Raw genomic sequence first — 54,585 nt, 5'->3', positions numbered from 1 at the left:
CGCGCAGATGGGGCACGGTTCCGGCAAGGCTGCGGAAGCACAGGGGCCGGGGCGCGAGGCGGCTGCGGTAGCGCAGCGCCCGCAGGGTCCGGTCGGCGTAGCGATAGCCGTCGTTGGACGGCAGGTCCCGATCCTCGCACAGGCCGCCGATGTTGTAGAGCAGGGCGGCGGTGTCCTCCTCGCCACCCTCGATCTTGTCGAAGTACGGCAGCAGCTTGGGGTTGCCGATGTTGGACATCTCGGCGGCGTTGCGGCTCCAGGCGATGTCGGCCCGCCAGTTCGGATGGGCCTTCAGATGGGCGCGCAGGGCCGGGATCGCGGTCAGGCGTTCCGGATCGGCGAAGTAGGTCTTGGTCGCCACGTCGAGGGGCGAGATCTGACGCCCGAGCCGGTGCGAGATCATGTCGGCCGCGGCGTAGGCGAAGCAGATCGCGCTCTCGCCCTGGTTCAGCGGCATCTCGCGCGGCGAGGGCGACAGCGCGACGTCGCGGGTGCCCTCATGGACGTCGAACGGGATCGTGGCCGCGACCGGCGCGCAGGTGGGATTGCGCGCATAGGCCGGGTGGAGCGGCAGGATGCGCGGATCGACCTGCGCCCGGGCCGCCGTGACGGAGGACAGCAGAACGCCCGCCAGGGCGCACGACAGGACGCCCGACCGGACAGCCGCCCGGATGGCGCCTCCGATCCGGCCGGGACGCATCCTCAACCCTTCCGGCGCAGACGACTGGCGAAGAACCCGTCGAGGCCGCCGCGCAGTTCCGGGGCCTCACCGGTCAGATGCGCCGGCAGCGTGCGCAGGTCGCCGGCGGCGTCGATCGGCTCCGACAAACCGCCGAGTTCCGAGGCCTGCACCGGCACGCGCTCGAAGTCCGGGTTGCGGGTGAGGAAGGTCGCGACCTGGTACTCCCCCTCCTCCCGCTCCAGAGAGCAGGTGCAGTAGACGAGGCGGCCGCCGGGCCGCACGAGGGCGGCGGCCTTGTCGAACAGGCGCTTCTGCAGGCCGATGAGGCGGCTGATGTCACTCTCGGTCTTGGTCCAGGCCACATCGGGATGGCGCCGGAGAGTGCCGGTGGCCGAGCATGGCGCATCGAGGAGGACGGCGTCGAAAGCGCCCTCTTCGGGCATCGAGAGGGCATCGCCGACCCGGATCTCCGCTTCCAGGCCGAGCCGGGCGAAGTTCTGCGACAGACGCTCCAGGCGCGGGCTCGACCGGTCGACCGCCAGCACCGAGGCACCGGCGGCGGCGAGCTGCGCAGTCTTGCCCCCGGGCGCCGCGCAGAGATCGGCGACCCGCTCTCCGGGCGTGACCGCGAGGAGCCGCGCCGGCAGGGCGGCAGCGGCGTCCTGCACCCACCATTGCCCCTCGGCATAGCCCGGCAGGTCGGCGACGGCGGAGCGGACCTCGTGCAGGCGCACGCTGCCGGTCGGCAGGGCGACGCCGCCGAGGCGTTCGGCCCATTCGGCGGCCGACCCCCGTACGGTGATGTCGAGGGCGGCGCCCTGGAGATGGGCAGCCGCGATGGCCCGCGCGGTCTCGTCGCCATAGGCCGCGCGCCAGCGCCGGGCGAGCCAGTCCGGCGTGTTGTCGGAGAGCGGGTCGCCCGGATTGGCGACGATCGCCTCGCGCTCGCGCACGATCCGGCGCAGGATCGCGTTGACGAGTCCGGTGAGGTGCTGGAGCTGCGGATCGGCCTTGGCGAGGCGTACGCCGAGATCGACGGCGGCGTGATCCGGCACGTTGAGATCGAGGATCTGCACGGCCCCGGTGGCCAGGAGCGCCACGAGGCGCGGCTGATCCTCGGGCAGACCCTGGGCCATGCGCTCGGCCAGGACCCGGCGCAGGAAGCCGAGGCGCCGGAAGGTGGCGGTGGCGATGGCGCGAGCCAGCCCGGCATCGGCGGCGTCGAGACCGGCGTTCCGGCCGGCCTGCGCGAGGGCGTCCTCGAGGGCGAAGCCACGGGTCTTGCCGATGAGGTCGGCCACCGCGCTGTGAGCGACCTGACGGGCGGCGAGGCCCGCGACGGTGCGGTCGATCGGCGCCGTCGGCGCATCCGTATTGCGACCTGTCGCCATGAATGCCACTTCCTGAATTCTTGAGCCCGCTCGCGGCGGACCTGTCTGCGATGCCCTTCCACCCACCACACCGAGATGCAAGCCATGACGAGCCCGGAACCGACGGAAAACCGCGCGGATGAGCCCCAGCCGGAGGCGAACAGGCGCCTGACGCCGGAGGCGGCTCGGGCGCTGGCCGAGGCGGCTGAACGCCGGGACGCCATCGATGCCCACGCCGCCGAGATCGCGGCCCAGCGCGAGCGCCAGGGCCGCGGCGGGCTGGAGCCGGTGCGCTACGACGATTGGGAGATCAAGGGCATCGCGGTCGATTTCTGAGGACGCGTTGCCGCCGGAACGTCCGGCATCCCCCTCCGTTGTTCCGGCCACCGCGTCAGCACCGAAGGACAACCCGATGGCCACCAAGGTTTCGAGCAACAACGCAGGCGAAGGCCCGCACGGCGAGGTCGCCCTGGCCCGGGGACAGACCGTGGCGATGCGCATGTGGCGCGACGAGGCGCCGAGCGCCGACAAGCCGATGGCGAAGCGCCCCTACGAGACCGTCGGCTACGTCATCGCCGGCCGCGCCGAGCTGATCGTGGACGGCGAGAAGGTCCTGCTGGAGCCCGGCGATTCCTGGCTGGTGCCGGAAGGTGCCGAGCACACCTACCGCATCCTCGAAGCCTTCACGGCCGTCGAGGCCACGTCGCCGCCGGCCCGCTGAGGGCCTGCAGGTCCCGCGCGGTCGCTGTGGCCGCGCGGGGTCGGGTTCGCCGAAACGGAGCCCGGACCTGCGCCGGCCGCCGGACGGTCGAGCGGGCGTCGCGTCATGTCCTCTCGGTCCTCCCGCGTGCTTGAATCGACGTCCGGTTTGCTGCGACCTCCGGTATGGGTACAGGACGATTGACTGGGAGGGCGGACCGGATGGCGGGTGAATCGGATGACGATCTGTTCCGGTTCCTGGACCGCGAGACGGCGGACGCGGTGTTCGGGGAACGCCGCCGCCGGGCACAGGACAACGATCCGGAGTTCCGCGCCGAACCTGCCGTCGCATCGCCCGCCATTTCGCTGATGATCACCAATCGCCAGAGGACCGCGCTTCGCGGCTTGGGGTTTTCGGATGCGGCGATCCGGACGATGACGCCGGCGGAGGCGCACGGATACCTGGGCCTCGACAAGCCTGAGCGCTGATCCACCCTGCGAAGACATCGACCCTGCTGGACGGATTACCGATCATCGTCATCCGCCCTCGCACTTTGCTGGGGATTTCGCGGCGTAACCGCTATCGGACGGATCGGCTCTGCACCTAGGTTTCCGCCGAACCCGCTCGGCCCCATCGGCCTGAGCGGCCGGAGACCATCCGAGCCTGGACGCCGTGGAACCGACACACGCCTTCGATGCGATCGCGGATGCCCTCGAGACCACGGGGGCGTACCGGGTGCTGCGCCAGATCAGGCCGTTCGTGGACAGCGCCGAGCCGCCGGACGAGCCGACCTTCATCGGCCTGATCGTCGACACCGAGACGACGGGAGTGGATCACAGCCGCGATGCCGTGATCGAACTCGGCATGATCAAGTTCGCGTATGGTGCCAGCGGGCGGGTCTACCGGGTGCTCGAGACCCTGAACCAGCTCCAGGACCCGGGGCGCCCGATCCCGCCCGAGATCACGCGCCTTACCGGCATCAGCGACGCCGACGTGGCCGGGCAGGCCATCGACGATGCGGCGGTGCACGCCATGGTGGCCGACGCCGCCGTGGTGATCGCCCACAATGCCAGCTTCGACCGGCAGATGTGCGAGACCCGCTGGCCGGTCTTCGCCGAGAAGAACTGGGCCTGTTCCTGCCATCAGGTGCCCTGGCGCGACGAGGGACACGAGGGCCTGAAGCTCGGCTACCTGCTGATGGATTACGGCGTCTTCCACAAAGGGCATCGCGCCATCGACGATTGCCGGGCGCTGCTTGCCCTGTTGGCCGCCCCGCTGAAGGCCTCTAAACGCCTGGCCCTGTCGTGCCTTTTGGAGACCGCCCGCAAGCCGACGGTGCGGGTCTGGGCCGCCGGCTCGCCAATCGCCCAGAAGGACGTTCTGAAAGGCCGCAGCTATCGCTGGAGCGGCCGACGCCGTTGCTGGTACATCGACATCGCGGAGGACCGCCTCGACGTCGAGCGCGCCTTCCTGTGCCGGGAGATCTACCAGCGCGAGGTCCACGACCTCGTGGCGGACCGGATCACGGCGCGGGACCGGTTCTCGGTCCGGACCAATCCGGAAGCCTGAGGGCGGCGTCGGACGCGCCCTGCTCCCGACACGTCCCCTCCGCGGCCTGCGCGCGAGAACTCAGCGCCCCAGCAGGGCCGGAATGACGGACCGCACGCGGGAATAGCCCCGCGTCGACCGCGCCCAGGCAGCTTCGTCCCACGGGCGCCGGACGCGGCGGCAGCCATCCGGCAGGGCCGCCGCCGAGGGTCCGACCGGCGCCCAGGCCGTGACCACCGGGAGGTCGCCGGCCCAATCGGCCCCGGCCGGACCGGCCGCGCACCCGAAATGGGCCTCCGCCCGGGACAGGGCGTCCGCCATCGCGGCGTCGTCCGCCGCCTTCACCCGATCGGCGGCGGCATCGGCATGAACGATCAGGCCGCCGATGCGCACGACTCGCGCGGTCCCCAGCGGCAGGCTCTCCGGGTGGAGATCGTCGAGGTGCAGCAACAGGGCGACCTCGCCCTCCGGCGCCGTGTCGGCCGGCGGCAGCGGAACCTCGCGCGGCGGCATCGGCTCGTCGAGCGCATCCGGGTATTCGTCGAGCCCGACCGGATCGAAGCGCCCGTCCGTGTAGCGGCGGATGTTCTCCGCGCGGGCGACATAAGGCTTCCCTCGGGTGTGCAGGCCCGCCACCCAGCGCCAGGACAGCGTGTTGCTGGCCGGATCGCCGTCGAGCAGATGACGCAGGAAGAAATCCGCCCCGAGCGCCCAGGGCAGCCGCAGGGTGAAGATCCAGATCGAGGCGAACCACATCCGGGCATGGTTGTGCAGCCAGTTCGTCGCCACGAGTTCGCCAGCCCAGTCGTCGAAGCCGTCGATGCCGGTCCGTCCTTCGATCGCCGCCTCGTAGGTTCGCCGCAGACCAGGGTCGGCGGCCAGCCGCGCATGCCCGTCCGCGACCAGTGCGCGATAGTCGGTCCAGGCGGAGGGATGGGTTTCGAGGTGGCCTTTGAAATAGGTCCGCCAGAACACCTCGGACACGAACTTCTCTGCGCCCCCGTCGCCGAACGCAGCGTCGGCCGCCGCCACGACCTCCGCCTCGGTGATGAGACGCCGGCGCAGGTAGGGCGACAGTGCCGACGTGGTCGGCGCAGCCCCCGGCCCCCGATCGGTGTTGCGGTCGGCCGCATAGGCCACGCCCGCGCCCCCGAGAAATTCGGAAAGGCGGGCAAGGCCGGCGGCGCGGGTGAGGGGGCGAATGTGGGACATGGCCTTGAGCTAGGGCCGCCCGGTCCGTGGCCGATGCGACCCAATCGCCCCCGGACCGGGGCGTTCTAGTTCGGGATCAGCTCACGGGCGGGGCCGCCGGTTTCCTGGCCGCGGGCCTGAGCGTAGCCCGGCAGGGCGGGGTTGCGGGCATTGCCGCTGTCGGTGTCCGGGCCGCCGAGCCAGTCCGCCGAACGCGGCGGCGTCAGGATCAAGCCGGTGATCGCCGGGCTCTCGGTCGGGTGCGGGACGGTCCGAGCCTGGGAGGCGCCGGTCAGGGCCGCGATGCTGGCGGCAGATGCGAGAACGACGGCGGAAACGGTCTTGAACATCGTCATGTCGGGTCTCCTGTGGATCCTGCCTGATCCAACAGCGTCAAGCAGGGATGCCGGACAGACGATGTGTTCGGTTGCTTATTCCACGGGCCGCCGAAGAATTCGGACTTCGTATCCGAGATCAGACCATTGAGGGGCAACACGCGAGGCATGCGAGAAAGATTTCGATGCGCGTGTGGAATAATCGGGGCTCGGCCGCGTCCATGCCCCCGTAGCCGGTTCCGAAGCGCGTCCGGCCCGAAACGAAGAGGAGCCCCGCCCATGCCAGGAGACCGGACATGACGGACATGATGCGCCTCATCGAGCCGCTGATTCCGGCGCTGCGCCGCTACGCGCGGGCTCTGCTGCGCAACCCGGCCGATGCCGACGATCTCGTGCAGGATTGCCTGGAGCACGCCGTCGGCCGCTGGCACCAGCGCCGGGCCGATGGCGACGCCCGGACCTGGCTCTTCGCGATCGTCCACAATCTCGCGGTGACGCAGATGCGCAGACGCGCCCGCCGTGGCGCCCACCTGCCGATCGAGGACACCGCGGAGGCCAACCTCGCGGTGGCGCCGACGCAGGAGAGCGGCCTGCGCCACCGGGATCTGATGAGCGCGCTCGACGCCCTGCCGGAAGAGCAGCGCAGCGTCCTCCTGCTGGTGACGGTCGAGGGCCTGTCCTACGCCGAGACCGCCGACATCCTCGCCATCCCGACCGGGACCGTGATGTCCCGCCTTTCCCGGGCGCGGGACCGGATGATCCAACTGATGGACGGCGCCGACGCGACCGTTCCGGCCAAGCGCCCGCTCCTGCGGAGGGTGAAATGACCATGCGTCCGATCGGCGAAGACGATCTCCAGGGCCTCGTGGATGAGCGGCTCGAGGCTGCCCGGCAGCGCGAGGTCGAGGCCTTTCTCGACGACCATCCCGAGGCGCGGGCACGGGTCGAGCGCCTGATCGCCCTGCGCGCCGAGATGCGCGCCGCCTTCGCGCCTGTCGCGGCCGAGCCGGTGCCGGCCCGGCTGAACCTGGCGCGGATCGTCGAGGCGCGCCGCCATCCATCTCGTCCGGCGTGGCACGCGATGGCGGCCGGGCTTCTGCTCCTCATCGGGGGGGCGGGAGGCTGGGGCCTGCGCGAGGCGGTCTCGCCGGCGCCGACCGGCATCGAGGCCCTGGCCCAGTCGGCGAGCATGAACTACGCGGTCTATGCCCCCGACCACACCCGTCCGGTCGAGCTGGCAGCCACCAACCGGGACGAGATCGCGGGCTGGTTCTCGGCCCGGCTCAAACGGCCGGTCGGCGTGCCGGACCTGAGCGGCGCCGGCTACCGCCTCATGGGCGGGCGCCTCGTCGCCACGCCCCAGGGGCCGGCCGGGCTCCTGATGTACGATGACGGCCACGGCGCGCGCTTCGTGATGCTGATGCGGCCCATGTCGGTGCCCGGCGATGCGCCGATGCGGCCCTACGCGACGGCGTCCGCGAACGGCTACGCCTGGGCCCAGGACGGGCTCGGCTACAGCCTCGTCGGAGCCGCCGATCCCGCAATCCTGCACCCCCTCGCCGATACGATCCGGCGCGCCACCGCGAAGGCCATCTGAAGGTCCGCCATGTCCATCCTGAACGACCTCACGGGCGCCGATCCGGGCTTGACCCCACGCGCCGTCCTCCTCCGGCTCGGCGCCATCGGGGGCCTCGTCGCCGGCACCGCCGGGGCCTTCGCCGCCGTCGGCGGCTGGCTCTCGCCGGGCGCGCTGGACCAGGCGCGGATCGTCGACCGCTTCGAGCGGGTCAACGGCCCGCATCCGGGATTCCGGCGCAACCATGCCAAGGGGCTCTGCCTCGCCGGCCGCTTCGAGAGCAGCGGCCGGGGGGCGCGCCTGTCGAAGGCGTCGCTGTTCGGCGCCGGGCAGGTCACGCCGGTCACCGGGCGCATCGCGCTGGCGGGCGGCCAGCCTTATGCGGCGGATGCAGCCACCACGGTGCGCAGCCTCGCGCTGCGATTCCACCTGCCCAACGGCGAGGAATGGCGCACCGGTAACAACGACATCCCGGTCTTCCCGGTCCGCACCCCGGAGGCGTTCTACGAACAGCTCCTCGCCGCCAAACCGGACCCGGGCACGGGCAAGCCGAACCCCGACGCGCTGAAGGCGTTCTTCGCGGGGCATCCCGAGAGCGCGAAGGCGGCCGCCCTGATCAAGGCGCGGACGATCACCGCCGGGTTCGCCGACGACACCTTCCGCAGCCTCAACGCCTTCCGGTTCGTCGCCCGGGACGGCACGGAGACGCCCGTGCGCTGGGCGTTCGTGCCGGATCAGGCCGCCACGGCCGAGAGCGCGGCCCAGAGCGCACGGGCGGACAAGAATGTCCTGTTCGACGCCTTCGCGTCCGCGGTCCGTCGAGCGCCGGTGCGCTGGCACCTCGTCGCCACGCTCGGCGAAACGGGCGATCCCACGGCGGACGCGACACTGGTCTGGCCGACCGACCGCGCGACCGTCGATCTCGGGAGCGTCGTCGTCACCGCCACGGAGGCGGAGGCCGACGGCAATTGCCGCGACGTCAATTTCGACCCCCTGGTCCTGCCCGCCGGCATCGTGGGCTCGGACGATCCGCTGCTCAGTGCCCGCTCGGCGGCTTATTCCCAATCCTTCACCCGCCGCGCCGGCGAGCCGAAGACGCCCAGCGCCGTCCACGACACCCCCGCGTCAGGAGCCGGATTGTGAGCCCCACCGCACATTTCAATCGGCCGGCCCGGCTGCTGCACTGGACCATGGCGGGCCTGATCCTCGCGATGCTGTTCATCGGCGTGGCGATGGTGACCTCGCTGGCGCATTATCAGGCCCTCGTGGCTTTGCACCGCCCCCTCGGGATCGGCATCCTGGTCCTGGCTGTACTGCGCCTCGCCAACCGCTGGCGCCATCCGCCGCCGGACCTGCCGGCCGACCTTCCGGGCTGGCAGCGGCAGGCGGCGCATGCCTCCCATATCCTGCTCTATGGGCTGATGCTCGGACTGCCGCTGATCGGCTGGGCGATGCTGTCGGCGGCCGGGTATCCGATCGGACTCGCCGGCGCGCTGGTGCTTCCGCCGATTCTGCCGCGCGATCCCGGCCTCTATGCCTGGCTCCGCCCGCTGCATACGGTCCTGGCCTACGCCCTTTTCGGCCTCATCCTGGCCCATCTCGGGGCGGCTTTGATGCACGGGCTGATCCGCCGGGACGGTGTCTTCGCCAGCATGGCCCTGCGCCTGACGCCATCCCGGTCGCGATAAGCACGACGCCTGAGCAGCACGACCCCCGATCAGCACGACCGCAATGAACACGCCACAGAATACGAGGCGAGGCCGGATGGACCACACCGCAACGGGTCGGGTGCTCATCGCCGGGGGCGGCATCGCGGGTCTGGCCACCCGGCGGGCGCTGCACAGGCACGGCATTCCGACGCTGACCCTGGAACGGCGCGACGAGCCGGCCGATGCGGGCCTCGCCATCAACCTGCCGGGGAACGCGGTCCAGGCCCTCGCGCAGCTCGGCCTGGGCGATGCCCTGCGCACGGTGGGTTCGCCGGTGCGGCGACGCGAGTACCGCACCGAGAGCGGACGCCTCCTCTTCGCCGTCGACGAGGCGGCGTTCTGGGGAGACGAGATGCGTCCGCATTGCCTGCGCCGCGCCGACCTTCTGCGCCTGCTGGCGCGCGACCTTCCCCCGGCCGATCTCCGGCTCGGCTTCGACATCGGCGCGGTGCGGCCGGAGCCGCAGGGCGTCACGGTCGACGGTCGGGACGGCAAGGTCGAGACCGGAGGGCTCCTGGTGGGCGCCGACGGGGTGCATTCCCGGGTACGACGCGACGTGTTCGGCGATGCCGCGCTCGGCGCGGCGATGCTGGCACCGGCGAGTTGGCGCTTCATGGCGCCGAACCCGGGCCTCGACGCCTGGACGCTGTGGGCCGGATCGGGCGGGTTGTTCCTGATGATCCCGGTCGATCGGAATGAGGTCTACGGCTGGATCTCGATCTCGGGGGCTTCCGCGTCCGGCCAAGCGCCGAGTACGAATCCGGGGCCGGACCTGGCCGCCTCCCGTGCTCGCTTCGCGTCGTTCCCGCGCCTCGTGCGCGACACCCTCGAGGCGGTCCTGGCCCGGCCGGGCGCGCTCTATCACTCACCTTTGGAGGAGGTTCGGATTGCGCATTGGACCCGGGACCGCGTGGTGCTGGTGGGCGACGCCGCGCACGCGACCGCGCCGGTCTGGGCCCAGGGCGCCGCCCTCGGTCTCGAGGATGCGCTGGTGCTCGCCGCGCTGCTGGCCGAGCGGACGGAGTGGAACACGGTGGGCGCGGCCTACGAGGCCCTGCGCCGGCCCCGCGTGGCCCATGTCCAGGCCATGACCGACCGGCTGTCGCGCACCGCCCGGCTGCCCGGATGGGCCCGGAACCTGCTGCTCCCGGTCATCGGGCCGCGCAGCTACCGGGCCACCTACCAACCCCTGCGCATCCCGGTCCCGGCCTGAAGACCGCGCGCGAACGCTGGCGGTTCGGACCCGTCGATCCCGGCCGTCGATGTCTCCCGGGGGACGGGCTCACGCGGCGATCAGGCTCTCGACCATCTCCTGAACGTTCAGCGCTTCGGCGAAGGTGGCGAGGGGATGCGGCTCGCCGTGCGCCATCCGGACGACGCCGTCCAGTTGACCCCGAAGGGCGATCAGCCGGGCGCGATCGTTGGGTAACGCGTCCTCCGCAGCTACGAAATGCCCGTCCGGTCCCATCCGCTCGGCGATGGACCAGTCGCGCAGGCGAATGGTGCCGGCGTCGCCTTCCAGGGTCCAGGTGTTGTGGTCGGCGAGGTCCGTTCCGCCGACTTGGCCTCGAAGGCGGACCGGGACGCCGCCCGCCGACAGCGTCGCCTCGATCGCCCGCTCCGCCCGACCGGCCTGCGGGAAGTCGGCATGACCCTCCAGCGATGCCAAAGGGCCGAGGAGACGCCGGGCCAGGAACAGGAAGTGCGAGATGACCTCGCGCGTGAAACCGCCCTCGGCGCGTGCATCGAGCCAGTTCACCGCATCCGCCTGCCAGGGCCGGGGCCATTGCGCGAAGGCGACCGCGATGGTGAGGCGGCGCGGCGTCCCGACGACACCCTCGGCGATCCAGCGCACGAGCGTGGCGACGGCCGGCGCGGCGGCAAACGGGAAATTGACCGCGCCCCGGATGTCGGCCTCATCCACGAAGCGGCGCGCCTCCGCCACATCGACGGCCAGCGGCTTCTCCAGGAAGAGGCTCCGGCCGGCCGCCGCGGCCCGGCGCGCATAGCCAAGATGCGAGGCGGGCGGCGAGGCCACGTAGACGCAGGCGCTGGCCGCGATGAGCGCATCCGCATCCGCCAGCCTCGGAACCGCCGGATATCGGGCGGCAATGCGCGCGAACGCCGCTTCGGACGGGTCCCAGATCCCGGCGACCCGCACGGACCCGGCATCCGGATCGGCATCCGGACCGGACAAAACGCCGAGCATACGCTCGCCCATGATGCCGGCGCCGATGATTCCGAGGGCAAGGGTGTCGCGCGTCATAGGCGAAAGGCTTTCAGGGATGAGGGTTGCGGAGACGAGGTCTTCGGGCCGCAGGCGCCAGCGCCCGGGAGGCTTCCGATTCACGTCACGGAGGCGGTCGCGATGCGCAGTTCGGCGCCGGCTTCGGAGAGGCGCTGCAATTCCTCCGCCGGCTCGTGCGAATCCGTGACCAGGGTCCAGTTCCGGGGGAGCGGCGCCCAGGCGGTCTGCTCCGCCCGACCGAGCTTGCTCGCATCGGCCAGCACGATCACCTCGCGGGCCTGCCGCATCATGAGCGATTTGAGCGTGACCTGATCCAGGCTGGCCTCGCACAAGCCGCGCCCCGCCACGACGCCGTCCGCGCTCAGGATCGCGCGATCGGCCGTCATCAAGCGCAGCGCTTCGACCGCGAGCGGTCCGATGGTGCTCATGCTGGTGGCCCGCAGCGCCCCCCCCAGCACCACGAGGTCGAGCCCCGGTGCCTCTGTGAGGAAGGGCAGGAGCGCCAGGTTGTTGGTGATGATCCGAAGCCGCCGCGTGGCGAGAAGCTGGCCGAAGGCGGCCACGGTCGAGCCGGCATCGAGGATCAGCGTGTCGCCATCCGCCACCAGGTCGAGGGCGGCCCGCGCGATCGCCCGCTTCTCGGCGCCGTTCACCGCGAGCCGCTCGGCCAGCGTGGTTTCCGGCGGGCGCCTCGCCAGGATCGCGCCGCCATAAGTCCGGCGCACGGCGCGGATGGCCGAGAGGTGCTGAAGGTCGCGCCGCACCGTCGAGGCGGAGACGTTCAGGCGCAGGGCGACCTCGTCGACGTCGATCTCGCCGACGCTCAGGGCCTCCAGCAGCAGGTTCCGGCGCTCCTGGCTGCGCATCGACATGGGGCGGTCCTCCGGCCTTCGGTCCCGCGTCATGGCTGAGCCCGGCGGCGCTGGCCAGGAGGTTTCAGCCATCCCCGCCGGAAAGCCTCGTGTCTCAGGCGGCTTGCGCCTTCGGAGCGAGGTCGACGGCCTGACGCAAGGCCTCTATCAGGCTGCGCTCGTCGGCGATGCCGGTCCCGGCGATGTCGAAGGCGGTGCCGTGGTCGACGGAGGTGCGGATCACCGGCAGCCCCACGGTGATGTTCACGCCGGCCTCGAGGCCCAGCACCTTGATCGGGCCGTGACCCTGATCGTGGTACATCGCCACCACCATGTCGTAATCGCCACGTCCGGCCAGGAAGAACAGGGTGTCGGCCGGCAGCGGGCCGCGCACGTCCCAGCCCTTGGCGCGGCAGGCCTCGATCGCCGGCGTGATCTTGGCCGCTTCCTCGCCCCGGCCGAACAGGCCGTTCTCGCCGGCGTGCGGATTGATCGCGCAGACGCCGATCTTGGGGTTGGCGATCCCGGCCTTGACCAGGACGCCGTGGCCGCGTGCGATCACGCGCTCGACCAGGCCGGGCTCGATCTTCGCGATGGCGTCGATGAGCCCGATATGCGTCGTGACGTGGATGACCCGGAGCTTGGGCGAAACCAGCATCATCGAGACTTCGGGCGTACCCGTGAGATGCGCGAGCAATTCGGTATGGCCCGGAAACTTGTGACCGGCTGCGTGGAGGGCCTCCTTGGAGAGCGGCGCGGTGCAGATGCCCTGGGCCTGCCCGGCCTGGACTACCTCGACGGCCTTCTCGATGTAGCGGTAGGCCGCCTCGCCCGCGACCGGGGAGACCTGGCCGAACGGCAGGTCGGCGGGGACGACCTGGAGGTTCAGGCACTGAACCGCCGTCTTCTGGAAGTCCGCCGCGCCGGCATCGGACAGGGACTCGACGGACATGCCGGTGCCGACGATCCGGCCGGCCTGCCGGAGACGTTCGGCATCGCCGATCACCAGGGGCCGGCACAGGGCCCGGACATCCGCGTGCGCCAGCGCCTTCATGATGATCTCCGGGCCGATGCCGGCGGGATCGCCCATGGTGATCGCGATGGTCGGACGGGTCATGAGAAGCTTCCTTGGGTTCGGACGGCGCGCAGGCGCTCGCTGATACGGATGAGGCTCTCGGCGTCGCCGAAGGCGCCGGCCTTCGTGGCGACGGGAATCGAGAGACGGCCCAGGGTCAGGCCGAGGGAAACGCCGGGTTCGATCTCGTCGACGAGGCGAATCCCGTCGATGCCGAAGCGGGCGAGGAGCGCGGCGGCGGTCTCGCCGCCGGTCGCCGCGACGGCGCCGATCCGCGTCGCGATCGGATCGAGGGCCTCGGCGAGCGCCCGCGCAAGGCGCGGTCCGAGGCTCATGTCGAGGGCGTCGCCGATGGCGATCTCCACCAGGGCGTCGTCCCCCGCCGCGATTACGGCGGCGACGCGGGCGGCCAGATCGGCCCGGCCGGCCAGATCGCCGAGCAGCGTATCGGGCGAGACCGGCAGATGGACGACGTGGTCTTGCGCCGCAAGCCTTCGCATGGCCGCGCGCGAGGCCGCCGCGAGCGACCCGACGACGATCAGGCTGCCGGATCGGCTCGGGGGGATGTGGACCGCCCCCGTCGGGGCGGGCGCAAGGGTGTCCGCGAGAGCGTGGGCCAGCCCGGCGCTGCCGATGAAGAAGGGAACCGGCGCCACGGCAAGGCTCGCCGCCGCGATCCGCGCCAGATCCCCGTCCGTCTCGGCATCGCAGATCGCCACGCCCGGTCCGCCCTCGGCAATGCAGGCGAGACGGGACGCGAGATCGGGGCTGCGGATGGCGGAGAGCGGAACCAGCGTCGTCTCGATCTCGGCCGTGCCCAGCACGAAGCCTAAATTGGCACTGGCGTAGGTGTGGTCCCGGCGCCAGACCTCGGCATCCTCCAAGGGACGTCCGGCGACATGGACGTGGCCCGCCAGCGTGGTTCGGCCCGTCGCCGGGAAGGCGGGGGCGCAGATCCCGAAGGCCGCACCGGTCCGTTCCATCAGGTGGGCCATCGTGGCGGCGGTCTCGGCGGCGGGTTGTCCGCGAAGCGTCGAATCGATCTTCTTGAACAGAACCCTGTCCGGTTCGAGCCAGCGTTCGAGGAGGCCGCGATGGCGCTCGGCGGCGTCGGACGCGGACAGACCGCGGCTGTCCGCGTCGTAGGCGAGCACCGGCAGGGGCCTGGCGTCATCCGGGAGGACATCGCCCGAGGTGGTGATGTCCCAGGTCACCGCGGCCGCGAGGCCGCGGCGCCCGAACGCGATGGCGCAATCCGCGGCGCCGGTCAGGTCATCGGCGAGAATGAGCCAGCGGCCGGACATCGTCAGCGGCCGGCAACGGTCGGCGCAGCGGCGGAATCTGTAGCCTCCTCGGCGCCAACCACTTCGGGATCGCCGAAGCGCCGCGACACCCAGGCGGTGAGGATCGGAACCAGGATCGCCGTGACGACGACGCAGGCGGCCACCAGGATGGTCGCCGGCCCGGCCGCATCGGCATAGGCCGGGTTGGCGGAGGCGACGATCGCCGGCACCGCCGCCGCGTTGCCCGCCGTCGAGGCCGCGGCGACGCCCGCGACGCCGGTCCCCCCGGTCAGGCGATCGGCGAAGAACAGCGGGATGCCGGTGAAGACCACCACGGCGACCCCCATGGCGAGGCCGAGCAGGCCGGCCTGCCAGACCTTCGACAGGTCGAGGCCCGCCCCGAGCGCGAAGGCGAAGAACGGGATCATCACGGGAATCGCCCGGCTGAGGAAGGCTCGCATCTCACGGTCGAGGTTGCCGATGATCATGCCGACGAGCAGCGGCAGGATCGCGCCGACAAGCGTCTGCCAGGGGAAGGCCGAGAGCCCCGCCACCCCGAGAGTCACCATGGTGAGGAACGGCCCGCTCTCCAGCGACATCACGGTGTAGGCGCCGACGTCCCGCGGGCGCCCGTACTGGCCCATCAACGCCATATAGAGCCCGCCATTGGTGTCGTTCATCGCGGCGACGATGGCGAGGGTCGACAGCCCCGCGAACATGCCGGCCGCCACCGGCGCTTCGCCGAGCACCTGCCCGAAGATCAGGCCGAGGATCATGGCGATGCCGACCTTGACGATCAGCAGGGTGCCGCCCTTCTTCATGATGTAAGGCGTCGCGCGGAAATCGATGCTGGCGCCCATGCAGACGTAGAAGACCGCCAGGATCGTCAGAGCGCCGGAAAACAGCGCTCCGGTGAACGATCCGAACAGCTTCGGCGTGCCGGGAAAGAACGTGGCGATCAGGGCGCCGGCCAGCAACGGCACGACCATCATGCCGCCAGGCACGGATTCGATGGTCCGTTTGATCGGGATCTGCATGTCGGACGATCTCCCTGCGCATTTTGCGCAATTTTGATTCTGACTTCATCCCGGATCTGCCGAACAATCGGCAACGAACACGTTTCCTCCCGGAACAACGTCGATCATCTGCGCATTTTGCGCAGTTCGTCAATGAGATTGCGCAAGTCGCGCACAAATGGCGGGGTCGGGACAGGCACGGCGGGCGCAAGTGACGGGTCCAGCAATGCGGCGGAGGCCAGCGCGCGTCCGGTGGCGTCACGCCAGGTGCGGCCTCGAACCTCCTACGCGAGATGGCGGAGCGATGGCTTCGCACAGGGGACCTTCGCCCGGCGAACGGCCGCGCTGCGCGTGTCGGGACTGTCGGATTCGTGGATGCCGATCGAGAACCGCCCCGTCGATCGGATGGTCGCGTCGGAGCCGATCCGGCAGGGCGGGACGGCGCTCTTCGTCTGATCTGAGAGACGGGCGGCGTTCGCAAGGCTTGAACGGCGTACCCTGGCGGCGCCGGCACGCTTGTCCAGCCAGCGCCGCGCGCCTGTTTCGACGCGGCGCGCGCTCGGCGCGCGACGGAGTCAGCGCGTCACGTAGACCTGCGTGCCCACCGAGACGCGCTCGTACAAGTCGGTGATGTCCTGGTTGTACATGCGGATACAGCCGTAGGAGGCGTAAGTGCCGATGGAATTCGGCCGGTTGGTGCCGTGGATGGCGTACTCGCCGCCCGCGAGGGTCATGGCGGCGACTCCCATGGGATTGGACGGCGATCCACCGGCGATCACTGAGGGCAGACGCGGGTTGTCGCGCTTGACCTCGCGCGGCGGCGACCAGGCCGGCTCGACATACTTGCCGTCGATCTGGGTGGCGCCGCTCCACTGTTTGCCGGGCTTGCCGACGGCCACCGGATAGCGAATCGCGGTGCCGTCGCCGTTGACGAGATAGAGGCGGCGCTCCGAGGTGCGGACGATGATCGAGCCGGGCATCACGCCTTCATGAAAGGCGACGACCTCGCGCGCCTGGGCCGAAGCCGCCAGGAAGTTTGCTTCCCCGCCGTTCACCCCGAGGACCGCCCCTGCGAGCGCCAAAACCCATCTGCCCTGCCGAACCATGACCCGTGCCTTCCGAAAGCGTGACCGTTTGCCCGATCATCAATCGCGCATCCAAGGTCTCGTTCCGGTAAAGCGAAGTGCTGAGCGTGCCGTATGACCCAGAAATCAGCAAGCGCGGTAAAGTCCCGCGACCACAATCAAGCTAAATCCGAGTGTTCATCTTCAGACTTCGTTGACTCTGTTGATCCAAACGGTCCTTAGCGCTCGATCAGGGTCATGCCGGATGCGAGCCGCTGCTGCCAGCCGTGACGGACAAGCTCCGGGTCTTCGTGCTCCTCGACCGGAAACCCGACGCAGAGATAGGCCACGAGGCTCCAGGCACAGGGAACGTCCAGCGTTTTGCAGACGGCTCCAGGCTCGAGGATCGAGACCCAGCCGACTCCCAGTCCATGGGCGCGGGCTGCGAGCCAGAAGGTCTGGACGGCGGTGACGACGGAGTAGCGCAGCATCTCCGGCATGGTCGCCCGCCCGAGGCCGTGGCCGGTCACCGTGGCCTCGTCGCAGAACACCGCGAGGTGCACCGGCGCTTCCCGCAGGCCCGCGAGCTTCAGCCGCACATAGGCCTCGCGCTGCTCCGCCTGATAGGCTTCGGCCGCGGCCGCGTTGCACCGCTCGAAACTTGCGATCACCGCGGCGCGGCGGTCCGCATCGCTGACGCGGACGAAGCGCCAGGGCTGGCTGTTCCCGACCGAGGGGCTGAAGGCCGCCAGGTCGAGGCAGCGCTGCAGCAGCGTCTCGTCCACCGGGTCGGTCCGAAAGCGGCGCACGTCGCGGCGCCAGGCGAACAAGGTCGTGAGCGTCTCACGAAAATCGGCATCGAAGCTGGCCACGATCCGTCCCCGCGGTACATTTCAGTCTTCTTAGCCGGACTTTGCCGCCGCGGCAGAAGATTTTCGTCGCGGCGCGGGCTTCGCAGGCAAACTTCAAAAAAAGGGCCGCGCTCCGAAGAGGCGGCCTGAAGTCCTTGGGTCTCGAAACCTCTGGAATGTCGGTCCCGTGGACCCGGGCGCCGGCCGAGGAGCTGGGGAGCCGTGAAGATCGGACGCCGCACCGGCACGGGATCGACGAAGTTTCGGCCACAGGTATCGGCGCTCATCAAGGCCGACCCTGGGCCTGACGGAGGCAATCGTGATGATGGGTCTTGCCGGCGCCCGGCCGAATCGCCGCCCTTGCGGGTGGGAAGGCACGGCACCATGATGAGGGATCAATCCCCGGACAGGAGCGACGATGAGCGAAACAACCGGTGCCGATCCGCGATTGCCCGAGCCTGCCGCCCGGGTCATCCCCTTCCCGAACGTGCCGGTCACCCCTCAGATCGCCTTCGACCGTGCCGAGCTGCGCGTGATCTTCAATCTCTACGGCCGGATGGTGTCGCAGGGGGAATGGCGCGACTACGCCCTCGATTTCCGCCGCGACAAGGCGGTGTTCTCGATCTATCGGCGCAGCTCGGAGATGCCACTGTACCGGGTCGAGAAGGACCCGAAGCTAGCCCGGCGTCAGGGCGCCTACGCGGTGGTGGCAGCCTCCGGGCTGGTGATGAAGCGTGGCACCGATCTCGCCCGGGTGTTGGCCGTGCTGGAGCCGCCCCTGCGCGCGGTGTGACGCGGGGGACGATACACCGAGGGCAAGGGGCGCTGCTCCCCAGACGTTGTCAGCCGGACCAACCCGTTCGACATGAAAAAGGCCCCGGCGGTGTCCCGCCGGGGCCTTTTCTTCGTTGGAGATTCGGTTCGCTTAGCGGCGGTCGCCGAGGAGCGAGAGCAGCATCTGGAACATGTTGATGAAGTCCAGGTACAGCGTCAGGGCACCGTTGACCGAAAGCTTGGCCGCACCCTCGGCATCGGCGCCGCTATAGAGGAACATCTCCTTGAGCTTCTGCGTGTCGTAGGCGGTGAGGCCTGCGAAGATCAGGACGCCGATCACCGAGATTGCGAACTGAAGCGCCGAAGAGGCGAGGAAGATGTTCACCAGCGAGGCGATGATGAGGCCGATCAGGCCCATCACCAGGAACGAGCCCATGCCCGACAGGCTGCGCTTGGTGGTGTAGCCGTAGAGGCTGAGACCGCCGAACGTCGCCGCCGTGATGAAGAACACCCGCACCACGCTGGCGCCCGTGAACACGAGCAGAAGCGAGGACATCGAGGCGCCCATCACCGCTGCGAAGGCGAAGAAGGTCAGGCGCGCCGAGGAGGCGGACATCCGGTCCATCCGCATCGAGAAGATGAAGATGAAGGCGAGCGGCGCCAGCATCACGACCCACTTCAGCGGGCTGGTGTAGAGCAGCTGGCCGAACGGCGTCAGGGCAAGACCGCCGGCCGCCGTCTGCGCGACGGCGGCCATGTTGAGGCCCAGCGCCACGAGACCCGAGATCCCGAGACCAACGACCATGTTATTGTAAACGCCGAGCATGAAGCTGCGCAGGCCCTGGTCGATCTCGACCTGGCTGCCGGCGTACCCGGTCGGCTGAGCGCCGTACCGGAAGGGGCTGTTATCGAATGCCATGGGAGTTTCCCTTGGAAGCTCTCTCAGCGTGTGATTTCGGAAGGAGGCTCACGCACAGGACCTCTGGCACCCTGCGGCGCCTCAGGACGAAATATGTTCGGTCACGCTGCCCTGCACAAGGGGCCAGCCAAGGCTGAAAGGGCTGAATCGCACCCGCCTGTGCTGCTATTTTCCTACTTTCGTCGGGGATTAAATCCGTCCGTCGACAGGTGAGGATTGAACGAGGCCCGGTTAACCAAGGCACAGTGCCCCGGTCTGGTCTTCGGAACCAAGCGCGCCTGTGCGGCGGATCAGGCCGCCGCCTTGTCGAGGCAGCACTTCTTGAACTTCTTGCCGCTGCCGCAGGGGCACGGGTCGTTGCGGCCGACACTCTTCAACGGGTTGCGGACGGGCTGGCCGACATCCTCGGCCGTCCAGGCCAGAGCCGCGACCGGGTCTTCGATCAGTCCGAACCGCTCCGGGTCGAAGCGCGAGAGGTCGTCGGGGCGCGCCTCAGCGTGGCGCAGGGTCTTGGCGAACCAGGGCGGATCGCTGAACTCGTCGGTCAGCCGTCCGTCGCGGCGCGCGGCGCGGACGCGGGGCTCCAGTTCGCGCAGGCCCAGCAGGGCGATGGCCTCTTCCCAACCGGCCCAGCTGACGTCCCCCTCCACGGCGGTCCGCTTGTCGTCGAAGCGGACCAGCAGGTCGCGCGCCACTGGCAGCGGAATCCGGCCTGTCTGCGTCAGATAGGCCAGGGCGGCGAAGCCCTCGTGCCGGACCAGGCCGTCCGTGGTGCTGTCGACCAGTACGGCTGAGAGCGGATCGACCCCGCCGTCGAAGACGCTGACCAGAATCTTGGCCAGCGTCGTCGTCACGGCGTCGCCGATCAGGATATCGAGAGCCTCCCCGTCGGCGTGCAGCAGCCGCACCAGCGGCTTGAACACCCGCGTGTCGCGGGCGGCTGCCAGGACATGCAGGCCCCAGAACAGCAGGTCGGCCTCGGCCTCCGCGAGGTCCGGCGGCCCGGCCGCCCGATCGAGGACGTCGAGCACCGCTTCGGCGATCCGGTCCGGCTCCGCCAGGGCCTCGCGCATCTCGCGGACCGGGAGGTGCTTGGCCGCCGAGAGCGCGGAGACGAGAGCCGGATCGAGCATGCGTGCGGTGTCCTGTCAGGAGCGGAGAGTCGCCCCGGTCTTGCGTCCGACCTCGGCGACGATGCGGGCGGTCACCGCCTCGATCTCCGCATCGGTGAGGGTCCGATCGACCGGCTGGAGCCGGACCGCGATCGCCACCGACTTCGAGCCTTCGGGGATGCCGACACCCTCGTAGATGTCGAAGACGTCGATGCCGGTGATGAGCTTGCGCTCCGCTCCTTGCGCCGCCTTCACCACCTCGCCGGCCGCGACATCGCGTCCGACCACGAAGGCGAAGTCCCGCGAGATCGGCTGGAAGTCCGACAGCCCGAGTGCGGGCTTCACCTTGGTGGGACGGTATTTCGGAAGCGGCACGGCGTCGAGGGTGATCTCGAAGGCGACGAGCTGTCCTTTGAGATCGAGCGCCTTCATCACGCGCGGATGCACCTCGCCGAAGAAGCCGACCGGGTTCTTGGGGCCGAACTGGAGCGTGCCGGACCGGCCCGGATGCAACCAGCCGGGCCCGCCCGCCACGACCTGCAGGCCGCCGGTGGGAATGCCGAAGGCGGCCAGCAACGTCAGGGCGTCGGCCTTGGCGTCGAAGGCGTCGACGGCGTCAGTCCGCGCATCCCAGTGGCGTCCCGCACCCGCATGGGTCGCGGTCCCGCGCCGGATGGCGGCGGCCCGGATGGTCTGGCCCTCCGGCTGGTCGTCGGCGAAGCACTGGCCGACCTCGAACAGGGCGACGTCGGCACTGCCGCGGTCGGCGTTGCGCTGGGCGGCGCGGAGCAGGCCGGGCACCAGACTCGGGCGCATGTCCGACAGATCGGCGGCGATCGGATTGGCCAGGGCCAGGTCCGCCCCGCCGCCGCCGAACAGGAGCGCGTCGTCGTGCGGGATGAACGACCAGGTCACGGCCTCGACGAGGCCTCGGCTCGCCAGCGCCCGTTTGGCGAGGCGCGTGCGCTTCTGCAGCACGGTCAGCACCGGCTTGCCCACCGCCGCCTCGATACGCGGCAGGGGCTTCGGCTCGATGCGATCGAGCCCGGCGATGCGGATGATCTCCTCGACGAGGTCGGCCTTGCCCTCCACGTCCGGGCGCCAGGACGGAGTGAGCACCTTCACCCGGTCGCCCGAGCCGGCGACGTGGAAGCCCAGGGCCTCCAGGGACACCTTCATCTCGGCCCGGGACAGCTCGATGCCGGCCAGCCGCCGGGTCTCGGTCCAGGGGAAGTCGATGACGCGCTCCGTCTGCGGCGGCTCGCCGACGATCACGGGCTGGCTCGGGCTGCCGCCGCAGATCTCCAGCACGAGGCGGGTGGCGAGGTCGAGGCCCGGCAGGGTGAAGGCCGGATCGACGCCACGCTCGAAGCGGTAGCGGGCATCGGTGATGATTCCGAGCCGGCGGCCGGACTGGGCGATGTTCACCGGGTCCCACAGGGCCGATTCGATGAGGACATCGGTCGTCGACGCGTCGCAGCCCGAGGCCTCGCCGCCGATGATGCCGGCGATCGACTCGACGCCGTTGTCGTCGGCGATGACGACGGTATCCTCGCTCAGCGCGTAGGTCTTGCCGTCGAGAGCTTTCAGCGTCTCTCCGTCCCGGCCACGACGCACCACGAGGCCGCCCGCCACCTTGGCGGCATCGAAGACGTGGAGCGGCCGGCCGCGATCGAAGGTCAGGTAATTGGTGATGTCCACGAGCGCGTTGATCGGGCGCAGGCCGAGCGCCCGCAGGCGCGCCTGCATCCAGTCGGGCGACGGGCCGTTCGTGACGCCGCGCACGAGGCGCAGGGTGAAGTAAGGGCAGAGGCCCGCATCGGGTGCCGCGAAATCGAGGGCGACGGGCACCGGACAGGCGCCCTCCCCGCGGACCGGCGGCTGGGGCGGCCGCTTGAGATCGCCGAGCCCGGTCGCCGCGAGATCGCGGGCGATGCCGTGGATCGAAGTGCAATCCGGCCGGTTCGGGGTCAGGTTGATCTCGACCACCGGGTCGTCGAGCTTGGCATAGAGGGCGTAGGGCTGGCCCGTGGGCGCGTCCTCGGACAGGTCGAGGATGCCGCTCGACTCCTCGCCGAGGCCGAGTTCCGCGCCCGAGCACAGCATGCCGTGGCTCTCGACGCCGCGGATGGTGCCGACCGCCAAGGTCTTGTCGAGGCCCGGAACGTAGGTGCCGGGAGGCGCGAACACCGTCTTCATGCCGGCGCGGGCATTGGGGGCACCGCACACTACCTGGAGCGGCTGGCCATCGCCGGCGTCGACCGTACAGACGCGCAGGCGATCGGCATTGGGGTGCTGCTCGGCCGTGAGGACATGCGCCACCACGAAGGGCTTCAGGCTGGCGGCCTTGTCCTCGATGCCTTCAACCTCCAGGCCGATCCGCGTCAGCGTCTCGGCGATGGTTTCCAGGGAGGCCTCGGCATCGAGGTGGTCCTTGAGCCAGGAGAGGGTGAATTTCATCGCTTGCGTCCCTCGGCGTTCCACGACCACGCCGCGCGGGGTGATCGGTCGCCCATCAGGATTGAGAAGGCAGGCCCGGCTGGATCGGGCCGCGAAGATGTCGACTCAACTGGTCAGACCGGCCACCAGGCTCGGAATGTCGAGCGGCCGGAACCCGTAATGGTCGAGCCAGCGCACATCCGCCTCGAAGAACGGGCGCAGGTCGGGCATGCCGTATTTCAGCATCGCGATCCGGTCGATGCCGACGCCGAAGGCGAAGCCCTGGACGCTGTCGGGATCGAGGCCGCAATTGCGCAGCACGTTGGGGTGAACCATGCCGCAGCCGAGGATTTCGAGCCAGTCGGTGCCCTCACCGAAGCGGATCTCGCCGCCCTTGCGCGAGCACTGGATGTCGACCTCGGCCGACGGTTCGGTGAAGGGGAAGAAGGACGGCCGGAACCGCATCTTCACCGACTCGACCTCGAAGAAGGTGCGGCAGAACTCCTCCAGCACCCATTTCAGATTGGCGATGTTGGCCGCCTTGTCGATCACCAGTCCCTCGACCTGATGGAACATCGGCGTGTGCGTCTGGTCCGAATCGTGCCGGTAGGTCCGGCCCGGGCAGATCACCCGGATCGGCGGCTGCTGGGCCCGCATGGTCCGGATCTGCACCGGCGAGGTGTGGGTCCGCAGCACCTTGCGCTGACCGTTGCGGTCTGGAGCCAGGAAGAAGGTATCGTGCATCTCGCGGGCCGGGTGGCCGGGCGGGAAATTGAGGGCGGTGAAGTTGTAGTCGTCGGTCTCGATGTCGGGACCTTCGGCCACCGAGAAGCCCATATCGGCGAAGATCGCCGTGATCTCGTCCATGACCTGGCTGATCGGGTGGACGCGGCCGCGCACCTCCGGCGCCTCGCGCACCGGCAGAGTCACGTCGATGCGCTCGGCCGCGAGACGGGCGGAGAGCGCCGCCTCGGCCAGCGCATCGCGGCGCGCGGCGAGGGCGCCCTGCACCCGGTCGCGCAAACCGTTGATCAGGGGACCGCGGGTCTTGCGCTCGTCAGGCGTCATCGACCCCAGGGTCTTCAGGAGTTCGGAGACCGACCCCTTCTTGCCGAGGGCCGCGACGCGCACGGCATCGAGGGCGGCCTCGTCGGACGCGTCCGCGACCTGACGCAGCAGGTCGCCTTCGAGGGTATCGAGATCGGTCATCGATTCAACTCACCGGCTGCGGCGCCGACCCCGAGAGGGCCGGGCGGGCTCGATCGGCCTGGGGCGAGGGTTTTCCCGGGCGGCGCCCGCAATGCAAACGGCGGGGAGCCGGAAAACACCCGTGTGGTACGCAAAGACGAAAGGCGCGGCTCCCCGGGGGCGCCGCGCCTTTCGTGAAGAACAGCGCTCGGCTCGCGGGCGAGCCGGGCTCGCCTCAGGCGGCCTTGGCGGCCGGAAGGGCGGCCTTGGCCAACTCGACCACTGCCGCGAAGGAGGCGGGCTCGTGGATGGCGAGCTCGGACAGGGCCTTGCGGTCCACCTCGATGCCGGAGATCGACAGGCCGTTGATGAAGCGCGAGTAGGTCAGGCCATGCTCACGGACCGCGGCGTTGAGGCGCTGGATCCAGAGCGCGCGGAACGTGCGCTTCTTGTTCTTCCGATCGCGGTAGGCATACTGCATGCCCTTCTCGACCGCCTGCTTGGCGATCCGGATCGTATTCTTGCGGCGGCCGTAATAACCACGGGCGGCCTTGAGGACTTTCTTGTGCTTCGCGTGACTGGTCACGCCGCGCTTGACGCGGGCCATGGGTGTTCTCCTGGATTACGAAAAAAGCAGTGTCGGCGTCGTGAAGGCTTACCGGCTGTTCGGCAGGAAGTACTTCTTCACGTTGGCAGCATCGCCCTCGAACAGGGTGGTGGTGCCGCGCAGGTTGCGGATCTGCTTCGTCGTCCGCTTGATCATCCCGTGGCGCTTGCCGGCCTGGGCATACATGACCTTGCCGGTGCCGGTGATCTTGAAGCGCTTCTTCGCGCCCGACTTGGTTTTCAGCTTGGGCATTTGGCTCTCCTGAACGCGCAGCGGCTCCGATCCGGTTCGGATCGAAGAGATGCGCTCGGTTGATGCTTCTGATGGAGCAGCACGAACCGCCACGGCAGCCCTATCGGCCGGGCGGTTCAACGCCAGGGGGCTATGACAGAAAAGCGACGCGGGTTCAATGCCGGGTTTGGCGCCGAGCTTCCGGGCCCTGCCCTGGGCCATACCCGGGGCCAAGTTTCGGCAATGTCCTGAGCCAGACCCGGGGCGGGATCCCGCGCAAAGTCGGCAGCTGGAAATTCCCTCGGAATTGCGGCGCGCGGTTGCTTGACAGCCCCCGGCCCGGAACCTAAACCCCCGACACCGCCGGAAACGGGGCGGGACGTCAAGCGGGCGTAGCTCAGTTGGTTAGAGTGCCGGCCTGTCACGCCGGAGGTCGCGGGTTCGAGTCCCGTCGCCCGCGCCACGTCACTTCTGTTCCGAATCTAGGATGCGGGCGTAGCTCAGTCGGTTAGAGTGCCGGCCTGTCACGCCGGAGGTCGCGGGTTCGAGTCCCGTCGCCCGCGCCATCGTGTTCGCGACACGGTTCTCTCGCTTTTGCCTTCCTCCGCGCTACCCTTCTCCTGTCATCGGACCGGAGAGCGACGGATGTCGGGCGTCTTCTTCCTCTATTTCACTGTCTGCCTCGCGCGCGCGCCGGACACCTGCGAGTCGCGCAAGCTCCCCCTCGATGCCGAGGACGCCCCGGCCTGCCTGCACGTGGCCCAGCCGCAATTGGCCCAGTGGATCGGCACGCATCCCGAGTTTCGCATCATGGCCTGGCGCTGCGGCGCGCCGCCCCGCGATCACGGCACGCGGATCTGATCGCTCCACCGACCGTGGCCGACGCACCACAGGCGTGAGACGGCGCGCCCCAACTCGGAGCACGCCGCGTTTTCGCCGCATCGGACCGGGAAGGCCTTCACACCCGAAGCCTGCCGCGAGTCCCGTCCCAAACCATGCCGTCCGAAACCATAGCGTCCGAAATTGCGACGTCCGTTCACGCCACCCCCCTCCCCTGTGCTCGGTCGAGATACTCCGGGTCCGAGGCCGGCGCGCGGATCGCCGCCCTGTCCCTTCTCCTGGTGCTGGCCGGTTGCGGCTCGCCGGCGAGCCTGCTCGCACCCGATCAGCCGACCAGCGTGATGATCCTCGACGAACAGGCGGCTGCCGCCGCGATCTCACGCTACCGGGCCCAGCACGGCCTCGGCCCGGTGGTAATCGATTCGAGCCTGATCCGGGCCGCATCCTATCAGGCCGCCTCCAACGCGAAGGCCGGGCGCCTGAGCCACGAGATCGGCGGCACCTTCAATGCCCGGATGGCGGAAGCCGGGTTCGGCCGCGCCTACGCCTCCGAGAATCTCAGCGCCGGCTCGGCCACCTTCGACGAGGTGCTGGCCCGCTGGAAGAATTCACCCGAGCACAACTGGAACATGCTGATGCCACAGCTCAAGCGCGTCGGCATCGCCCGGGTGGACGCACCCGGCACCCGCTACAAGCGCTTCTGGGCCCTGGTCATGACCGGCGGCTGACTAGGCGCCGTCGGTATCCGCCTCGGTCAGCCCATCCTGCAGGGACCGGATGATCGTCCGCATCTCGGGCACCATCGCGATGGCCTTGGCGATGCGCTGCGCCTCGTCCCGGGTCATCACCGCGGTCGCGGCCCGCCGATCGGCATCGTCGGAGAAGTACGTCCAAGCGACCGCAAGCCCTTCGCCATCCTCGACGCAGAAGCTCTCGGCCCGCTCGACCACGATCCAGGGCGGCGGGAATCCCCGCGCGGGCTGCAGATCCGTTCCGGCTTCGTCGCTCACGGATGCCCCCCTGCAGAAATCGTCGCTCGCCCGGGAGTCCTACGCGATGACGCGCGCGCCTGCACCCCTCCTGGGGCAGCAGACCTGGCGACAGGTGTCTGGTGGGCGGTGACGGGCTCGAACCGCCGACCCTCTCCGTGTAAAGGAGACGCTCTACCAACTGAGCTAACCGCCCGATGCGCCGCTTCGTAGCGGAAGCGGAGGATCGGGCGCAACCCTCTTGCCTGCATCGCAGCCCTCACCGCAGAGAAAAGGCCCCGGCGTATCCGCCGAGGCCTCGTGTTGCATCAGGGTCTGCTCAGCCCCGAAAGGGTGAGCATGAGCGGCCTAGTGGGCGATCACCGTCGCGGATTCCTCGTCGGCGATCACGGGACGGACCTTCGGGGCAGGCTCCTCCCATTCGATCGCCTCGGGGACGCGGACCAGGGCGTGCTGCAGCACCTGGTCCATCCGCGAGACGGGGATGATTTCCATCCCGTTCTTCACGCTGTCGGGCACCTCGGCGATGTCCTTGGCGTTCTCTTCGGGGATGAGGACGGTCTTGATGCCGCCGCGCAGAGCCGCGAGCAGCTTTTCCTTCAGGCCACCGATCGGGAGCACCCGACCGCGCAAGGTCACCTCACCCGTCATCGCCACGTCGCGGCGCACCGGAATACCCGTCAGCGTCGAGATGATCGCGGTCGCCATGCCGATGCCGGCTGACGGACCGTCCTTCGGGGTCGCCCCCTCCGGAACGTGGACGTGGATATCCCGACGCTCGAAGAGGGGCGGCTCGATGCCGAAATCGACGGCCCGCGACCGGACGTAGCTCGCCGCAGCGGAGATCGATTCCTTCATCACGTCGCGCAGGTTGCCTGTGACCGTCATCTTGCCCTTGCCGGGCATCATGACGCCTTCGATCGTCAGCAACTCGCCGCCGACTTCGGTCCAGGCCAAGCCCGTCACCACGCCGACCTGATCCTCCTCGTCGATCTCGCCGTAGCGGAACTTCGGCGGGCCGAGGAAGACCGGCAGGGTCTCCTCGGTGACGGCGACGGCCTTCACCTTGGTGATGAGGATCTCCTTCACCGCCTTGCGGATCAGATTGGAGATCTCACGCTCCAGGTTGCGAACGCCCGCCTCCCGCGTGTAGCGGCGGATGAGCATCAGCAGGCCGGCATCGTCGATCTGCCACTCCTTGGCGTCGAGACCGTGCTTCTTCACGGCGCCCGGGATCAGATGCTTGCGCGCGATCTCGAGCTTCTCTTCCTCGGTGTAGCCGGCAATGCGGATCACCTCCATGCGGTCCATCAGGGGCGCAGGGATGTTCAGGGTGTTGGCGGTGGTGACGAACATCACGTTCGACAGGTCGTAATCCACCTCCAGGTAATGGTCGTTGAACGTGGCGTTCTGCTCCGGGTCGAGAACCTCCAGCAGGGCGGCCGACGGATCACCCCGGAAGTCCATGCCCATCTTGTCGATTTCATCGAGCAGAATGAGCGGGTTCGAGGTCTTCGCCTTGCGCATCGACTGGACGATCTTGCCCGGCATCGAGCCGATATAGGTCCGGCGGTGGCCGCGGATCTCGGCTTCGTCACGCACGCCGCCGAGCGACATGCGCACGAACTCGCGACCCGTCGCCTTGGCGATGGATTTGCCGAGCGACGTTTTGCCGACGCCCGGAGGTCCGACGAGACACAGGATCGGGCCGGTGAGCTTGTTCGCACGCTGCTGCACGGCAAGGTACTCGACGATCCGCTCCTTCACCTTGTCGAGGCCGAAATGGTCCTCATCGAGCATGACCTGGGCGCCGAGCAGGTCCTTCTTGATCTTTGAGCGCTTTCCCCACGGGATGCCGAGCATCCAGTCGAGGTAGTTGCGCACCACGGTCGCTTCCGCCGACATCGGCGACATTTGGCGCAGCTTCTTCAGCTCCGCCACCGCCTTGTCGCGAGCCTCCTTAGTGAACTTGGTCTTTTCGATTTTTTCCTCGAGCTCGGCCAGCTCGTCCTTGCCGTCCTCGGAGTCGCCCAGTTCCTTCTGGATCGCCTTCATCTGCTCGTTGAGATAGTATTCGCGCTGGGTCTTCTCCATCTGCCGCTTGACGCGGGTCCGGATGCGCTTTTCCACCTGGAGCACGGAGATCTCGCTCTCCATCAGCGACAGCACGCGCTCGAGGCGCTGCGCCACCGTGGGGATCTCCAGGATCGCCTGCTTGTCCGCGATCTTGACCGCGAGGTGCGAGCCGACGGTATCGGCGAGCTTCGAGGGCTCGTCGATCTGGGTGACGGCGGAGACGACCTCAGGCGAGATCTTCTTGTTGAGCTTCACGTAGTTCTCGAACTCGGCGATGACCGAGCGTGCGAGGGCTTCCGCCTCGACACTGTCACCGAGTTCGTCGGTGAGGGTCTCGGCCTCGGCCTCGTAATAGGTGTCGGACTTGGTGAAGCGCGAGATCTTGGCGCGGCCGGCGCCCTCGACCAGCACCTTCACGGTGCCGTCGGGCAGCTTCAGCAGCTGCAGCACGCTGGCCAGGGTGCCGATCTTGTAGATCGCGTCCGGCGAGGGGTCGTCCTCGCTAGCATTGATCTGCGTCGCCAGGAGGATGTGACGGTCAGTGCGGACCGCCTCCTCGAGGGCGCGGATCGACTTCTCGCGACCGACGAACAGCGGCACGATGATGTGCGGGAAAACGACGATGTCGCGCAGGGGAAGGACGGCATAAGAGCCCGTCGAGCCCGGAACGACCGGCTGGCGCGATTTCGATTGAGTCATATCGGACTTCCTCATGATGGACGCCGGGCAGTCGCTCCTCCCAGGGAGCAAGCATCCTGCCAGGGGCCGACCGGGCCGCGAGGGGGTCGGAAGCGTGTTGGGAAGAAACGGTCCCTCGGAGGACCGTGTTCAGGGATGCGGCTGGTGGCGGGACACCGCACCTCGGCGGGTGAGCGTGCGGCCATCGCGCTGAGCCTGAGATGGAAATCGGGGCGGATGTTTTCAAGCATCCGCCCCGAGGCTCGACCCAGACCTGACGAGACCCGTGCGGCGCCTCAGGCGCTGACGCTGGCCGGGGCTTCCTTGTTGCGGTCACCGTGGATGTAGAGCGGCCGGGCCTTACCCTCGACCACCTCGGGGCCGATCACCACCTGCTCGACGGATTCGAGGCCCGGCAGGTCGTACATCGTCTCCAGCAGGATGGTCTCCAGGATGGAGCGCAGGCCGCGGGCACCGGTCTTCCGCTCGATCGCCTTGCGGGCGACCATGGACAGCGCCTCCTCCTGGAAGGTGAGGTCGACATTCTCCATCTCGAACAGGCGCTGGTACTGCTTGACCAGGGCGTTCTTCGGCTCCTGCAGGATGCGCTTCAGCGCGGTCTCGTCGAGGTCCTCGAGGGTCGCCAGCACGGGCAGGCGGCCGACGAACTCGGGGATGAGGCCGAACTTCAGCAGGTCCTCGGGCTCGACGTTGCGGAAGATCTCGCCGGTGCGGCGGTCGTCCGGAGCCTGCACGGTCGCGCCGAAGCCGATCGAGGTGCCCTTGCCGCGCGCCGAGATGATCCGCTCCAGGCCCGCGAAGGCGCCGCCGCAGATGAAGAGGATGTTGGTGGTGTCGACCTGCAGGAACTCCTGCTGCGGGTGCTTGCGCCCCCCCTGCGGCGGAACGCTGGCGACGGTGCCTTCCATGATCTTCAGGAGGGCCTGCTGCACGCCCTCGCCCGAGACGTCGCGGGTGATCGACGGGTTGTCGGACTTGCGCGAGATCTTGTCGATCTCGTCGATGTAGACGATGCCGCGCTGCGCCCGCTCGACATTGTAGTCGGAGGCCTGGAGCAGCTTCAGGATGATGTTCTCGACGTCTTCGCCGACGTAGCCGGCCTCGGTCAGGGTGGTGGCGTCCGCCATGGTGAACGGCACGTCGAGGATGCGGGCCAGGGTCTGGGCCAGCAGCGTCTTGCCCGAGCCGGTCGGCCCGATCAGCATGATGTTCGACTTCGCCAGCTCGACGTCGTTGTGCTTCGAGGCGTGGGCGAGGCGCTTGTAGTGGTTGTGGACCGCGACCGAGAGGACCTTCTTCGCGAAATCCTGGCCGATGACGTAGTCATCGAGCACGCGGCGGATTTCCTTCGGGGTCGGCACCCCGTCGCGCGACTTCACCAGGGAGGACTTCGATTCCTCGCGGATGATGTCCATGCACAGTTCGACACACTCGTCGCAGATGAACACCGTCGGGCCCGCGATCAGCTTGCGGACCTCGTGCTGGCTCTTGCCGCAAAACGAGCAGTACAGCGTGCTCTTCGAGTCGTTGCCGCCAGTCTTGCTCATATCGGTCTCCGTTCGCGGGCATGGCGCCGGTCCGGGGCGCACACGCATCCTTCGAATTTAATGGCGTCCGCCTAAAGAAACAGTCACCTGCGCGCATCTGCCGGCTTCGATCAGACTGGCGATGCAAGCACGCGACCGCGACGGGATCAAGGCGGGGCGGCGAAATGCAGCCGCCTCGTAACGACGCGCCGGACCGGACGAGTCCGGCGGTCGTTGCGAGATGTGGCGCCCGTGATCAGGCGGCGGCGGGCTCGGGCCGCTTCTGGATCACCTCGTCGATGAGCCCGAACTCCTTGGCGGCGTCGGCCGTCATGAAGTTGTCGCGCTCCAGCGCCTGCACGATGGTGTCGTAGTCGCGGCCGGTGTGCTTCACGTAGATCTCGTTGAGACGCTTCTTGAGCGCCTCGATCTCGCGGGCATGGATCAGGATGTCGGTGGCCTGGCCCTGGAAGCCGCCGGAGGGCTGGTGGACCATGATCCGGGCGTTCGGCAGGGCGAAGCGGTGGCCGGGCTCGCCGGCAGTCAGCAGCAGCGACCCCATCGACGCCGCCTGGCCGACGCAGAGCGTCGTCACAGGGCAGCGGATGAACTGCATCGTGTCGTAGATCGACAGGCCCGAGGTCACCACGCCGCCGGGCGAGTTGATGTAGAAGGAAATTTCCTTCTTCGGGTTTTCGGCTTCGAGGAAGAGCAGCTGCGCCACGATCAGCGACGCGCCGTAATCCTCCACCGGACCGGTGAGGAAGATGATGCGCTCGCGCAGCAGGCGCGAGTAGATGTCGAAGGCACGCTCACCGCGGCTCGACTGCTCGACCACCATGGGCACGAGCGCGCTGTTATAATAGTCGACCGGATCTCTCATCATCACGTGCCCCAGCTACAAGGGGTCCGGCCGCGCCGCGAATCGGGCGCGCACCGGACGTTTCAGCGAACTACGGCGATGGTGAACATCGCCTTACTCTCAAGCCCGCCGCCCTCGTGGGAGCAGCCGGGCTCAGTCGGCCTTGGCGACGGCGGGCAGGCCCTCGTCGGTTCCGGTCGAAGCCGACTCGGTCGTCTCGGCCTTGGCCTCGCCCTCGGCCGAAGCGTCGTCCTCGTCGGCGAACAGCGCCTCCTTCGAGACCGGCTCCTCGGTGAGCGTCACCTGCGCGAGCACGTGATCGACGACCTTCTCCTCGAAGATCGGCGCACGAAGCTCGGCGAGCGCCTGGGCGTTCTTGCGGTAGAAATCCCAGACCTGCTGCTCCTGGCCGGGATATTGCCGCACCCGGGCGATCAGCGCCTGGTTCACCTCGTCGTCCGTCACCTTGATATCGGCGGTCTCACCGACCTGCGCAAGCACCAAGCCGAGGCGGACGCGGCGCTCGGCGATTTTGCGATACTCGGCGGTCGCCTTCTCCTCGGTGGTGCCCTCGTCCTCGAAGGTCTTCTCGCGGGTCTTCAGGTCCTGCTCGACCTGGGCCCACACGGCGGCGAACTCCTGATGCACCAGGCTCGGAGGCAGCTCGAAGGCGTATTTGGTGTCGAGAGCGTCGAGGAGGTCCTTCTTGAGCTTGCGCCGGGACTGCGCCTCGAAGTCGCTGCCGATGGCGGTGGAGACCGCCTCCTTCAGCTTGTCGAGGGACTCCATGCCGAAGTTCTTCGCGAGCTCGTCGTCGATCTTGGTCTCGCCCGGAGCCTGGATCGCCGTCACGGTGACGTCGAACTCGGCATCCTTGCCGGCGAGATGCGCGGCGCCGTAGGCCTCCGGGAAGGTCGACTTGACGACCCGCTGGTCACCCACCTTGGCGCCGACGAGCTGCTCTTCGAAGCCCGGGATGAACGAGCCGGAGCCGAGCTCCAGGTCGATGCCCTCGCCCTTGCCGCCGTCGAACTCGGTGCCGTCGATGCGGCCGACGAAGTCGATGGTGACGCGGTCGCCGGTCTCGGCGGCGGCACCTTCCTCGCGGGGCGCGAACGCACGGTTGGACGATGCCATGCGGGTGATGGCCTCGTCGACCTCCTCGTCGGAGGGCTTGGCCACCTGCTTGGTCAGATTGACGTCGGACAGGTCGACCAGCTCGAAGGTCGGCAGAACCTCGAGGGCGACGTTGAACGAAACGTCGGCTTTCGAATCGAGGGCGCGCTCGACGATCGACTGCTCGCCGGGGAACTCGATCTTCGGCTCGAGAGCGAGCTTGAGGTTGTTGTCCGTGACGATCTTCTGGTTCGCCTCGTTGACGGCGTTCTGCAGCACGTCGGCCATTACGGAGCGGCCATACAGCTTGCGCAGGTGCGCGACCGGCACCTTGCCCGGACGGAAGCCCTTGATCTGGGCCTTGTCCTTGAGGGTCGACAGCTCGCTGGTCAGGCGCTCCTCGAGCTCGTTCGCGGCGAGCAGGACCTGAAACTCGCGCTTCAGTCCCTGGGAGAGTGTCTCGGTCACCTGCATGGTCGTCTTTCCGCTGTCGTCCGTGTGATCGCGCAAATTCGGTCGGTCCCTCGTGGCCCGCCCGGGCGGGCACGACGAGGTCGGCGCCAGGACTGCGCGCCGCTGAAGGCCAGCTCCCTGCGGCGGGCCGACCGGCCATCGCTGTGAGCCAATCCGTTCCCGACGGCGATGGACTGGTGCGGGCGGAGGGGCTCGAACCCCCACGTCTTGCGACACTGGAACCTAAATCCAGCGCGTCTACCAGTTCCGCCACGCCCGCAAGCGCCAACGCCCAGCGCGCATTCCGCCGCCAGAGCGGGGTCCTATAGCACGCGCGCCACGGGCCGCAGCAAAAAAATCAGGCGGCCGTTCGGATCGCCGCGACGGGCCGGGCGACCCCGAATTGGCATCCGCCGAATCCGCATTCTACAAGCGCTGCCCAGACGTCCCGGTCTTCCGCCCCCGGTCTTCCGCCGAAGTCCCATGCTGCGTCATTCCATGCTGCACCATGCCATGCTGCGAGGTTCTATGCTGCGAGATCCCCTGCCGACCCCTCGATCGCTCGGCCCGAACGATCCGGTCTCGGCCTCGCGGCGAACCTGGCTCGGTGGTGTGGCGGCCCTGGCGCTGCTGCCGAGCGGCGCACGGGCGCAAGGGACAAAGACGCCTCCCCCTTCCGCACCTCCGTCCGCGCCCGCACCGGCCACCGACGGCCCGGCTCGCACCCTGTCGGCCGCGCCGAACACGCTGCGGCTGAAGCCGGAACCCGCCGTCCCGACGCCGGTCTGGTCGTTCGACGGCAAGGCGCCGCCGCCGGTTGTGCGGGTCCGGCGCGGCGAGACGGCTCGGCTCAAGGTCGAGAACCGGACCGACAAACCCCTCAGCCTGCACTGGCACGGGGTGCGCAACCAGAACCCCATGGATGGGGTCGGCGGCGTGACCCAGGCGCCGATCGCCCCGGGCACCGAATTCACCTACGCATTCGTACCGCCCGATGCCGGCACGTTCCTGATTCGACCCCTGGTGGTGGGCGGCTCCAGCGAGCCCTCGGGGCGCGGCCTCGCCGGCGCCCTCGTCGTCGAGGAGACGACCCCGCCCGCCGTCGACCAGGACCTGACCCTGCTGATGCAGGACTGGCGCCTCGACGACGCCGACGCTCTGCTGCCCTTCGGCCAACGGGCCTTCGCGGCGAGTTCCGGCCGCCTCGGCAGCCTCGTCACCCTCAACGGCGTGCCGGTCCCGGCCCCGATCACGGCCCGGCCCGGCAGCCGTCTGCGCCTGCGCCTCGGCAACGTCTGCAATGCGCGGGCGACCCGCATCCGCTTCGACGGCGTGAAGGTCTACGTGCTGGCGGTCGACGGCCAGCCGACCGACACCTTCGAGCCCCTTCGCGCCACCCTGCCGTTCCCGCCCGGCACCCGCTACGACCTGATGCTCGACATGCCGACCGAGGCCGGGACCACGGGTGCGATCACGGCGCTGATCGGCAACGGCATCGCGCTCGCCACTCTGGGCCTCACCGCGGAGGCCGCCGCGCCGCCGCGGCCGCCGATCACGAAGATCGGCGACAACCCGTTGCTGCCGGCCGAGGTCAAGCTGCAGAATGCCGTCCGGCGCGACATCACCCTCACGGGCGGCGCCCGGATCGACAAGGACAAGCCGGCCTCCGAGCCGAGCTACACCGGCGATCCCACCCGAATCTGGGCGGTCAACGGCGCCCCCGGCACGGCCGGAATGGCGCCGCTGTTCTCGGTGAAGCGCGGGCAGGTGGTGGTGCTGGCCATCCGCAACGAGACCGCGTTCCCGCAATCCCTGCACCTACACGGCCACGCGTTCCGGCTGCTCCACCCCCTCGACGACGGCTGGGAGCCCTACTGGCTCGACACCTTCCAGCTTCTCGAAGGTCGCACCGCGCGCATCGCCTTCAAGGCCGACAATCCCGGGCGCTGGCTGATCAGCGCGACGGTGCTGGAGCGCTTCGATACCGGCCTGTGGACGCTGTTCGAGGTGACTTAAACCGGGACGAGGGCGCGCAACACCGCCGGCATCATGTCCGGCAGGTCCTCGGCGATCAGGCCGGGGCCGTGGCGCAGGCCGGCATCGCCGTGGACCCAGACTCCCGCCGCCGCGGCCTCGAACGGCGCCATCCCCTGGGCCAGCAGCCCGGCGATGAGCCCCGCGAGTACGTCGCCCGCGCCGGCGGTGCCGAGATAGGGCGTGCCGTGATCGTTGATCGCCACGCGTCCGTCGGGGGCGGCGATCACCGTATCGGCCCCCTTCAGGACGATGACGGCCCCGACCAGGGCGGCGGCCCGGCGCGCACGCTCGACCTTGTCGGCCTCCGGATCGCCCGCTTCCGTGCCCTCGAAGAGGCGCGCGAACTCGCCCTCGTGCGGCGTCAGGACCGCCGCGGCGTCGCCATCGGCGAGATGGGCGCCGAGCAGGTGGGGCTGGCCCTTGAAGCTCGTCAGCGCATCGGCGTCGAGGACGAGGGCGCGCCCGGCGGCGGCGGCGACTGCCACCAGATCGCGGGTGGCCGCGCCGATCCCGAGCCCGGGACCGGCCAGCACCACGTTGAGGCGCTCATCGACCAGGAGGTCGTCGAGGTCGTCGGCGCTGTCGCAGGCCCGCAGCATGATCGCAGTGCAATGCGCGGCGTTCTCGGCCAGCGCCCCGGTCGGCGAGACCAGGGTGACGAGGCCGGCCCCGACCCGCAACGCTGCGCGCGCCGCCATCCGGGCGGCCCCCGTGCGGGTGGCCGGCCCGGACAGGACGACCGCGTGCCCGCGCGTGTACTTGTGGCTCGCGGCGGTCAGGCGCGGAAACGCCGCCTCCCACAGGCCAGGTCCATTGCGCCAGAGCGGCGCTCCCCCGGCGAGGCCGGCATCCAGCGCTGCCGGGCCGGTGCCGATATCGGCGACGTGCAGGTCGCCGCCATGCGCGCGGCCGGGCTGCAACAGGTGCCCCGGCTTCAGGGCCACGAAGGTGACGGTTTCGGTCGCCCGCACCGCGACGCCGCGCACGGCCCCGGAATCGCCATCGATTCCGCTCGGGACGTCGACGGAGAGGATCGGGCAGGACGCCTGCCCGAGGCGGTCTACCAAGGCGGCCGTCTCGCCCTCGAGGTCGCGGGCCAGACCGGCGCCGAACAGCGCATCGATGACGAGGCCGTAAGCCGCCAGGTCGACGATCGCGGAGAGGTCCAGGACCGGGCCGCTCCAGCCCTGGGCCGCCTGCGCCGCATCGCCGGACAGGCCCCCGGGGGGCACCAGCCCGCCGAGGTCGACCGGGTGGCCGGCCTCGGCGAGGAGGCGCGCCGCCACGTAGCCGTCGCCGCCGTTGTTGCCCGGTCCGCACAGGACGAGGATGCGCAGTCCCCCACCGGCCAGGGCGCGGGCGCGCTCCGCGACGGCGGCTCCGGCCCGCTCCATCAGGGCAAATCCGGATGTTCCGCCCGCGATCGCAGCCGCATCGACCCGGCGCATCGCCTCGACCTTGAGCAGTCGCAGGGTGGTCATGGGGAATCCCTTCTCGAATGCACCTCTGGGCTTCACGCGACAGCCTCAGGTTCGCTCATCGCCTAAACGATTTGCGGTGCGTGCATATTCCTTGTGCAGTTTTCCGGCGTCACCGAAGAAATCGGCGTGGCGAAGGCCGAACGGCGATGATACCAACGATGGATCAAGCAGCATCGAGGTCAGGCCCACCCGGCATGAAGAAGATCGAAGCGATCATCAAGCCTTTCAAACTCGACGAGGTGAAGGAAGCCCTGCAGGAGGTTGGCCTCCAGGGCATCACCGTGATCGAGGCAAAGGGCTTCGGACGCCAGAAGGGCCACACCGAACTCTATCGCGGGGCCGAATACGTCGTCGACTTCCTGCCCAAGGTGAAGCTCGAGATCGTGCTGTCGGACGCGCTGGTGGAGGGCGCCGTCGAGGCGATCCGCAAATCGGCCCAGACCGGCCGCATCGGCGACGGCAAGATCTTCGTCTCGACCATCGAGGAAGCGATCCGCATCCGCACCGGCGAGACCGGCACCGACGCGATCTGAGCGGCGAGCGCCAGGTCCCGTGACCGAGACGTCCTGCCGGCTCGATCCGGTGACCAGCCCCTCGGACTGGCGCCGATACCATACCCTCCGGCGCGACAATCTTTGGACGGCGCGCGGGCGGACGGGCTACGACGAGAACCACCCCGACGACCGCCGTCCCAACCACCATCCGCTCCTCCTGATTTCCGGGAACGAAGCGGTGGGGGTCGTACGCCTCGACGATCGCCGCGATGGAACCGGCATCGTCCGGCTGGTGGCCATCGCACCGGACCGCCGGGGTCGAGGCCTCGGCCGCAGCTTGGGCGCGGAGGTCGAAGCCAAGGCGCGGGGACTCGGCATCCACACGCTGTTCGTGAACGCGGCACAGGGCGCGGTGGGCTTCTACGAGGCGATGGACTGGGAACGCTTCGGGTGGGACGCCGCCGAGCTGGTTGGCGATGCCGCCGATTGCGTCCAGATGCGCAAGCTCCTGCCGCGCTGACGGCAGCCAGGACCGGAGACAGGGCCCGTGGGCGACCCCGGAAACACCAGAGACAGATCTAAGTTTCTGTTTTTGCGTCTCTTCTGACAGCCGCCAAGTCACGGGCGCGGAGAAATTGCGCTGGCCGAGGCGCCGTAGCTGCGCTAAACGCTCGGCGCCCAATACCCTTCCGCTCTGCGGCGTGCCGATGCCCGCTGCGGCAAAACCACGGCCGCAACGGGCCGAGACATGAAGGAGACCTCCGAGGATGGCCAAGACAGCAGCCGACGTCCTGAAGGAAATCAGGGACAACGACGTCAAGTACGTCGACCTTCGGTTCACCGACCCGCGCGGTAAGTGGCAGCACGTCACGTTCGACGTCTCCCTCATCGACGACGAGATGTTCTCCGAAGGCACGATGTTCGACGGCTCGTCGATCGCCGGCTGGAAGGCCATCAACGAATCCGACATGCTGCTGATGCCGGACCCGGCCACCGCCTGCATGGACCCGTTCTTCTCGGCCTCGACCATGTCGATCGTCTGCGACGTGCTCGAGCCCTCCACCGGCGCGCCCTACAGCCGCGACCCGCGCGGCACCGCCAAGCTGGCCGAAGCCTTCCTCAAGTCCACCGGTATCGGCGACACCATCTATGTCGGTCCCGAGGCCGAGTTCTTCGTGTTCGACGACGTGAAGTTCGGCTCCGACCCGTATCACACCGGCTTCCAGCTCGATTCGACCGAGCTGCCGACCAACGGGTTCACCGATTACGAGGGCGGCAACCTCGGCCACCGCGTCGCCACCAAGGGCGGCTATTTCCCGGTGCCGCCGCAGGATTCGGCGCAGGACATGCGCGGCGAGATGCTGGCCGCCATGCAGTCGATGGGCGTGAAGGTCGAGAAGCACCACCACGAGGTGGCGTCCGCCCAGCACGAGCTCGGCATGAAGTTCGACACCCTGACCCTGCTCGCCGACCACATGCAGATCTACAAGTACTGCATCCATCAGGTCGCCCAGAGCTACGGCAAGACCGCGACGTTCATGCCGAAGCCCGTCTTCGGCGACAACGGCTCGGGCATGCACGTGCACCAGTCGATCTGGAAGGACGGCAAGCCGCTCTTCGCCGGCGACAAGTACGCCGATCTCAGCCAGGAATGCCTCTGGTACATCGGCGGCATCATCAAGCACGCCAAGGCGCTCAACGCCTTCACCAACCCGTCGACCAACTCCTACAAGCGCCTGGTGCCGGGCTACGAGGCTCCCGTGCTGCTCGCCTACTCGGCGCGCAACCGCTCGGCCTCCTGCCGTATCCCGTGGACCACGAACCCGAAGGCCAAGCGCGTCGAGGTTCGCTTCCCCGACCCGATGGCCAATCCTTACCTCGCCTTCTCGGCCCTGCTGATGGCCGGCCTCGACGGCATCATCAACAAGATCGATCCGGGCGCCGCCATGGACAAGGATCTCTACGACCTGCCCCCGCGCGAGCTGAAGAAGATCCCGACCGTCTGCGGCTCGCTCCGTGAGGCGCTGCAGAACCTCGACCGCGACCGCGCCTTCCTCAAGGCCGGCAACGTGTTCACCGACGACCAGATCGACTCGTTCATCGAGCTGAAGATGACCGAGGTCATGCGCTACGAGATGACCCCGCACCCGGTTGAATTCACGATGTACTACTCGCTCTGAGAGCGCGCGGGCCGGGCTTCGTGCCCGGCTCGCCCGGAACGATCCGAGACGCCGGGGCTCCGCGAGGGGCTCCGGCGTCTCGCGTTTCGGGCGCCCGGTTTTGATTCGGCTCCGTGCTGCCTCAGGTTGCCACTGCCCGGAGATGGATGCGTCCTGGGGAACCATGACCGATCCACTCGGCTTGCCGCCCCGACAGGGGGCCTGGGAAGCGGCCGGAGAGGGAACCAGGACAGGAAATGCTGAAGGACGACGCCGGAGACACCGGATTCCGGCGCGGCGACCGCCTCGAGCGCGCCAATGCCCTGGTGCAGACCCTGGCGATCCTCGCGGCCGGGGCCTGGGCCGTCTACACCTTCATCTACGAGGCCCGGATCAAGCCGGCGCTCGAGCCGCCCGCCGTCTCGGTCACCACGAACCTGGTGCGGGCGGGCGAGCGCGGCCAGCACGTGGCCATCCGCTCCACCGTGATGCGCAGAAATGTCGGCCAGACCGGCGTCCGCGTGCTCGGTCTCGTCTACAATGTGACCGGCGTGAGCGTGCGCTTCGAGGCGCAGACGCGGGACGGCGCCACGGCGCCCGACCGCACCACCACGGCGCGCGCCTACACCTTCGACGGCCCCGGCGAGGCGATCCTGCGCGAGAGCCGCCTGTTCGCCGGCGCCACCGAGGCAGGCGGCGAACCCTCCGACCTCAATCCCGGCGAATCCGTCTCGCGCGACCTGATCGTCTATGCCGATCGCGACCGCTTCGACTTCGTGCGCTTCGAGGTCGGCCTTGCCTACACGCGGGGCGACGATCCGGCCGTGCAGCTCCGCTTCGTCACGGGGACGAACGGCACCCTGGCGCTGCGCCCGCGCGCCGATTGCCGGACCGAACCCGAAACCTGCGCGCGCCTGAAGACCACCGACTTCGCCACCGAATTCTCGCTCTGGTGAGACGGCTTCGCCGGATGGCGCGGGCCGTCGTCGAGCCGCGACATGTCCTCTCATGGTGCATGCCTGCGACGGTTTTTCAGGGAACACGAGGCTATCGTGGCACCTTCACTTGAGGCTGCAGGCGTATCCCCGCCCCATCCGTACCAGCCTGGTCTTGAAAAACTCATGCGTTGCTTGCCGTTGGAATCGGTGAGGCGCGTCCGGCAGCGTTGCGTTGTTGTTCCTGATCTTGAGTGGCCATGCTGTTTCCTCCCGTCGACACGGATCACCCCCTGGCGGAACGGTTCCGCGACTTCATCCGGCATCGGCCCTTCCCCTGTGTTGGCGCCAAATCGGCCCTGTCGCGCGGGGGCATGACGGTGGTGGTGGCGCGCGGCATCGGCCACGCATCCGACGATGCCCGGATCTACGCCGCGCTCCTGGCCTTCATCGCGCGCTATCGCCAGTCGCCGGAGATGTTCCGCAGCTTCGCCGTCCTGTTCGAGGGCGCCGCACCCACCTCCGAGGAGGGGTTCGAGACCGACCTATGGGCGCGGGTCCAGGCCCTGTCCGACCGGGACGGGCATCTCGGCCAGCCGCATGACGACCGCGTCGCCGCCGATCCCGAGGACCCGCACTTCTCGGTGAGCCTCGGCGGCGAGGGCTTCTTCATCCTGGGGCTGCATCCGGCCGCGAGCCGCCCGGCCCGGCGCTTCGAGGCCCCCGCCCTGGTGTTCAATCTGCACGACCAGTTCCAGCGTCTGCGGGCCGAGGGCCGCTACGAGCATCTGCGCGACAGCATCGTCGAGCGCGATGTCGCGTTCGCGGGATCGCCCAACCCGATGCTGGCCGGGCATGGCGAGCGCTCGGCCGCGCGCCAGTTCAGCGGCCGGGCCGTCCCCGAGGATTGGACCTGCCCGTTCCGTCGCCGTTCCGAGCCCGCCGGCTGGGACGGCGCGGAGGTTCTGGCCGCCCTGCGCAAGGGCGCCTTCGTCGCCGACTGCGTGGAGGGTTAAGGCATGGACGCCGTCACCGCCCAGGCCATCCCGTTCCCGAACACCGATCCCGACAGCCTCGCCTCCCTGGTGCGGGCCGTGCGCGAGACCGGCTACAGCTTCACGACGGTCACGCCCGCCACCCACGCGCATGTCAATGCGCGGCCCCAGAACGCCCGTGCCCGAAACCTGCGGGACGTGCTCGGCTGGAGCCGCCCCTTCTCGCCCGAGATCCTGCCGGAGGTCGTGCTGACCGCCCTGGAGCGTGCCGGAGCGGTCTCGGCGCAGGGCGACGTCCGGACCCCGAACGTCCGCCTCTCCAGCCTCGACGGCGAACTCTTCCTGCATTCGGCCTATCCGCCGAGCGCAGCCGACGCGGTGTTCTTCGGCCCCGACACCCTGCGCTTTGCGGCGGCTGTCGTCGCTCATCTGGAGCAGCGCGAAGCCCCTGTCCGGCGGGCGGTCGATATCGGCTGCGGTTCCGGAGCGGCCGGGATCTGCATCGCCAAACGGGCGCCGGACGCGGAGGTCGCCCTCGTCGACATCAACCCGGCGGCCCTGCGGGCGGCGGCGGTCAATGCGCGCTCGGCGGGCGTCGGCAACGTGCGCCTGCACCGGAGCGACATGCTCACCGCCGTCGAAGGCGAGTTCGACCTCATCGTGTCGAACCCGCCCTTCATGATCGATCGCGGCGCCCGCGCCTACCGCCACGGTGGCGGCCCTCTCGGGGCCGGCCTGTCCCTGGCGGTGGTGGAGGCGGCCCGCGCACGTCTGGCTCCCGGCGGCAGTCTCGTGCTGTTCACCGGGTCCGCCATCGTCGAGGGGCGCGACCCCTTCCGCGAAGCGGCAACCGCCCTCTGCGCCGAGGCCGGCCTGAGCTGGACCTATCGCGAGTTCGATCCCGACGAGTACGGCGAGGAACTCGCGGACCCGGCCTATGGCGATGTCGAGCGCATCGCGCTCGTCGTCCTGACGGCGACGCGGAGCTGAGCATGGCGGCGGCCCCGCAGATCGCCGACACCGACCGCGCCGAGTTCCTGCGCGATGCCCTGGCGGGCCTGCAGACACGGCCCCGGACCCTACCGGGCAAGTATCTGTGGGACGAAGCCGGGTCCGAGCTGTTCGACCGCATCTGCCACACCGCCGATTACTACCCGACCGGGCGCGAGATCGCGCTGCTGCCGGGCGTGGCGTTGGAGGTGGCGGCCCGGATCGGACCGGGCGCCACCGTTGTGGAGTTCGGCAGCGGCGCCAGCCGCAAGATCCGCACCCTGCTCGACGCTCTCGACCGTCCGGCCGCCTATATCGCGGTCGACATTTCGGGCGATTACCTCGCCGAGGCGATCCGGAGACTCGCTCCGGATTACCCGCAGGTCGCCATGCAGGCGGTCTGCGCCGATTACAGCAAGCCGTTCCGCCTCCCCCTGCCAAGGTTGGGCGGGCCCGTGCTGGCCTTCTTCCCCGGAACCAGCATCGGCAATTTCGCGCCCGACGAGGCCGGGGCCTTCCTGGCCCGCGCCCGGGAGGCCCTCGGCTCCTGCCTGTTCCTGATCGGGGCCGACCCGACCATCGAGCGGGGTACGCTGCAGGCGGCCTATGGCGGGGCCGACGGGCTCATGGCCGCCTTCCACCGCAATATCCTGGAGCGGATGAACCGGGAACTTGGCGCTGACTTCGACCTGGACGCCTTTCGGCACGAGGTGCGCCTGTGTGAACATCCGTTCCGGGTCGAGGCCCACCTGACCGCGACCACGCCGACCAGCGTCCGACTCGGCCCGACCCGGATCGACTTCGCCGCCGGCGACAGCATCCGCACCGACTCCTCGCACAAGTACACGCCCGAGGCCTTCGCGCTCCTGGCGGCCGGAAGTGGCTGGAATCCGGAGACGCACTGGCTCGGCACGGGCGGCGGCTTCAGCCTTCACCTGCTGCGGAGCTGATCGGCCGGATCGCCTCTTCGCCGGATCCCTACTCCGCTGAGTCCCCTTCGCATCAACCCGGGAGAGCAAACATGGCACAGCAGGTTCCGGTCTCGCGGGAGGCCGTCATTCAGGATCTGGGGCTCGATGGGGACGAGGCCGGCGAGGCCCATGCGGTGACGGACGATCTCGCCTATCAGCGCCTCGCCATCGTCAACGTGGTGCTGTTCGGCTCACCCAACGCCGGCGACCGCGGCTGGGTGCTGATCGATGCCGGCCTCCCGGGCTCCCGGGGACGGATCGAAAAGTCCGCCGCTGCGCGCTTCGGCAATGGCGCGCGGCCAGCGGCAATCGTTCTCACCCACGGGCATTTCGACCATGTCGGGGTGCTGGAAGATCTCGCCGAGGCCTGGGACGCACCGGTCTACGCCCATACGGCGGAGCACCCCTATCTCGACGGGTCCGCCGCCTATCCGGCGCCCGACCCGAGCGTGGGCGGCGGCGTGATGGCACGGATCGCGCCGCTCTACCCGACGCGCCCCGTCGACGTCCGCAAACGCCTCCACGCCCTGCCGCAGGATGGCAGCGTGCCGTCGATGCCGGGCTGGCGCTGGCTCCACACCCCGGGGCATTCGCCCGGCCACATCTCCTTGTGGCGGGAAGCCGATCGGTCGCTCATCGTCGGCGACGCCTTCGTGACCACGGCCCAGGAATCCGCCTACGCGGTCATGATGCAGGAACCCGAGCTGCACGGCCCGCCGATGTACCTCACCACCGATTGGCCGGCCGCCCGGCGCTCCGTCGAGACCCTGGCGGCGCTCAAGCCCGAGCGGGTGATCACCGGGCACGGACGCCCGCTGGCGGGTCCCGACATGCGTCGGGCCCTCGACGCGCTGGCGCAGGATTTCGACCGCATCGCGGTTCCGAGCCAGGGCCGCTACGTCGACGCTCCGGCGACGGCGGAGAATGGCGGGGCCTACCGCGAGCCCTGAGAGGGTAAGGCGGGCGCGTCACCCGTCGTCACGCAAACTTGCGCAGGATATCGCCACACCGAACCCCCGATCTGCGGACATTCGCGCGCTCCTGGCGTAAGATTCGCCGAAGGGCCGCCGCATCCGGCGAAAAAGCCTGCACCATCGTGCGAGGAAGAACACGCCATGCGGATGTCCCACCGCGCCTTCGCCGCCCTGGCCGGCCTGCTGCTCACCGGGCTGGCGGCATCGGGCGCCGCCCGGGCCGCGGCCGGCGACGACGTCGCCGAGCGCGAGGCGCGCTGGAAGGATCTGCGGCAATCGCTCTTCGGGGATCGCGCGGTCGAAACCGCAAAGCCCCTGGTCCGCATGGACCTGCCGGACCGCGCCAACGACGCCGCGCTCGTGCCGCTGACGATGACCATGACCGACAAGGACCGGATCAAGGGCCTCTACCTGGTCATCGACGACAACCCGGCGCCCCTGGCCGCGCATTTCACCTTCGGTCCCGCCGCCGACCCGGAGGAACTGAAGCTGCGCATCCGGGTGAACACCTACAGCAACGTCCACGCGGTGGCCGAGACTAAGGACGGCGCCCTGATCCAGACCACCCAGTTCGTGAAGGCGTCGGGCGGGTGCTCGGCCCCGATGGGCATGACCGACGACGAGGCGATGAAGGGCATGGGCGACATGCGTCTGAAATTCGCCGACCCGGCTTCCGGCGCGGCCTCTCCCGGCGCAACCGATTCCGGCAAGCCGATCGCCGCGACGCTGATGATCCGCCATCCCAACTTCACCGGGCTCCAGATGAACCAGGTCAGCCGCGAGTACACGCCGGCCCGCTACATAAACCGGATCAGCGTCACCTACGGCACGCAGAACGTCTTCGTCATGGAAGGCGATATCTCGATCTCGGCCAATCCGGTGATCAATTTCGCCCTGCGGCCCGCCGGCAAGGGACCGGTCACGGTGGTGACGCAGGACAACCAGGGTGGACGCTGGGAGCGCAGCTTCGATGTGCCGGCCGCCAGTCACTGACGCCCTGCGACGCCGCGCGGGCCTCGTCCTGGTCGCCACCCTCCTGGGCGCCGCCGCGCCGGCGGATTCACCCGTCGCTGTGCCCGAGCCCGCCGGCTACTGGGACGGCGCGCTGCAGGGCTACACGCCGAAGACGCTGGCGGGTGCCACGGTGATCGACACCGAGGCCCTCGAGGCCCTGATCGGCGCCGGCAACACCCTCCTGATCGACGTCTCGGAATCCGATCCGACGCCGCGCAATCTCGCGCCGGGGCGCCTGTGGCGGCCGATCCACCGGGCGATCCCGGACAGCATCTGGCTGCCGGGCGCCGGGTCCGGAACCCTCTCGGCCCAAGACGCCGCCGCCCTGGCCGAGCGGATCGAGACCCTGACGCAAGGGGACCGGACCCGCCCCGTGGTCACCTACTGCCACCCGGATTGCTGGGGCAGCTGGAATCTGGGAAAGCGCCTCGTCACCTTGGGCTACCGGTCGGTCCACTGGTTCCCGGCGGGGATCGAGGGCTGGCAGGAGAGGCATGAGACGGGGGCGATCCGGCCCGACGCCGCCTGGACGCGCGCCCTGAAGACGGGCGGCGGGCCCTAGAATCACACCCTCTCCCCGCCGAAGGTCACGCCACCCATGCCGAACCGCCGCTCGATCCTCATGCTCCTGGCTCTCGCCCCCGTGTCCCTCTCTCCGCTGGGCCTCGCTGTCCCGGCCCAGGCGGCCGACGCGTTGCCCTACACGCCGGAGGCCTTCGAGGCGGCGCAGAAGGCGGGCAAGCCGATCCTCATCGAGGTGAGCGCCCCCTGGTGCCCGATCTGCAAGACCCAGAAGCCGATCCTGGCCAAGCTCGGCGAGCAGGCCCGCTTCAAGGACCTGGTGATCTTCGAGGTCGATTTCGACACCCGCAAGGATGTGCTGCGCCGGTTCGACGCCCGCATGCAAAGCACCTTGATCGCCTTCAAGGGCGAGACCGAGACCGGACGCTCGGTCGGCGAGACCCAGCCGGAATGGATCGAGGGCCTCGTCGAGAAGACCCTCTAGGGCACCCCCATGGGCAACGGCCTCGGACTCGCCTTCCTCGCCGGCCTGCTGTCGGTGCTGTCGCCCTGCGTGCTGCCGCTCCTGCCGCTGGTCCTCGGCGCGGCCGCGTCCGAGCACCGCTACGGCCCCCTGGCCCTGGCCACCGGACTCGCTCTCTCTTTCGTGGCGATCGGGCTGTTCGTGGCCACCATCGGCTTCGGCCTCGGCCTCGACACCGGCCTGTTCCGCACCGGCGCGGCGATTCTGATGATCCTGCTCGGATGCGTGCTGATGCTGCCGGCGGCGCAGACGCGGCTCGCGGTCGCGGCCGGGCCGGTGAGCGACTGGACCGAGGCCCGCTTCGGGGGCCTCTCCACCGCGGGCTTGTCCGGGCAGTTCGGCGTCGGGCTCCTCCTCGGCGCGGTCTGGAGCCCCTGCGTCGGGCCGACCCTCGGGGCGGCCTCGCTCCTCGCCGCGCAGGGCCGCGATCTCGGGTCCGTCGCCCTCACCATGGTGCTGTTCGGCCTCGGCGCCGCCCTGCCGCTGGTCCTGCTCGGCACCCTGTCGCGCGCGACGCTGGTGCGCTGGCGCGACCGGATGATGGGCCTCGGCAAGGGGCTCAAGGCCGCCCTCGGCCTCGTCCTGGTGGTGACGGGCCTCGCCATCGTGCTCGGCTACGACAAGGCGCTGGAAACCCGCCTCGTCGAAGCCTCGCCCGAATGGCTGACGCGGCTGACGACGCGGTACTGACGCCGCGCCCCGGTGCGCCGCTCGGGAATCGATTGGTTCGGGCGGCTCCATCGCGGTCCCTAGACCGTCTGGCCGCCATCCATCACGAGGGCATGCCCGATGACGAAGGCGGCCGGGTCCGAGCACAGCCAGAGTACGGCGGAGGCGATCTCGTCGGGCCGGCCCATCCGGCCGATCGGCTCCTGCGCGATCACCCGGGCGATGCCCTCGGGCGTGCCTCCGGTGAAGCGCTGCATCATCGGCGTGTCGATGATGCCCGGGCAGATGGCGTTCACCCGGATGTTCTGCGCGGCATAATCCAGAGCCGTCGCCTTGGTCAGGCCGATGACGCCGAACTTGGCGGCGCAGTACGCCGCCTGACCGGCGATGCCCTTCACCCCGGCGCCCGAGGCGGTGTTGACGATCGAGCCGCCCCCGCTCGCGAGCATCAGGGGGATCTGGTACTTCATGCACAGGAACACGCCACGCAGGTTGACCCCGGCGATCCGGTCGAAGGTCTCCTCGCTGAGATCGACCATGGCAGTTACCGGCTGCTCGATCCCGGCATTGTTGAAGGCGAAGTCGAGCCGCCCGAAGGTGTCGACGGTCCGATCGAGGGCCGCCCGCACGTCGTCCGCCCGCGTCACGTCGCACCGGACGGCGATCGCCCGGGCACCCGTCGCCTCGATCAGCCGCGCCGTCTCGCGGCAGGCCTCTTCGGCGACGTCGGCGACCGCAACGCTGATGCCGGCCTGGGCGAAGGCCAGCGCCGTGGCGCGGCCGATGCCGCTCGTCGCCCCGGTCACGAAAGCGACCCTTCGGATGTCGGCGCCGGTTCGATCCATCGTCATGCTGCAGGTCTCCTGATTCCGCCTCGATCGGGGACCGAGGATGCTGCAAGAGACCTAGCGCCTCGGCGGATCAGCGATTAGCTGCTGAAACCCGCATGGGTTCATAAGTCCAGGTTATCAATGGCGCGCGGCAGCGTGAACGATCTGGTTGCCTTCCTGGCAGTCGCCCGCGAGCGCAGCTTCACCCGCGCGGCGGCGCAGCTCGGCGTGTCGCAGCCGGCTCTCAGCCAGACCATCCGCGACCTGGAGGCGCGGCTGGGACTCCGCCTGCTCAGCCGCACCACCCGCAGCGTCGCCCCGACCGATGCCGGCGAGCGCCTGATCCACAGCATCGGGCCGCATCTCGACGGGATCGAGGCCGGCCTCGCCGCACTGACCGCTCTGCGGGACAAGCCGGCCGGACTCGTGCGGATCACCGCACCCGATCACGCAGCCGAGACCGTCCTGTGGCCGGCTCTTGCGAGATTGCTGCCGGACTACCCCGACATCGCCGTGGAGGTGGTCACGGAAGGCAGCCTGACCAACATCGTCACCGAGCGCTTCGACGCGGGCGTGCGCTTCGGCGAGCACATCGAGCGGGACATGGTGGCGGTGCGGATCGGTCCCGATCTGCGCATGGCCGTGGTCGGCACCCCCGCCTACTTCACCGGACGATCCAGGCCGACCCATCCGGAAGATCTGACGGCCCATCGCTGCATCAACCTGCGCCGTCCGACCCGGGGCGGGTTCTACCCCTGGGAGTTCGAGAAGGCGGGCCGCGAAATCAACGTCCGGGTCGAGGGCCAGCTGGTGTTCACCAGCCTGCGCCTGATCCGGCGGGCGGCCCTGTCCGGCTTCGGGCTGGCCTACCTCCCGGAGGACCAGGTGCTGTCGGATGTGGCGGACGGACGGCTCGTGCGGGTTCTCGACCCATGGTGCGAGCCGTTTCCCGGCTATCACCTCTACTATCCGAGCCAGCGCCAGCACGCCCCCGCCTTCGCCGTGGTGGTCGACGCCCTGCGGCATCGACAGGCGTCAACCTGAAGGCGGCGGCGCATCGCCGGCCCCGCGACTCGGCTTGCACAACCGGGTCGATCTTGGTCCATCAGCGAGAGCGCTCGCGGCCGTCGATCCGGCGGACCGATGGGCCGCAACCGTCAGGGAGATCCCGATGCCCCTCGTCGTCCCCGTCATCCTCGGTTCCGTGCGCGCCGACCGTCAGGGCCTGCGCGCCGCCCGCTTCGTGATCGCCGCCCTGGAAAGCCGCGGCATCGAGGCGCCGCTGGTCGACCCGGCCGTGCTGAACCTCCCGCTCCTCGACCGGATGTACAAGGAATACCCGGCGGGGACCGCGCCGGCCGTGCTCGAAGACCTCGCGACCCTGTATCGCCGCGCCGATGCGTTCCTGGTCGTCTCGGCCGAATACAACCATGCGATCCCGCCGGCCCTCGCGAACACCCTCGACCACTTCCTGGAGGAGTATGCCTGGCGACCCTCCGGCATCGTCTGTTACTCGGCCGGGCAATATGGCGGCGTGCGGGCGGCGATGCCGTTGCGCGCCATGCTGGCCGAGCTCGGCGCATCGAGCATTCCCTCGCTGCTGCCCATCCCCCGCGTCGGCAAGGCCCTCGACGAGGCCGGCGTCGCGCAGGATGAGTGGCTGCCCAGGGCGGCCCAACGCTTCCTCGACGAGCTGGTCTGGTATGCCGAGGCGCTTCGGGCGCAGCGCGCCAAGGGCACGCCCTACTGAGACGGACCCGGTTTGGCCAAAGCGTGGGAAAGAGCCGCTGTCGCAGGGACTGGAATCACGAGGCCCTGGCGCAGGGCTTGCCCGTGTGACGCCCGACCCGAACCACCCGAGCCGAGGCCCCCATGTCCACCATGTCCACCATGTCCACCATCGCCGCCACGCCCGATCCGTCCACGACACACAAATCTCCCGGCGCGGAGATCCGCACCCTGCTCGCCGCCCTGGTGCGCGCCGCCCTGATGTCGGACGATCACGCGAGCGCGGCTTGGCGGGCGGCCGCCCGGGACGTGCAGGCGACGCTCGCCGCCGAACCGGCGCAGGTGGCGAGCCTCAACATCGAGGGATTCTGGACCCTGGCGGTCCGCGATGCCGAGGCGCCGGAGTATCGTGAGGCCGAGAACCAGGTGCAGTTCGGCTTCCCGGCTCTGTCTCCGTTCACCCTCGACGAGATCACGGCGCCCGGCTTCGACGTCGATGCGGCCGTCGAGCGCCTGCGCAAGTCGGCCGCCACCGGCTAAATCCTGTCGACGGCGGAGCCGATGCCCTCGCGGATGCCGTTGCCGGGGCGGCGTCCAGCGCCCATGTTAGCAAGAGCAGCCGGGCGGCGCTTCCGCTCCCGGCGAGACATGTTCTACCGCGTATGGCCTCGCGCCCGCGCAGCGAGCCGGATCCCTTGGCAAAACGCATCAATCCGAATCCCGGCGCTGCCGGCCTCCCCTCCCGCGAGCAGATCCTCGCCTTTATCGCCGCCTCGACCGAGACGGTCGGCAAGCGCGAGATCGCGGCGGCCTTCAACATCAAGGGCGCCGACCGCATCGGTCTCAAGCGCATCCTGAAAGAGATCGAGGAGGACGGCGCCATCGCGCGCGGGCGCGGCGGGCTGGCACCGTCTGGCCGTCTGCCGCCGGTGGTTCTGGCCGACATCACCGCACGGGATCGCGACGGCGAGTTCCTGGCGAGCCCGGCCGAGTGGGACGTCGGCAACGGCCCCGCCCCGAAGATCACGGTCGCCTCGCCGCGCGGCGGCAAGCGTCCGGGCCAGCCGGCGCCCGGTATCGGCGACCGGGTGCTCTTGCGCGTCGAAGCGAGCGCCGGTGAGCCGGGCCGCTACACCGGCCGCGTCATCAAGGTTCTGGGAAAGAACAAGGCTGAGATCATCGGCATCTTCCGGGCCGGTCCCGACGGCGGACGCATCATCCCCGTCGAAAAGCGGGCACAGGGGCGCGAGATCGCGATTCCGGCCGGCGAGGAGGGGGAGGCCCGCGATGGCGACCTCGTCAGCGTCAGCCTCCAGCGCGAGAGCCGCTTCGGGCTGCCCCAGGGTCGGGTCCGCGAGCGCCTCGGGTCGCTGGGGTCGGAGAAGGCCGTCAGCCTGATCGCGCTTCACCTTCACCACATCCCGCACGTGTTTGCGGCGGCCACCCTGGCGGAGGCCGATGCAGTGGTGCCGGTGGGCCTGGCGGGCCGCGAGGATTGGCGCGCCGAACCGCTGCTGACCATCGATCCGCCGGACGCCAAGGACCACGACGACGCCGTGATGGCGACGCCCGATCCCGACCCGGCCAATGCCGGCGGCTTCATCGTCACCGTCGCGATCGCCGATGTCGCCGCCTATGTGCGCCCGGGCTCGGCCCTCGACCGCGAAGCCCTGGTGCGCGGCAACTCGGTCTATTTCCCGGATCGCGTCGTGCCGATGCTGCCCGAGCGCATCTCCAACGATCTCTGCTCCCTGCGTGAGGGCGAGGACCGGCCGGCCCTGGCTGTCCGCATGGTCATCGCGGCCGATGGGGCGAAGCGCCGGCACAGCGTCCACCGGGTGATGATGCGCTCGCGGGCCAAGCTCAGCTACGCCCAGGCCCAGGCCGCCATCGACGGTTTCGCCGACGACATCACCGCTCCCCTGCTCGAGCCCGTGCTGCGCCCGCTCTGGGCCGCCTACGCGGCTCTGCGCGAGGCTCGCGAGGCCCGCGGTCCGCTCGCCCTCGACCTGCCGGAGCGCAAGGTGCTGCTGACGGCCGACGGCGCGGTCGACCGCGTCGTGGTGCCGGCCCGTCTCGATGCCCATCGGCTCATCGAGGAGTTCATGATCCAGGCGAACGTCGCCGCGGCCGAAACCCTGGAGCAGGCCAAGCAGCCGCTGATCTACCGCGTCCACGACGAGCCGGCCCTGGAGAAGATGCGGGCGCTCGGCGAGGTGCTGGCCTCCATCGGGATCAAGCTGCCTAAGGAAGGCATCCTGCGTCCGGCCCTGTTCAACCGCATCCTCGCGACGGTGGCCGAGACCGAGCACGCGATCTTCATCAACGAGGTGGTCCTGCGCTCGCAGGCCCAGGCCGTCTACGCGGCGCAGAACCTCGGCCATTTCGGCTTGAACCTCCGTCGCTACGCCCACTTCACCTCGCCAATCCGGCGCTACGCCGACCTGATCGTCCACCGGGCCCTGATCGCGGCCTGCCGCCTCGGCCCGGACGGCCTGTCGTCGGAGGTCACGGTGGCGGCCCTCGACCAGATCGGCGAGCAGATCTCGGCCGCCGAGCGCCGGGCCATGGCGGCCGAGCGCGAGACCATCGACCGCCTCATCGCCCACCATCTCGCCGACCGGGTCGGCGCCACCTTCACCGGCCAGATCTCCGGCGTGACCCGCTCCGGCCTGTTCATCAAGCTCGACGAGACCGGGGCCGACGGCTTCGTGCCGATCTCGACCATCGGGGCCGACTATTATCGGCACGACGAGGCCAAGCACGCCCTGGTGGGCGAGCGCTCGGGCGAGACCCACCGCCTCGGCGACCGGGTCGAGGTCCGATTGGTGGAAGCCGCTGCCGTGGCCGGGGCCCTGCGCTTCGAATTGCTGTCCGAGGGGCAGGCCCGGCCGGAGCGCGCCGCACGCCCCGGGCCGAACCGCGCCATCCGCAAGCCCGGCGCGCCCGGGCGCCCGCCCGGCATCCGCAGCACCGGGTCGCGCCACCGCGGCTCGCGCCGCTGAGCGGAAGGGGCTAGGCTGCCGGGTCATGCGAGGAGCCGAGATGACGGACGGAATCGAACCGGGCCACCACGAACGCACCCCGCTGGTGCGGGCGATGGCGCGCGGCTTCATCGGCCGCTGCCCCCATTGCGGCAAGGGCCGGATTTTCGGCCGCTTCCTCAAGGTCCGGCCGCATTGCGACGTCTGCGATCTCGAACTTGCGCATCACCGGGCCGACGACCTGCCGCCCTACATCGTCATCTTCATCGTCGGTCACATCGTCGGGTATTTCCTGCTCGAAACCGAGATGAATTACGACGTTCCCCTGTGGTTTCAGCTCAGCTTCTGGCCCCTGGTGACGCTGTTTGGGTCGTTGGCGCTGCTGCAGCCTGTGAAGGGCGCCGTGGTCGGCCTGCAATATGCGCTTGGCATGCACGGCTTCGCCAAGCTACCGGTGCCGCGCGCGGGCACCGAACCGCAGGGCGAGGAGACACGGCATGGATCAGGTGACGGGCGCAGTGCCGACCGAGCTGCCGGCTTCGGCCCCGCCTGAGGCGCCCGCCCGCAAGCCAGCGCTCCGGCCCCGCAATGCCGCGACTCTGATCATCCTCGACCGTACCCGGCGCATTCCCAGAATTCTGATGGGCCGGCGCCATCCCGGGCTTGCCTTCATGCCGGGCAAGTTCGTGTTCCCGGGCGGCCGGATCGAGCCGTGCGATCGCCACATGACGGTGGCCGGTGCCCTCTCGGCGCGGGCGTCCGACGCGCTGGCGGTCCGCGTCCCGCGCGGGGGCAACGGGTTGGGGCGCGCCCTCGCCCTGGCGGCCATCCGCGAGACCTACGAGGAGACCGGCCTGCTGCTCGGAACTCGGGAATACGGACCGCCGGAGACCACCCCGGCGGGGACCTGGGATGCGTTTCGCGCGGCGGCGGTGATGCCGGATCTCGAATCCCTGCGCTTCATCGCCCGGGCGGTGACGCCACCCGGCCGCGCCCGGCGCTTCGATACCCGCTTCTTCGCCGCCGACCGGACCGCCATCGCGCACGAGGTTCCGGGCATCGTCTCGGCTGAATCCGAACTGGTGGAACTGGCCTGGGTCACCTTCGTCGAGGCCCGCGCCCTCGACCTGCCGCGGATCACCCGCGTCATCCTCGACGATCTCGAGATCCAGGTCCGAGGCGGGTTCGCGCCCTACCTGCCGATTCCGTACTACTATGAGCGCAGCGGCAAGCCGCAGCGCGAAACTCTATAGCCAAGCCTCAGGACGAAGCCCCGCAGGTGGAACCCCTTCCCACACCACCTGGTTGGTGAACAACAAGGCGTGAGGAGGGAACCATCCCATGATGAAGGGCGGCCTGCTGTGGTTGATCGGTATTCCGATCCCGGTGATCCTGGCGATCTATTTCTTCACGTCCTGGCTGCATTAGCCTGAAGCGCAGTCCCAGACACGAAAAAGCCCGCCCTGGTGTTCCCGGGGCGGGCTTTTGTGTTTGGTTGCGGGGACAGGATTTGAACCTGTGACCTTCAGGTTATGAGCCTGACGAGCTACCGGGCTGCTCCACCCCGCGCCACCTGGGATCGTTTGGAGGGAATGTGGGTCGACGCGGATGGGCGTGGACGAACCTTGTTCTGAGCAGGTCTGGCGGCGACCGACTCTCCCGTGTCTTGAGACACAGTACCATGGGCGCTGGTGTGTTTAACGGCCGAGTTCGAGATGGGATCGGGTTCTGGGCACACCGCTCAAACCACCAGACCGGCGCAGGACAAGGATGTTCGGCAAGCGTGAGCGACAGCCGTTCAGGCGTCGCGGGTCTCTTTATAGTCGTGATGCGAACACGGATCATGAGAGCGATCAAGCTCGATCGAGCGATTAGTACTGGTAAGCTCAACGCGTCACCGCGCTTGCACACCCAGCCTATCAACGTGGTGGTCTTCCACGGCTCTCAAG

At 69.3% G+C, this 54,585-nt stretch carries 55 protein-coding genes, 5 tRNA genes and 2 rRNA genes (1 of these 62 only partly in view); 33 read left to right on the top strand and 29 right to left on the bottom strand.

Annotated features, from left to right (window positions below; genetic code table 11):
- Together J7U37_RS12335 and J7U37_RS12330 are read right to left on the bottom strand one after the other, a co-directional pair.
- Nucleotides 1–700, bottom strand: the 5' portion of a protein-coding gene (locus J7U37_RS12335) for a hypothetical protein (protein ID WP_247635905.1). Its footprint begins 473 nt before the window's first position; 700 of the gene's 1,173 nt are visible here — the first part of the coding sequence; the start codon lies at nt 698–700; its stop codon lies beyond the left edge, outside the window.
- A 2-nt stretch (nt 701–702) separates the two neighbouring features.
- Nucleotides 703–2,073: an RsmB/NOP family class I SAM-dependent RNA methyltransferase gene (locus tag J7U37_RS12330; protein ID WP_056486347.1), complete on the bottom strand. Its 1,371-nt coding sequence runs from the start codon at nt 2,071–2,073 to the stop codon at nt 703–705.
- An 84-nt stretch (nt 2,074–2,157) separates the two neighbouring features.
- Here J7U37_RS12330 and J7U37_RS12325 point away from each other — a divergent pair, with 84 nt between their 5' ends.
- The 4 genes from J7U37_RS12325 to J7U37_RS12310 all read left to right on the top strand — a co-directional run bounded on the left by J7U37_RS12325 (nt 2,158) and on the right by J7U37_RS12310 (nt 4,321).
- On the top strand, nt 2,158–2,388 hold the full coding sequence (locus J7U37_RS12325) for a DUF1674 domain-containing protein (RefSeq protein ID WP_056188810.1): 231 nt from the start codon (nt 2,158–2,160) through the stop codon (nt 2,386–2,388).
- A gap of 76 nt (nt 2,389–2,464) precedes the next feature.
- Nucleotides 2,465–2,773 carry a cupin domain-containing protein gene (locus J7U37_RS12320; protein ID WP_056188814.1) on the top strand — a complete coding sequence of 103 codons (309 nt, stop codon included), beginning with the start codon at nt 2,465–2,467 and terminating at the stop codon, nt 2,771–2,773.
- A 200-nt stretch (nt 2,774–2,973) separates the two neighbouring features.
- On the top strand, nt 2,974–3,240 hold the full coding sequence (locus J7U37_RS12315; protein ID WP_247635904.1) for a hypothetical protein: 267 nt from the start codon (nt 2,974–2,976) through the stop codon (nt 3,238–3,240).
- A gap of 184 nt (nt 3,241–3,424) precedes the next feature.
- On the top strand, nt 3,425–4,321 hold the full coding sequence (locus J7U37_RS12310; RefSeq protein WP_247635903.1) for a 3'-5' exonuclease: 897 nt from the start codon (nt 3,425–3,427) through the stop codon (nt 4,319–4,321).
- 60 nt (nt 4,322–4,381) lie between these two features.
- Here the strand turns inward: J7U37_RS12310 and J7U37_RS12305 are convergent, their stop codons facing one another.
- Together J7U37_RS12305 and J7U37_RS12300 are read right to left on the bottom strand one after the other, a co-directional pair.
- The gene (locus J7U37_RS12305) at nt 4,382–5,512 is read right to left on the bottom strand and encodes an FAD-binding domain-containing protein (RefSeq protein WP_247635902.1); all 1,131 of its coding nucleotides are present in this window, start codon (nt 5,510–5,512) and stop codon (nt 4,382–4,384) included.
- 65 nt (nt 5,513–5,577) lie between these two features.
- A complete protein-coding gene (locus tag J7U37_RS12300) occupies nt 5,578–5,841 on the bottom strand; it encodes a hypothetical protein (RefSeq protein ID WP_247635939.1) in 264 nt (87 codons plus the stop codon).
- Between the two features lie 281 nt (nt 5,842–6,122).
- Here J7U37_RS12300 and J7U37_RS12295 point away from each other — a divergent pair, with 281 nt between their 5' ends.
- From J7U37_RS12295 to J7U37_RS12275, 5 genes are all read left to right on the top strand, one after another.
- The gene (locus J7U37_RS12295) at nt 6,123–6,653 is read left to right on the top strand and encodes a sigma-70 family RNA polymerase sigma factor (protein WP_056188831.1); all 531 of its coding nucleotides are present in this window, start codon (nt 6,123–6,125) and stop codon (nt 6,651–6,653) included.
- On the top strand, nt 6,650–7,423 hold the full coding sequence (locus J7U37_RS12290; RefSeq protein ID WP_247635901.1) for an anti-sigma factor: 774 nt from the start codon (nt 6,650–6,652) through the stop codon (nt 7,421–7,423). The genes J7U37_RS12295 and J7U37_RS12290 overlap by 4 nt, the downstream gene beginning before the upstream one ends.
- A gap of 9 nt (nt 7,424–7,432) precedes the next feature.
- The gene (locus tag J7U37_RS12285; RefSeq protein ID WP_247635900.1) at nt 7,433–8,545 is read left to right on the top strand and encodes a catalase family peroxidase; all 1,113 of its coding nucleotides are present in this window, start codon (nt 7,433–7,435) and stop codon (nt 8,543–8,545) included.
- Nucleotides 8,542–9,090, top strand: a complete 549-nt coding sequence (locus J7U37_RS12280; RefSeq protein ID WP_247635899.1) for a cytochrome b/b6 domain-containing protein — start codon at nt 8,542–8,544, stop codon at nt 9,088–9,090. Before J7U37_RS12285 ends, J7U37_RS12280 begins: the two co-directional genes overlap by 4 nt.
- A 76-nt stretch (nt 9,091–9,166) precedes the next feature.
- Complete coding sequence (locus tag J7U37_RS12275; protein ID WP_247635898.1) at nt 9,167–10,324, top strand: FAD-dependent monooxygenase; 1,158 nt, start codon at nt 9,167–9,169, stop codon at nt 10,322–10,324.
- A 69-nt stretch (nt 10,325–10,393) separates the two neighbouring features.
- Here the strand turns inward: J7U37_RS12275 and J7U37_RS12270 are convergent, their stop codons facing one another.
- The 7 genes from J7U37_RS12270 to bluB all read right to left on the bottom strand — a co-directional run bounded on the left by J7U37_RS12270 (nt 10,394) and on the right by bluB (nt 17,520).
- Complete coding sequence (locus tag J7U37_RS12270; protein WP_247635897.1) at nt 10,394–11,377, bottom strand: Gfo/Idh/MocA family oxidoreductase; 984 nt, start codon at nt 11,375–11,377, stop codon at nt 10,394–10,396.
- 80 nt (nt 11,378–11,457) lie between these two features.
- On the bottom strand, nt 11,458–12,231 hold the full coding sequence (locus tag J7U37_RS12265; RefSeq protein ID WP_247635896.1) for a DeoR/GlpR family DNA-binding transcription regulator: 774 nt from the start codon (nt 12,229–12,231) through the stop codon (nt 11,458–11,460).
- Nucleotides 12,232–12,325: 94 nt separating this feature from the next.
- Complete coding sequence (gene pdxA / locus J7U37_RS12260) at nt 12,326–13,327, bottom strand: 4-hydroxythreonine-4-phosphate dehydrogenase PdxA (RefSeq protein WP_247635895.1); 1,002 nt, start codon at nt 13,325–13,327, stop codon at nt 12,326–12,328.
- Complete coding sequence (locus tag J7U37_RS12255) at nt 13,324–14,589, bottom strand: four-carbon acid sugar kinase family protein (RefSeq protein ID WP_247635894.1); 1,266 nt, start codon at nt 14,587–14,589, stop codon at nt 13,324–13,326. Before J7U37_RS12255 ends, pdxA begins: the two co-directional genes overlap by 4 nt.
- Before the next feature lie 2 nt (nt 14,590–14,591).
- On the bottom strand, nt 14,592–15,605 hold the full coding sequence (locus J7U37_RS12250; protein WP_282103801.1) for a 2-keto-3-deoxygluconate permease: 1,014 nt from the start codon (nt 15,603–15,605) through the stop codon (nt 14,592–14,594).
- Between the two features lie 554 nt (nt 15,606–16,159).
- Complete coding sequence (locus tag J7U37_RS12245) at nt 16,160–16,690, bottom strand: L,D-transpeptidase (protein WP_247635893.1); 531 nt, start codon at nt 16,688–16,690, stop codon at nt 16,160–16,162.
- Nucleotides 16,691–16,887: 197 nt separating this feature from the next.
- On the bottom strand, nt 16,888–17,520 hold the full coding sequence (bluB, locus tag J7U37_RS12240) for a 5,6-dimethylbenzimidazole synthase (protein ID WP_244477030.1): 633 nt from the start codon (nt 17,518–17,520) through the stop codon (nt 16,888–16,890).
- 397 nt (nt 17,521–17,917) lie between these two features.
- Here bluB and J7U37_RS12235 point away from each other — a divergent pair, with 397 nt between their 5' ends.
- Nucleotides 17,918–18,292 carry a DUF2794 domain-containing protein gene (locus J7U37_RS12235; RefSeq protein WP_056188858.1) on the top strand — a complete coding sequence of 125 codons (375 nt, stop codon included), beginning with the start codon at nt 17,918–17,920 and terminating at the stop codon, nt 18,290–18,292.
- Between the two features lie 132 nt (nt 18,293–18,424).
- Here the strand turns inward: J7U37_RS12235 and J7U37_RS12230 are convergent, their stop codons facing one another.
- From J7U37_RS12230 to rpmI, 6 genes are all read right to left on the bottom strand, one after another.
- Nucleotides 18,425–19,192, bottom strand: coding sequence for a Bax inhibitor-1/YccA family protein (locus J7U37_RS12230; protein ID WP_056188862.1), 768 nt, complete (start codon nt 19,190–19,192; stop codon nt 18,425–18,427).
- A 290-nt stretch (nt 19,193–19,482) separates the two neighbouring features.
- On the bottom strand, nt 19,483–20,325 hold the full coding sequence (locus J7U37_RS12225) for a DUF1186 domain-containing protein (RefSeq protein ID WP_247635892.1): 843 nt from the start codon (nt 20,323–20,325) through the stop codon (nt 19,483–19,485).
- 15 nt (nt 20,326–20,340) lie between these two features.
- The gene (pheT, locus tag J7U37_RS12220; RefSeq protein WP_247635891.1) at nt 20,341–22,764 is read right to left on the bottom strand and encodes a phenylalanine--tRNA ligase subunit beta; all 2,424 of its coding nucleotides are present in this window, start codon (nt 22,762–22,764) and stop codon (nt 20,341–20,343) included.
- Between the two features lie 105 nt (nt 22,765–22,869).
- A complete protein-coding gene (gene pheS / locus J7U37_RS12215) occupies nt 22,870–23,952 on the bottom strand; it encodes a phenylalanine--tRNA ligase subunit alpha (RefSeq protein WP_247635890.1) in 1,083 nt (360 codons plus the stop codon).
- 214 nt (nt 23,953–24,166) lie between these two features.
- Nucleotides 24,167–24,538, bottom strand: a complete 372-nt coding sequence (gene rplT, locus J7U37_RS12210; RefSeq protein ID WP_056188878.1) for a 50S ribosomal protein L20 — start codon at nt 24,536–24,538, stop codon at nt 24,167–24,169.
- A gap of 48 nt (nt 24,539–24,586) precedes the next feature.
- Nucleotides 24,587–24,790 carry a 50S ribosomal protein L35 gene (gene rpmI / locus J7U37_RS12205; protein WP_018044555.1) on the bottom strand — a complete coding sequence of 68 codons (204 nt, stop codon included), beginning with the start codon at nt 24,788–24,790 and terminating at the stop codon, nt 24,587–24,589.
- A 365-nt stretch (nt 24,791–25,155) separates the two neighbouring features.
- Between rpmI and J7U37_RS12200 the strand changes: the two genes are divergently transcribed.
- The 4 genes from J7U37_RS12200 to J7U37_RS12185 all read left to right on the top strand — a co-directional run bounded on the left by J7U37_RS12200 (nt 25,156) and on the right by J7U37_RS12185 (nt 26,337).
- Nucleotides 25,156–25,232 (top strand) — tRNA-Asp (locus tag J7U37_RS12200).
- Nucleotides 25,233–25,258: 26 nt separating this feature from the next.
- Nucleotides 25,259–25,335: transfer RNA gene (locus tag J7U37_RS12195), tRNA-Asp, on the top strand.
- Between the two features lie 79 nt (nt 25,336–25,414).
- On the top strand, nt 25,415–25,630 hold the full coding sequence (locus J7U37_RS12190; protein ID WP_247635889.1) for a hypothetical protein: 216 nt from the start codon (nt 25,415–25,417) through the stop codon (nt 25,628–25,630).
- 134 nt (nt 25,631–25,764) lie between these two features.
- A complete protein-coding gene (locus tag J7U37_RS12185) occupies nt 25,765–26,337 on the top strand; it encodes a CAP domain-containing protein (protein WP_247635888.1) in 573 nt (190 codons plus the stop codon).
- Here the strand turns inward: J7U37_RS12185 and J7U37_RS12180 are convergent, their stop codons facing one another.
- The 7 genes from J7U37_RS12180 to J7U37_RS12150 all read right to left on the bottom strand — a co-directional run bounded on the left by J7U37_RS12180 (nt 26,338) and on the right by J7U37_RS12150 (nt 33,610).
- Nucleotides 26,338–26,619, bottom strand: a complete 282-nt coding sequence (locus J7U37_RS12180; protein WP_247635887.1) for a hypothetical protein — start codon at nt 26,617–26,619, stop codon at nt 26,338–26,340.
- Nucleotides 26,620–26,718: 99 nt separating this feature from the next.
- Nucleotides 26,719–26,794: transfer RNA gene (locus tag J7U37_RS12175), tRNA-Val, on the bottom strand.
- Nucleotides 26,795–26,946: 152 nt separating this feature from the next.
- Nucleotides 26,947–29,373: an endopeptidase La gene (gene lon / locus J7U37_RS12170; protein ID WP_056188882.1), complete on the bottom strand. Its 2,427-nt coding sequence runs from the start codon at nt 29,371–29,373 to the stop codon at nt 26,947–26,949.
- 275 nt (nt 29,374–29,648) lie between these two features.
- Nucleotides 29,649–30,920 (bottom strand): ATP-dependent Clp protease ATP-binding subunit ClpX, encoded by a 1,272-nt coding sequence (gene clpX / locus J7U37_RS12165; protein WP_055955375.1) that lies wholly within the window; start codon nt 30,918–30,920, stop codon nt 29,649–29,651.
- A 235-nt stretch (nt 30,921–31,155) separates the two neighbouring features.
- Complete coding sequence (locus tag J7U37_RS12160) at nt 31,156–31,782, bottom strand: ATP-dependent Clp protease proteolytic subunit (RefSeq protein WP_026176059.1); 627 nt, start codon at nt 31,780–31,782, stop codon at nt 31,156–31,158.
- Nucleotides 31,783–31,914: 132 nt separating this feature from the next.
- Nucleotides 31,915–33,351, bottom strand: coding sequence for a trigger factor (tig, locus tag J7U37_RS12155; protein WP_056188885.1), 1,437 nt, complete (start codon nt 33,349–33,351; stop codon nt 31,915–31,917).
- 174 nt (nt 33,352–33,525) lie between these two features.
- A tRNA-Leu gene (locus J7U37_RS12150) sits at nt 33,526–33,610 on the bottom strand.
- A gap of 248 nt (nt 33,611–33,858) precedes the next feature.
- Here J7U37_RS12150 and J7U37_RS12145 point away from each other — a divergent pair.
- The gene (locus tag J7U37_RS12145) at nt 33,859–35,346 is read left to right on the top strand and encodes a multicopper oxidase family protein (protein WP_247635937.1); all 1,488 of its coding nucleotides are present in this window, start codon (nt 33,859–33,861) and stop codon (nt 35,344–35,346) included.
- On the opposite strand, the gene J7U37_RS12140 is transcribed toward J7U37_RS12145, so the two are convergent.
- Nucleotides 35,343–36,848 (bottom strand): NAD(P)H-hydrate dehydratase, encoded by a 1,506-nt coding sequence (locus J7U37_RS12140; protein ID WP_247635886.1) that lies wholly within the window; start codon nt 36,846–36,848, stop codon nt 35,343–35,345. The two genes, J7U37_RS12145 and J7U37_RS12140, sit on opposite strands and share 4 nt — an antisense overlap.
- 194 nt (nt 36,849–37,042) lie before the next feature.
- Between J7U37_RS12140 and J7U37_RS12135 the strand changes: the two genes are divergently transcribed.
- The 12 genes from J7U37_RS12135 (at nt 37,043) to J7U37_RS12080 (ending at nt 47,115) form a co-directional block, all read left to right on the top strand.
- Nucleotides 37,043–37,381, top strand: coding sequence for a P-II family nitrogen regulator (locus J7U37_RS12135; RefSeq protein WP_003600526.1), 339 nt, complete (start codon nt 37,043–37,045; stop codon nt 37,379–37,381).
- A gap of 19 nt (nt 37,382–37,400) precedes the next feature.
- Nucleotides 37,401–37,862, top strand: a complete 462-nt coding sequence (locus tag J7U37_RS12130) for a GNAT family N-acetyltransferase (RefSeq protein ID WP_247635885.1) — start codon at nt 37,401–37,403, stop codon at nt 37,860–37,862.
- Between the two features lie 247 nt (nt 37,863–38,109).
- The gene (gene glnA, locus J7U37_RS12125; protein ID WP_056188895.1) at nt 38,110–39,522 is read left to right on the top strand and encodes a type I glutamate--ammonia ligase; all 1,413 of its coding nucleotides are present in this window, start codon (nt 38,110–38,112) and stop codon (nt 39,520–39,522) included.
- A 236-nt stretch (nt 39,523–39,758) separates the two neighbouring features.
- Complete coding sequence (locus J7U37_RS12120; protein ID WP_247635884.1) at nt 39,759–40,457, top strand: hypothetical protein; 699 nt, start codon at nt 39,759–39,761, stop codon at nt 40,455–40,457.
- A gap of 239 nt (nt 40,458–40,696) precedes the next feature.
- Complete coding sequence (gene gntA / locus J7U37_RS12115; protein ID WP_247635883.1) at nt 40,697–41,452, top strand: guanitoxin biosynthesis heme-dependent pre-guanitoxin N-hydroxylase GntA; 756 nt, start codon at nt 40,697–40,699, stop codon at nt 41,450–41,452.
- 3 nt (nt 41,453–41,455) lie between these two features.
- Nucleotides 41,456–42,421, top strand: a complete 966-nt coding sequence (locus J7U37_RS12110) for a class I SAM-dependent methyltransferase (RefSeq protein ID WP_247635882.1) — start codon at nt 41,456–41,458, stop codon at nt 42,419–42,421.
- Between the two features lie 2 nt (nt 42,422–42,423).
- Entirely contained in the window at nt 42,424–43,371 is a 948-nt protein-coding gene (gene egtD, locus J7U37_RS12105) for an L-histidine N(alpha)-methyltransferase (RefSeq protein WP_247635881.1), read from the top strand.
- Nucleotides 43,372–43,442: 71 nt separating this feature from the next.
- Nucleotides 43,443–44,342: an MBL fold metallo-hydrolase gene (locus tag J7U37_RS12100; RefSeq protein WP_247635880.1), complete on the top strand. Its 900-nt coding sequence runs from the start codon at nt 43,443–43,445 to the stop codon at nt 44,340–44,342.
- A gap of 165 nt (nt 44,343–44,507) precedes the next feature.
- Nucleotides 44,508–45,359: a quinoprotein dehydrogenase-associated SoxYZ-like carrier gene (locus J7U37_RS12095; protein ID WP_247635879.1), complete on the top strand. Its 852-nt coding sequence runs from the start codon at nt 44,508–44,510 to the stop codon at nt 45,357–45,359.
- Nucleotides 45,337–45,942 (top strand): rhodanese-like domain-containing protein, encoded by a 606-nt coding sequence (locus J7U37_RS12090; protein ID WP_247635878.1) that lies wholly within the window; start codon nt 45,337–45,339, stop codon nt 45,940–45,942. The genes J7U37_RS12095 and J7U37_RS12090 overlap by 23 nt, the downstream gene beginning before the upstream one ends.
- 36 nt (nt 45,943–45,978) lie before the next feature.
- Nucleotides 45,979–46,386: a thioredoxin family protein gene (locus J7U37_RS12085; protein ID WP_247635877.1), complete on the top strand. Its 408-nt coding sequence runs from the start codon at nt 45,979–45,981 to the stop codon at nt 46,384–46,386.
- 9 nt (nt 46,387–46,395) lie between these two features.
- Nucleotides 46,396–47,115, top strand: a complete 720-nt coding sequence (locus J7U37_RS12080) for a cytochrome c biogenesis protein CcdA (protein WP_247635876.1) — start codon at nt 46,396–46,398, stop codon at nt 47,113–47,115.
- 59 nt (nt 47,116–47,174) lie between these two features.
- Here J7U37_RS12080 and J7U37_RS12075 read toward each other — a convergent pair whose 3' ends face one another.
- On the bottom strand, nt 47,175–47,945 hold the full coding sequence (locus J7U37_RS12075; protein ID WP_056188921.1) for an SDR family oxidoreductase: 771 nt from the start codon (nt 47,943–47,945) through the stop codon (nt 47,175–47,177).
- Between the two features lie 120 nt (nt 47,946–48,065).
- Between J7U37_RS12075 and J7U37_RS12070 the strand changes: the two genes are divergently transcribed.
- From J7U37_RS12070 to J7U37_RS12045, 6 genes are all read left to right on the top strand, one after another.
- Nucleotides 48,066–48,968 carry a LysR family transcriptional regulator gene (locus tag J7U37_RS12070; RefSeq protein WP_247635875.1) on the top strand — a complete coding sequence of 301 codons (903 nt, stop codon included), beginning with the start codon at nt 48,066–48,068 and terminating at the stop codon, nt 48,966–48,968.
- A 127-nt stretch (nt 48,969–49,095) separates the two neighbouring features.
- Complete coding sequence (locus J7U37_RS12065) at nt 49,096–49,674, top strand: NAD(P)H-dependent oxidoreductase (RefSeq protein ID WP_056188928.1); 579 nt, start codon at nt 49,096–49,098, stop codon at nt 49,672–49,674.
- A gap of 122 nt (nt 49,675–49,796) precedes the next feature.
- The gene (locus J7U37_RS12060; protein WP_348772991.1) at nt 49,797–50,192 is read left to right on the top strand and encodes a hypothetical protein; all 396 of its coding nucleotides are present in this window, start codon (nt 49,797–49,799) and stop codon (nt 50,190–50,192) included.
- Nucleotides 50,193–50,347: 155 nt separating this feature from the next.
- Nucleotides 50,348–52,657 (top strand): ribonuclease R, encoded by a 2,310-nt coding sequence (gene rnr / locus J7U37_RS12055; protein WP_247635874.1) that lies wholly within the window; start codon nt 50,348–50,350, stop codon nt 52,655–52,657.
- A gap of 40 nt (nt 52,658–52,697) precedes the next feature.
- Nucleotides 52,698–53,189 (top strand): DUF983 domain-containing protein, encoded by a 492-nt coding sequence (locus J7U37_RS12050; protein ID WP_247635873.1) that lies wholly within the window; start codon nt 52,698–52,700, stop codon nt 53,187–53,189.
- Nucleotides 53,134–53,889, top strand: a complete 756-nt coding sequence (locus J7U37_RS12045; protein ID WP_247635872.1) for an NUDIX hydrolase — start codon at nt 53,134–53,136, stop codon at nt 53,887–53,889. Before J7U37_RS12050 ends, J7U37_RS12045 begins: the two co-directional genes overlap by 56 nt.
- 239 nt (nt 53,890–54,128) lie before the next feature.
- Here J7U37_RS12045 and J7U37_RS12040 read toward each other — a convergent pair.
- The 3 genes from J7U37_RS12040 to J7U37_RS12030 form a co-directional block, all read right to left on the bottom strand.
- Nucleotides 54,129–54,205 (bottom strand) — tRNA-Met (locus J7U37_RS12040).
- A gap of 69 nt (nt 54,206–54,274) precedes the next feature.
- Nucleotides 54,275–54,390, bottom strand: a 5S ribosomal RNA gene (rrf, locus tag J7U37_RS12035).
- Between the two features lie 96 nt (nt 54,391–54,486).
- Nucleotides 54,487–54,585, bottom strand: a 23S ribosomal RNA gene (locus J7U37_RS12030); the annotation flags it as partial.

It is taken from the genome of Methylobacterium sp. 37f, from assembly GCF_023093475.1.
In the GTDB taxonomy this organism is placed as follows: Bacteria; Pseudomonadota; Alphaproteobacteria; order Rhizobiales; family Beijerinckiaceae; genus Methylobacterium.
The sequence above is the reverse complement of the archived record's forward strand: the minus strand, read 5'-3'. Positions and strand labels throughout refer to the sequence as shown.

Excerpts from the sequence above, each read along its gene's own strand:
- J7U37_RS12330 (WP_056486347.1), bottom strand. The coding sequence starts at position 2,073 with ATGGCGACAGGTCGCAATACGGATGCGCCGACGGCGCCGATCGACCGC.
- J7U37_RS12325 (WP_056188810.1), top strand. The coding sequence starts at position 2,158 with ATGACGAGCCCGGAACCGACGGAAAACCGCGCGGATGAGCCCCAGCCG.
- J7U37_RS12320 (WP_056188814.1), top strand. The coding sequence starts at position 2,465 with ATGGCCACCAAGGTTTCGAGCAACAACGCAGGCGAAGGCCCGCACGGC.
- J7U37_RS12315 (WP_247635904.1), top strand. The coding sequence starts at position 2,974 with ATGGCGGGTGAATCGGATGACGATCTGTTCCGGTTCCTGGACCGCGAG.
- J7U37_RS12305 (WP_247635902.1), bottom strand. The coding sequence starts at position 5,512 with ATGTCCCACATTCGCCCCCTCACCCGCGCCGCCGGCCTTGCCCGCCTT.
- J7U37_RS12300 (WP_247635939.1), bottom strand. The coding sequence starts at position 5,841 with ATGTTCAAGACCGTTTCCGCCGTCGTTCTCGCATCTGCCGCCAGCATC.
- J7U37_RS12295 (WP_056188831.1), top strand. The coding sequence starts at position 6,123 with ATGACGGACATGATGCGCCTCATCGAGCCGCTGATTCCGGCGCTGCGC.
- J7U37_RS12290 (WP_247635901.1), top strand. The coding sequence starts at position 6,650 with ATGACCATGCGTCCGATCGGCGAAGACGATCTCCAGGGCCTCGTGGAT.
- J7U37_RS12285 (WP_247635900.1), top strand. The coding sequence starts at position 7,433 with ATGTCCATCCTGAACGACCTCACGGGCGCCGATCCGGGCTTGACCCCA.
- J7U37_RS12275 (WP_247635898.1), top strand. The coding sequence starts at position 9,167 with ATGGACCACACCGCAACGGGTCGGGTGCTCATCGCCGGGGGCGGCATC.
- J7U37_RS12270 (WP_247635897.1), bottom strand. The coding sequence starts at position 11,377 with ATGACGCGCGACACCCTTGCCCTCGGAATCATCGGCGCCGGCATCATG.
- J7U37_RS12265 (WP_247635896.1), bottom strand. The coding sequence starts at position 12,231 with ATGTCGATGCGCAGCCAGGAGCGCCGGAACCTGCTGCTGGAGGCCCTG.
- pdxA (WP_247635895.1), bottom strand. The coding sequence starts at position 13,327 with ATGACCCGTCCGACCATCGCGATCACCATGGGCGATCCCGCCGGCATC.
- J7U37_RS12255 (WP_247635894.1), bottom strand. The coding sequence starts at position 14,589 with ATGTCCGGCCGCTGGCTCATTCTCGCCGATGACCTGACCGGCGCCGCG.
- J7U37_RS12250 (WP_282103801.1), bottom strand. The coding sequence starts at position 15,605 with ATGCAGATCCCGATCAAACGGACCATCGAATCCGTGCCTGGCGGCATG.
- J7U37_RS12245 (WP_247635893.1), bottom strand. The coding sequence starts at position 16,690 with ATGGTTCGGCAGGGCAGATGGGTTTTGGCGCTCGCAGGGGCGGTCCTC.
- J7U37_RS12235 (WP_056188858.1), top strand. The coding sequence starts at position 17,918 with ATGAGCGAAACAACCGGTGCCGATCCGCGATTGCCCGAGCCTGCCGCC.
- J7U37_RS12230 (WP_056188862.1), bottom strand. The coding sequence starts at position 19,192 with ATGGCATTCGATAACAGCCCCTTCCGGTACGGCGCTCAGCCGACCGGG.
- J7U37_RS12225 (WP_247635892.1), bottom strand. The coding sequence starts at position 20,325 with ATGCTCGATCCGGCTCTCGTCTCCGCGCTCTCGGCGGCCAAGCACCTC.
- pheT (WP_247635891.1), bottom strand. The coding sequence starts at position 22,764 with ATGAAATTCACCCTCTCCTGGCTCAAGGACCACCTCGATGCCGAGGCC.
- pheS (WP_247635890.1), bottom strand. The coding sequence starts at position 23,952 with ATGACCGATCTCGATACCCTCGAAGGCGACCTGCTGCGTCAGGTCGCG.
- rplT (WP_056188878.1), bottom strand. The coding sequence starts at position 24,538 with ATGGCCCGCGTCAAGCGCGGCGTGACCAGTCACGCGAAGCACAAGAAA.
- rpmI (WP_018044555.1), bottom strand. The coding sequence starts at position 24,790 with ATGCCCAAGCTGAAAACCAAGTCGGGCGCGAAGAAGCGCTTCAAGATC.
- J7U37_RS12190 (WP_247635889.1), top strand. The coding sequence starts at position 25,415 with ATGTCGGGCGTCTTCTTCCTCTATTTCACTGTCTGCCTCGCGCGCGCG.
- J7U37_RS12185 (WP_247635888.1), top strand. The coding sequence starts at position 25,765 with ATGCCGTCCGAAACCATAGCGTCCGAAATTGCGACGTCCGTTCACGCC.
- lon (WP_056188882.1), bottom strand. The coding sequence starts at position 29,373 with ATGACTCAATCGAAATCGCGCCAGCCGGTCGTTCCGGGCTCGACGGGC.
- clpX (WP_055955375.1), bottom strand. The coding sequence starts at position 30,920 with ATGAGCAAGACTGGCGGCAACGACTCGAAGAGCACGCTGTACTGCTCG.
- J7U37_RS12160 (WP_026176059.1), bottom strand. The coding sequence starts at position 31,782 with ATGAGAGATCCGGTCGACTATTATAACAGCGCGCTCGTGCCCATGGTG.
- tig (WP_056188885.1), bottom strand. The coding sequence starts at position 33,351 with ATGCAGGTGACCGAGACACTCTCCCAGGGACTGAAGCGCGAGTTTCAG.
- J7U37_RS12145 (WP_247635937.1), top strand. The coding sequence starts at position 33,859 with ATGCTGCGAGATCCCCTGCCGACCCCTCGATCGCTCGGCCCGAACGAT.
- J7U37_RS12140 (WP_247635886.1), bottom strand. The coding sequence starts at position 36,848 with ATGACCACCCTGCGACTGCTCAAGGTCGAGGCGATGCGCCGGGTCGAT.
- J7U37_RS12135 (WP_003600526.1), top strand. The coding sequence starts at position 37,043 with ATGAAGAAGATCGAAGCGATCATCAAGCCTTTCAAACTCGACGAGGTG.
- glnA (WP_056188895.1), top strand. The coding sequence starts at position 38,110 with ATGGCCAAGACAGCAGCCGACGTCCTGAAGGAAATCAGGGACAACGAC.
- J7U37_RS12120 (WP_247635884.1), top strand. The coding sequence starts at position 39,759 with ATGCTGAAGGACGACGCCGGAGACACCGGATTCCGGCGCGGCGACCGC.
- gntA (WP_247635883.1), top strand. The coding sequence starts at position 40,697 with ATGCTGTTTCCTCCCGTCGACACGGATCACCCCCTGGCGGAACGGTTC.
- J7U37_RS12110 (WP_247635882.1), top strand. The coding sequence starts at position 41,456 with ATGGACGCCGTCACCGCCCAGGCCATCCCGTTCCCGAACACCGATCCC.
- egtD (WP_247635881.1), top strand. The coding sequence starts at position 42,424 with ATGGCGGCGGCCCCGCAGATCGCCGACACCGACCGCGCCGAGTTCCTG.
- J7U37_RS12100 (WP_247635880.1), top strand. The coding sequence starts at position 43,443 with ATGGCACAGCAGGTTCCGGTCTCGCGGGAGGCCGTCATTCAGGATCTG.
- J7U37_RS12095 (WP_247635879.1), top strand. The coding sequence starts at position 44,508 with ATGCGGATGTCCCACCGCGCCTTCGCCGCCCTGGCCGGCCTGCTGCTC.
- J7U37_RS12090 (WP_247635878.1), top strand. The coding sequence starts at position 45,337 with ATGTGCCGGCCGCCAGTCACTGACGCCCTGCGACGCCGCGCGGGCCTC.
- J7U37_RS12085 (WP_247635877.1), top strand. The coding sequence starts at position 45,979 with ATGCCGAACCGCCGCTCGATCCTCATGCTCCTGGCTCTCGCCCCCGTG.
- J7U37_RS12080 (WP_247635876.1), top strand. The coding sequence starts at position 46,396 with ATGGGCAACGGCCTCGGACTCGCCTTCCTCGCCGGCCTGCTGTCGGTG.
- J7U37_RS12075 (WP_056188921.1), bottom strand. The coding sequence starts at position 47,945 with ATGACGATGGATCGAACCGGCGCCGACATCCGAAGGGTCGCTTTCGTG.
- J7U37_RS12070 (WP_247635875.1), top strand. The coding sequence starts at position 48,066 with ATGGCGCGCGGCAGCGTGAACGATCTGGTTGCCTTCCTGGCAGTCGCC.
- J7U37_RS12065 (WP_056188928.1), top strand. The coding sequence starts at position 49,096 with ATGCCCCTCGTCGTCCCCGTCATCCTCGGTTCCGTGCGCGCCGACCGT.
- J7U37_RS12060 (WP_348772991.1), top strand. The coding sequence starts at position 49,797 with ATGTCCACCATGTCCACCATGTCCACCATCGCCGCCACGCCCGATCCG.
- J7U37_RS12050 (WP_247635873.1), top strand. The coding sequence starts at position 52,698 with ATGACGGACGGAATCGAACCGGGCCACCACGAACGCACCCCGCTGGTG.
- J7U37_RS12045 (WP_247635872.1), top strand. The coding sequence starts at position 53,134 with ATGGATCAGGTGACGGGCGCAGTGCCGACCGAGCTGCCGGCTTCGGCC.